This window comes from Streptomyces sp. HSS9-12, from assembly GCF_054963655.1.
Window position 1 is genome coordinate 1 of record NZ_JBUEGC010000004.1, and the last position, 57671, is coordinate 57671.

Annotated in this window: 50 protein-coding genes and 6 pseudogenes (1 of these 56 running past the window's edge); 34 read left to right on the forward strand and 22 right to left on the reverse strand. The window is 68.8% G+C overall.

Annotated elements, in window-relative coordinates; translation table 11 throughout:
- Both ACY34J_RS03080 and ACY34J_RS03085 read left to right on the forward strand, forming a co-directional pair.
- Positions 1-487, forward strand: a 487-nt coding sequence (locus tag ACY34J_RS03080; protein WP_462724900.1) for a serine hydrolase, incomplete at its 5' end; no start/stop codon positions are given.
- A gap of 38 nt (positions 488-525) precedes the next feature.
- Entirely contained in the window at positions 526-1749 is a 1224-nt protein-coding gene (locus ACY34J_RS03085; RefSeq protein ID WP_462724901.1) for a nucleotide disphospho-sugar-binding domain-containing protein, read from the forward strand.
- Positions 1750-1842: 93 nt separating this feature from the next.
- On the opposite strand, the gene ACY34J_RS03090 is transcribed toward ACY34J_RS03085, so the two are convergent.
- From ACY34J_RS03090 to ACY34J_RS03110, 5 genes are all read right to left on the reverse strand, one after another.
- Positions 1843-2877, reverse strand: coding sequence for an LLM class flavin-dependent oxidoreductase (locus ACY34J_RS03090; RefSeq protein ID WP_462724902.1), 1035 nt, complete (start codon positions 2875-2877; stop codon positions 1843-1845).
- 14 nt (positions 2878-2891) lie between these two features.
- A complete protein-coding gene (locus ACY34J_RS03095; protein WP_462724903.1) occupies positions 2892-3623 on the reverse strand; it encodes an SDR family NAD(P)-dependent oxidoreductase in 732 nt (243 codons plus the stop codon).
- Between the two features lie 47 nt (positions 3624-3670).
- Positions 3671-4129 carry a nuclear transport factor 2 family protein gene (locus ACY34J_RS03100; protein WP_462724904.1) on the reverse strand — a complete coding sequence of 153 codons (459 nt, stop codon included), beginning with the start codon at positions 4127-4129 and terminating at the stop codon, positions 3671-3673.
- A gap of 130 nt (positions 4130-4259) precedes the next feature.
- The gene (locus tag ACY34J_RS03105; RefSeq protein WP_462724905.1) at positions 4260-5201 is read right to left on the reverse strand and encodes an MBL fold metallo-hydrolase; all 942 of its coding nucleotides are present in this window, start codon (positions 5199-5201) and stop codon (positions 4260-4262) included.
- An 8-nt stretch (positions 5202-5209) separates the two neighbouring features.
- Positions 5210-6046, reverse strand: coding sequence for an AfsR/SARP family transcriptional regulator (locus ACY34J_RS03110; RefSeq protein ID WP_462724906.1), 837 nt, complete (start codon positions 6044-6046; stop codon positions 5210-5212).
- Between the two features lie 368 nt (positions 6047-6414).
- Between ACY34J_RS03110 and ACY34J_RS03115 the strand changes: the two genes are divergently transcribed.
- Positions 6415-7584 (forward strand): acyl-CoA dehydrogenase family protein, encoded by a 1170-nt coding sequence (locus ACY34J_RS03115; RefSeq protein ID WP_462724907.1) that lies wholly within the window; start codon positions 6415-6417, stop codon positions 7582-7584.
- A 58-nt stretch (positions 7585-7642) separates the two neighbouring features.
- On the opposite strand, the gene ACY34J_RS03120 is transcribed toward ACY34J_RS03115, so the two are convergent.
- Complete coding sequence (locus ACY34J_RS03120) at positions 7643-8551, reverse strand: nitroreductase/quinone reductase family protein (RefSeq protein WP_462724908.1); 909 nt, start codon at positions 8549-8551, stop codon at positions 7643-7645.
- Positions 8552-8969: 418 nt separating this feature from the next.
- On the opposite strand from ACY34J_RS03120, the gene ACY34J_RS03125 reads away from it, so the two are divergent.
- The 8 genes and pseudogenes from ACY34J_RS03125 to ACY34J_RS03160 all read left to right on the forward strand — a co-directional run.
- Positions 8970-9956, forward strand: a complete 987-nt coding sequence (locus ACY34J_RS03125) for an NHL repeat-containing protein (RefSeq protein WP_462724909.1) — start codon at positions 8970-8972, stop codon at positions 9954-9956.
- Between the two features lie 383 nt (positions 9957-10339).
- Positions 10340-10756: a beta-ketoacyl synthase N-terminal-like domain-containing protein gene (locus tag ACY34J_RS03130; protein ID WP_462724910.1), complete on the forward strand. Its 417-nt coding sequence runs from the start codon at positions 10340-10342 to the stop codon at positions 10754-10756.
- Between the two features lie 60 nt (positions 10757-10816).
- Positions 10817-11884, forward strand: a complete 1068-nt coding sequence (locus ACY34J_RS03135; protein ID WP_462724911.1) for a glucose-1-phosphate thymidylyltransferase — start codon at positions 10817-10819, stop codon at positions 11882-11884.
- A complete protein-coding gene (gene rfbB, locus ACY34J_RS03140) occupies positions 11881-12867 on the forward strand; it encodes a dTDP-glucose 4,6-dehydratase (RefSeq protein ID WP_462724912.1) in 987 nt (328 codons plus the stop codon). Before ACY34J_RS03135 ends, rfbB begins: the two co-directional genes overlap by 4 nt.
- Positions 12864-13814, forward strand: a complete 951-nt coding sequence (gene rfbD, locus ACY34J_RS03145) for a dTDP-4-dehydrorhamnose reductase (RefSeq protein ID WP_462724913.1) — start codon at positions 12864-12866, stop codon at positions 13812-13814. Before rfbB ends, rfbD begins: the two co-directional genes overlap by 4 nt.
- 61 nt (positions 13815-13875) lie before the next feature.
- Positions 13876-14472 (forward strand): dTDP-4-dehydrorhamnose 3,5-epimerase family protein, encoded by a 597-nt coding sequence (locus ACY34J_RS03150; protein ID WP_462724914.1) that lies wholly within the window; start codon positions 13876-13878, stop codon positions 14470-14472.
- Positions 14473-14558: 86 nt separating this feature from the next.
- Positions 14559-14744, forward strand: a complete 186-nt coding sequence (locus ACY34J_RS03155) for a hypothetical protein (RefSeq protein WP_462724915.1) — start codon at positions 14559-14561, stop codon at positions 14742-14744.
- 7 nt (positions 14745-14751) lie between these two features.
- Positions 14752-15546: pseudogene (locus ACY34J_RS03160) on the forward strand (Mu transposase domain-containing protein); the annotation flags it as partial.
- 505 nt (positions 15547-16051) lie between these two features.
- Here ACY34J_RS03160 and ACY34J_RS03165 read toward each other — a convergent pair.
- From ACY34J_RS03165 to ACY34J_RS03190, 6 genes are all read right to left on the reverse strand, one after another.
- Positions 16052-16714 carry a class I SAM-dependent methyltransferase gene (locus ACY34J_RS03165; protein WP_462724916.1) on the reverse strand — a complete coding sequence of 221 codons (663 nt, stop codon included), beginning with the start codon at positions 16712-16714 and terminating at the stop codon, positions 16052-16054.
- A complete protein-coding gene (locus ACY34J_RS03170; RefSeq protein WP_462724917.1) occupies positions 16711-17043 on the reverse strand; it encodes a DF family (seleno)protein in 333 nt (110 codons plus the stop codon). Before ACY34J_RS03170 ends, ACY34J_RS03165 begins: the two co-directional genes overlap by 4 nt.
- A gap of 39 nt (positions 17044-17082) precedes the next feature.
- A complete protein-coding gene (locus tag ACY34J_RS03175) occupies positions 17083-17790 on the reverse strand; it encodes a cation efflux transmembrane domain-containing protein (RefSeq protein WP_462724918.1) in 708 nt (235 codons plus the stop codon).
- On the reverse strand, positions 17791-18126 hold the full coding sequence (locus ACY34J_RS03180) for an ArsR/SmtB family transcription factor (RefSeq protein WP_462724919.1): 336 nt from the start codon (positions 18124-18126) through the stop codon (positions 17791-17793).
- Between the two features lie 42 nt (positions 18127-18168).
- Positions 18169-19215, reverse strand: a complete 1047-nt coding sequence (locus tag ACY34J_RS03185) for a hypothetical protein (RefSeq protein WP_462724920.1) — start codon at positions 19213-19215, stop codon at positions 18169-18171.
- 141 nt (positions 19216-19356) lie between these two features.
- Positions 19357-19701, reverse strand: coding sequence for a hypothetical protein (locus ACY34J_RS03190; RefSeq protein WP_462724921.1), 345 nt, complete (start codon positions 19699-19701; stop codon positions 19357-19359).
- Between the two features lie 765 nt (positions 19702-20466).
- Here ACY34J_RS03190 and ACY34J_RS03195 point away from each other — a divergent pair.
- Positions 20467-21030: pseudogene (locus ACY34J_RS03195) on the forward strand (transposase).
- A 92-nt stretch (positions 21031-21122) separates the two neighbouring features.
- On the opposite strand, the gene ACY34J_RS03200 reads toward ACY34J_RS03195, so the two are convergent.
- Positions 21123-21200, reverse strand: a complete 78-nt coding sequence (locus ACY34J_RS03200) for a pentapeptide repeat-containing protein (protein ID WP_462725068.1) — start codon at positions 21198-21200, stop codon at positions 21123-21125.
- Between the two features lie 10 nt (positions 21201-21210).
- On the opposite strand from ACY34J_RS03200, the pseudogene ACY34J_RS03205 reads away from it, so the two are divergent.
- A pseudogene (locus ACY34J_RS03205) lies at positions 21211-21630 on the forward strand (transposase); the annotation flags it as partial.
- 130 nt (positions 21631-21760) lie between these two features.
- Here the strand turns inward: ACY34J_RS03205 and ACY34J_RS03210 are convergent.
- Together ACY34J_RS03210 and ACY34J_RS03215 are read right to left on the reverse strand one after the other, a co-directional pair.
- Positions 21761-21959: pseudogene (locus ACY34J_RS03210) on the reverse strand (IS5/IS1182 family transposase); the annotation flags it as partial.
- 118 nt (positions 21960-22077) lie between these two features.
- Positions 22078-22167, reverse strand: a pseudogene (locus ACY34J_RS03215) (ABC transporter ATP-binding protein); the annotation flags it as partial.
- Between the two features lie 209 nt (positions 22168-22376).
- Here ACY34J_RS03215 and ACY34J_RS03220 point away from each other — a divergent pair.
- The 12 genes and pseudogenes from ACY34J_RS03220 to ACY34J_RS03275 all read left to right on the forward strand — a co-directional run bounded on the left by ACY34J_RS03220 (position 22377) and on the right by ACY34J_RS03275 (position 37559).
- A pseudogene (locus ACY34J_RS03220) lies at positions 22377-23239 on the forward strand (IS5 family transposase).
- Positions 23240-23358: 119 nt separating this feature from the next.
- The gene (locus ACY34J_RS03225) at positions 23359-24378 is read left to right on the forward strand and encodes a methyltransferase (protein WP_462724922.1); all 1020 of its coding nucleotides are present in this window, start codon (positions 23359-23361) and stop codon (positions 24376-24378) included.
- Complete coding sequence (locus tag ACY34J_RS03230) at positions 24375-25457, forward strand: arylamine N-acetyltransferase family protein (protein WP_462724923.1); 1083 nt, start codon at positions 24375-24377, stop codon at positions 25455-25457. Before ACY34J_RS03225 ends, ACY34J_RS03230 begins: the two co-directional genes overlap by 4 nt.
- 51 nt (positions 25458-25508) lie before the next feature.
- Positions 25509-26615, forward strand: a complete 1107-nt coding sequence (locus ACY34J_RS03235; RefSeq protein WP_462724924.1) for a glycosyltransferase — start codon at positions 25509-25511, stop codon at positions 26613-26615.
- 164 nt (positions 26616-26779) lie between these two features.
- A complete protein-coding gene (locus ACY34J_RS03240) occupies positions 26780-28411 on the forward strand; it encodes an aromatic amino acid lyase (protein WP_462724925.1) in 1632 nt (543 codons plus the stop codon).
- A 27-nt stretch (positions 28412-28438) separates the two neighbouring features.
- Positions 28439-29704: a Rieske 2Fe-2S domain-containing protein gene (locus ACY34J_RS03245; protein ID WP_462724926.1), complete on the forward strand. Its 1266-nt coding sequence runs from the start codon at positions 28439-28441 to the stop codon at positions 29702-29704.
- A 3-nt stretch (positions 29705-29707) separates the two neighbouring features.
- Positions 29708-31573: an asparagine synthase (glutamine-hydrolyzing) gene (gene asnB, locus ACY34J_RS03250; protein ID WP_462724927.1), complete on the forward strand. Its 1866-nt coding sequence runs from the start codon at positions 29708-29710 to the stop codon at positions 31571-31573.
- Complete coding sequence (locus tag ACY34J_RS03255; protein WP_462724928.1) at positions 31560-32504, forward strand: diiron oxygenase; 945 nt, start codon at positions 31560-31562, stop codon at positions 32502-32504. The genes asnB and ACY34J_RS03255 overlap by 14 nt, the downstream gene beginning before the upstream one ends.
- Before the next feature lie 24 nt (positions 32505-32528).
- On the forward strand, positions 32529-33701 hold the full coding sequence (locus tag ACY34J_RS03260; protein ID WP_462724929.1) for a glycosyltransferase: 1173 nt from the start codon (positions 32529-32531) through the stop codon (positions 33699-33701).
- Between the two features lie 334 nt (positions 33702-34035).
- Positions 34036-34581 (forward strand): thioredoxin family protein, encoded by a 546-nt coding sequence (locus ACY34J_RS03265; protein WP_462724930.1) that lies wholly within the window; start codon positions 34036-34038, stop codon positions 34579-34581.
- 354 nt (positions 34582-34935) lie between these two features.
- Positions 34936-35811 (forward strand): glycerophosphodiester phosphodiesterase, encoded by an 876-nt coding sequence (locus ACY34J_RS03270; protein WP_462724931.1) that lies wholly within the window; start codon positions 34936-34938, stop codon positions 35809-35811.
- A 191-nt stretch (positions 35812-36002) separates the two neighbouring features.
- Positions 36003-37559, forward strand: coding sequence for a Rieske 2Fe-2S domain-containing protein (locus ACY34J_RS03275; protein WP_462724932.1), 1557 nt, complete (start codon positions 36003-36005; stop codon positions 37557-37559).
- Between the two features lie 14 nt (positions 37560-37573).
- Here ACY34J_RS03275 and ACY34J_RS03280 read toward each other — a convergent pair whose 3' ends face one another.
- Entirely contained in the window at positions 37574-39451 is a 1878-nt protein-coding gene (locus ACY34J_RS03280) for a SpoIIE family protein phosphatase (protein WP_462725069.1), read from the reverse strand.
- Positions 39452-39693: 242 nt separating this feature from the next.
- Here ACY34J_RS03280 and ACY34J_RS03285 point away from each other — a divergent pair, with 242 nt between their 5' ends.
- Both ACY34J_RS03285 and ACY34J_RS03290 read left to right on the forward strand, forming a co-directional pair.
- Entirely contained in the window at positions 39694-43851 is a 4158-nt protein-coding gene (locus ACY34J_RS03285; RefSeq protein ID WP_462725070.1) for a HAMP domain-containing protein, read from the forward strand.
- Positions 43848-44516: a response regulator gene (locus tag ACY34J_RS03290; protein ID WP_462724933.1), complete on the forward strand. Its 669-nt coding sequence runs from the start codon at positions 43848-43850 to the stop codon at positions 44514-44516. Before ACY34J_RS03285 ends, ACY34J_RS03290 begins: the two co-directional genes overlap by 4 nt.
- 126 nt (positions 44517-44642) lie before the next feature.
- Here ACY34J_RS03290 and ACY34J_RS03295 read toward each other — a convergent pair whose 3' ends face one another.
- The 5 genes from ACY34J_RS03295 to ACY34J_RS03315 form a co-directional block, all read right to left on the reverse strand.
- The gene (locus ACY34J_RS03295; protein WP_462724934.1) at positions 44643-46655 is read right to left on the reverse strand and encodes an erythromycin esterase family protein; all 2013 of its coding nucleotides are present in this window, start codon (positions 46653-46655) and stop codon (positions 44643-44645) included.
- A 542-nt stretch (positions 46656-47197) separates the two neighbouring features.
- Positions 47198-47644, reverse strand: coding sequence for a PPOX class F420-dependent oxidoreductase (locus ACY34J_RS03300; protein ID WP_462724935.1), 447 nt, complete (start codon positions 47642-47644; stop codon positions 47198-47200).
- Positions 47645-47778: 134 nt separating this feature from the next.
- Complete coding sequence (locus ACY34J_RS03305) at positions 47779-48828, reverse strand: ABC transporter substrate-binding protein (RefSeq protein ID WP_462724936.1); 1050 nt, start codon at positions 48826-48828, stop codon at positions 47779-47781.
- A gap of 57 nt (positions 48829-48885) precedes the next feature.
- A complete protein-coding gene (locus ACY34J_RS03310) occupies positions 48886-49782 on the reverse strand; it encodes an ABC transporter permease (protein ID WP_462724937.1) in 897 nt (298 codons plus the stop codon).
- Positions 49772-50587, reverse strand: coding sequence for an ABC transporter ATP-binding protein (locus ACY34J_RS03315; RefSeq protein WP_462724938.1), 816 nt, complete (start codon positions 50585-50587; stop codon positions 49772-49774). Before ACY34J_RS03315 ends, ACY34J_RS03310 begins: the two co-directional genes overlap by 11 nt.
- Before the next feature lie 268 nt (positions 50588-50855).
- Between ACY34J_RS03315 and ACY34J_RS03320 the strand changes: the two genes are divergently transcribed.
- The 7 genes from ACY34J_RS03320 (at position 50856) to frdD (ending at position 56971) form a co-directional block, all read left to right on the forward strand.
- A complete protein-coding gene (locus tag ACY34J_RS03320; protein ID WP_462724939.1) occupies positions 50856-52502 on the forward strand; it encodes a sensor histidine kinase in 1647 nt (548 codons plus the stop codon).
- A 19-nt stretch (positions 52503-52521) separates the two neighbouring features.
- Entirely contained in the window at positions 52522-53211 is a 690-nt protein-coding gene (locus ACY34J_RS03325) for a DUF7342 family protein (protein ID WP_462724940.1), read from the forward strand.
- Between the two features lie 249 nt (positions 53212-53460).
- Positions 53461-53694 carry a hypothetical protein gene (locus tag ACY34J_RS03330; protein WP_462724941.1) on the forward strand — a complete coding sequence of 78 codons (234 nt, stop codon included), beginning with the start codon at positions 53461-53463 and terminating at the stop codon, positions 53692-53694.
- Positions 53695-53719: 25 nt separating this feature from the next.
- Positions 53720-55465, forward strand: coding sequence for a fumarate reductase (quinol) flavoprotein subunit (frdA, locus tag ACY34J_RS03335; RefSeq protein WP_462724942.1), 1746 nt, complete (start codon positions 53720-53722; stop codon positions 55463-55465).
- A 5-nt stretch (positions 55466-55470) separates the two neighbouring features.
- Entirely contained in the window at positions 55471-56217 is a 747-nt protein-coding gene (locus ACY34J_RS03340) for a succinate dehydrogenase/fumarate reductase iron-sulfur subunit (RefSeq protein WP_462724943.1), read from the forward strand.
- On the forward strand, positions 56196-56615 hold the full coding sequence (locus ACY34J_RS03345; protein ID WP_462724944.1) for a hypothetical protein: 420 nt from the start codon (positions 56196-56198) through the stop codon (positions 56613-56615). Before ACY34J_RS03340 ends, ACY34J_RS03345 begins: the two co-directional genes overlap by 22 nt.
- Before the next feature lie 5 nt (positions 56616-56620).
- Entirely contained in the window at positions 56621-56971 is a 351-nt protein-coding gene (gene frdD, locus ACY34J_RS03350) for a fumarate reductase subunit FrdD (RefSeq protein WP_462724945.1), read from the forward strand.
- Between the two features lie 18 nt (positions 56972-56989).
- Here the strand turns inward: frdD and ACY34J_RS03355 are convergent, their stop codons facing one another.
- Positions 56990-57671 carry the 3' portion of a MerR family transcriptional regulator gene (locus tag ACY34J_RS03355; RefSeq protein WP_462724946.1) on the reverse strand. It continues 398 nt past the right edge of the window, so 682 of the gene's 1080 nt are visible here — the last part of the coding sequence; its start codon lies beyond the right edge, outside the window; the stop codon is at positions 56990-56992.

Consider the following 57671-nt stretch of genomic DNA (forward strand, 5'->3'; position numbering starts at 1 on the left):
CGAGGTCGTCGAACTCCGCGAACCCACCACGCTCACCTATCGGGCGACCATCGGCAGCATGTCCCAGGACCCGGCCGACCCGGCCGTCGAGGACCCCTCCTACGGCGGCCTCGCCAGCCCCCACGCCATGGCCCGGCTCTTCGCCGCCCTCGTCGGCGAGGTCGACGGCATCCGCCTCATCGCCCCCGACCGCACCGCCGAAATGGCCCGCCCCCACTCCAACGGCACCTGCGAGGTCATGCTGACCTCGCTCACCTGGGGCCTGGGCGTGCAGCTCGCGGACAGCGCGGTGTTCCCCGCCGACACGGGACTGAAGAATTCGTTCGGACTCAGTGGGGCGAACGGCGTCTTCGTTTTCGCAGACCCGGAACGCGAGCTGGCATTCGGCTATGTACCGAATATGGGTTCCGCGGTGATGGGCAGTATGGACGGACGCGTCCGCAGGCTCGTCGAGGCGGTTTTCCGCAGCGTCGACAGAATTGTTTGATCCACGCCACCCGTCCGAATCCGAAGGAGTCATCCGCCATGCGGATCCTGTTCCCGGCAGCACCGGGCTACGGCCTGATGCTGCCCCTCGTGCCGCTCGTCTGGGCGGCGCGCGCGGCGGGGCACGAAGTCCTGATCGCCACCACCGCCCACATGGCGAAGGCCGCCGCCTGGTCCGGGGCGCCGGTGGTCGACGTGTTCCCCCGCCGTGACGTCGGCGAGGACCTAGTCGCCGACCCGGACGGGCCCGTCCCCGACGCCGACCCGGACCTGCCCGAGGGGTACTGGGAACTCGCCCGCACCATGCGCCCGTTCGAGCTGTTCACCCTCGCCATGACCGAAGGAACGGTCGACGCCGGCCGCGACTTCGGCGCGGACCTCGTCGTCTACTGCTCCGACCACCAGGCCGGCAAACTGGCCGCCGTGGCCCTCGGCGTGCCCGCCCTGGAGGTTGGCAACCGGGTGTCCTGGTCGATGCGGGACCCCGGCGTGCGCGAGGCCGCCCGGAACAACGCCCGTCTCGGCGTTGTTCCGGACGACAGCCCCGTCGTCCTGCGACTGCGCGCCAAACTCGGCCTCGGCGAACGCGAGCCGGACCTCCTCGGCCGCATCGACCCCCGCGCCCCCAGCCTCGGCGGCCTGGAGCACGAGGAAGCCGACCCGTACGACGGCGTGCCCTGGCTGCCCATGCGCTACGTGCCCTACAACGGCGGCGCCGTCCTGCCCGACTGGGCGCTGCGCCGACCGGCCCGGCCCCGTATCTGCCTCACCCTCGGCACCGTCGCACCGCTGCTGCCGGGCGGCACCGCCACTCTGCGGCTGCTGATCGACGCCCTCGCCGCCCTGGACGCGGAAGTGGTCCTCGCCGACGACGAGACCGACCTGAGCGCGCTCGGCCCGCTGCCCGCCAATCTCGTCCCGGCCGGCTTCGTCCCCCTCTCCGGCATCCTGCGCGACTGCGCGCTCGTCGTCCACCACGGCGGATCGGGCACCACCGCGGCCGCGCTGCACTACGGCGTGCCCCAACTGCTCGTCCCCAGCGGCGCGGACAACGAACTGTGCGCCCGCCGGGTCGTCGAGCGCGGGGTCGGCCTGGCCGTGCCGCCGGAGACGGCGGACGCCGACCGGATCGCCGCGGCCGCCGTACGACTGCTCACGGAGGCCTCCTTCCGGCACGCGGCCGGACAGGTCCGGCGGGAGATGGCGGGGCAGCCGTCCCCCGGCGAGCTGATCGACCGCATCACCGCCGGCGTGGCCGCCTGAGGGCGTCATCACGCACACGAGCGCGCCGCGGGCGGGGTCCTGTCACCAGGTGCCCCGCCCGCGGCGCGTCCCGCTTGCGGGCCGACGGCCGCCTCAGTCGCGTACCCCGGACCGTTCCAGCGCGGTCATCGCCCGCTCCAGGACCGCGATCCGCTCCTCGACCCTGCCGGCCATCGCGGAGATCATGATGCCGAGCGTGGTGACACCCGCCTCCGCGTACTGCCGCATCCGCTCCGCGACCCGGTCCACCGGCCCGGTCAGCGCGGTCAGTTCCACGAATCCGGCCGGCACCGCCGCAGCGGCCCCCGTCCGGTCCCCCGCGGCCGCGCACCTGCCCACCTCGGTGGCGGCCTCGCCGAAGCCCAGCCGTGTCGCCAGCGCGATGTAGAAGTTCCGCTCCGGTGCCCCGATGCCCATCAGGTAGGCGTAATGGGTCCGGAGCAGGTCCACGCAACCGTCGGTGTCGTCGCCGATCGCGGTGGCCAGGCAAGGCATGACGTCGAAACCCGCCATCGGCAGGCCGGTCCGCGCACGGCCCGCCGCGACGTGCGCCACCGACTCTGCGACCTGCTCGGGTGCGGCGAACACCCCGATCCACCCGTCGGCGATCTCGCCCGCCAGCGCCAGGTTCCCCGGGCCGACCGCCCCCAGGTACACCGGTACGGGCGCGCCCGCCGTCTCGGTGATCACGTGCAGCGGGGCCGCACCCGAGCCGGAGGACGGCAGCTGGTAATGACGGCCGTCGTAGCGGACCGGCTCACCCGTCAGCGCCCGCCGTACGATCTCCACGTACTCCCGGGTCCGGGCCAGCGGCTCCGCGAACGAAACCCCGTACCAGCCCTCGGAGACGTCGGGGTTGGACACCCCCAGCCCCAGCCGGAACCGTCCGCCGGACAGCGACTGCAGGGTCGCGGCGGTCAGCGCGGCCAGCGCCGGGCTGCGGGCGGGGATCTGCATCACGGCGGAGCCGAGCGCGATCCGCTCGGTCCGGCCCGCGACCATGCCGAGCACGCTGGCGGCGTCCGAGCGGTAGCCCTCGGGGGCCAGCGCCACGTCATAGCCCAGCTGCTCGGCCGCGAGGGCCAGGTCCACGGCACCCTGGTAGCTCAGGTTCACACCAAGCTTCACGGTGTTTCCTCCTCTCAGATCAGCAGGTGGGCACCGCCGTCGGCGAGCACCACCTCGCCTGTGGTGTATGCAGCCCGGTGCAGGCCCATCACCAGCTCCGCGACGTCCTCGGGGGTGCCGGTGCGACGCAGCGGCACGGCTTCCCGCACCCGCGCGCGGATCTCGGTGAAGCCTTCCGTCCACGGGGTGTCGACCAGCCCCGGGGCGATGGCGTTCACCCGCACCTCGGGGCCGACCGTGGCGGCCAGCAGCCGGGTCATGTGGTTGACGGCGGCCTTGCTGACCGCGTACGGGACGGAACTGCCGGCCGGCCGCACCCCGGCCACCGAGGAGATGTTGACGACGTGGCCGGCCCCCGAGGCTCGCAGCAGCGGCATGGCGGCCACGGTGGTCTGCCAGGTGCCGACGACGTTGACGCCGAGGATGTCGCGCCACACCTCCCCGGTCACCGCGTCGAGATCCTTGTGCGGGATGGCCCGGGTGACACCGGCGTTGTTGACGAGGAGGTCGAGGACGCCGTACTCCTCGGCGACCTCGTCCAGCAACTGCCGGACCTGCCCCTCGTCCGAGATGTCCGCCTGGACAAAGCGCGCGTCGGGCAGCGACTCAGCGAGTCGGCGGCCCGCGTCGGCGCTGCGAGTCGCGTTGACCACCACCGCCATCCCCTCGGCGGAGAGTCTGCGGGCGACGGCGGCGCCGATCCCGGACGAGGATCCGGTCACCAGGGCGACGGGCTTACGGGGCATGAGGGGTTCTCCCTTCGGCGGGCGGCCGGGCCGGGCGGATCGGCCGCTCAACGGGACGCGTGCTGGACGTGCTCGGCGTGCTGGTCGTGCGCGACCCGGCGGGAGCGGTTGCGCACCGACCCGTCCGTGATCTCCAGTACGTCGCGGACCAGGCAGCTGGGGCCGACCTGCGGCTCCTTGACTCCGTGCCGCACGGTGAGCACCAGTGCGTAGAAGACCGCGTCGAAGTCGCCGTCCTCACGCGGGCTGAGGTCGATCATGTTGAACCAGTGCCGGCGCTGCACCGGGTCGTCGGCGAACCGCTCGTGGAAGGAGTGCAGTTCGGCGACAATGCCGGCGGGCGTCCGGGCCGGGGGGACACCGGGGGTGTGCTGGAACTCGCCGTCCAGCGTGAAGGTGTCGGCGTACTCCTCGAACCTCCCGCTGTCTAGGAACTGGACCTGGCGGGCGTAGTGCTGCCCGACCGCGGCGTAGAGATCGGCGAAGCTGCTGCCGACGGACGTCATCGGGTACTCCAGACGGGCTCGGGAACGACGGAGCGGGCGCCCGGGCACACGGGAGGTGCGCCGGGGCGCCCGCGAGCGCCGATCCTGTGAGCCGGTCCTCAAGACCCGCTCGAAGCGTCGTCCAGCCGCGTCAGGCGTGGCAGACGGGCCGGGACCCGCGGTAGGCGGCCATCTCCTTGAAGACGGTGCCCATCTCGACGATGACGGCTGACATGTCGAGCGCCGCGCCGTGGGCCCGGCCCCGCTCCTCGGCGAAGGCCCGGTGCAGATTGGGCACGAGGCGCTCCGGGTCCAGCAGGGCGGCGAAGGGTCCGAGGTCCGTTTCCCGCGCCAGTTCCAACGGGGACAGCCCGGCGTCGATACCCTGCCGGGCCAGCTCCTGCAGCCGGAGCAGGTACGCCTCCGTGGTGTCCAGCACCTCCGCGCCACCGACCATGCCGTGCCCGGCCACGACGACGGCCGGGTCGAGCGCCCGCATCCGCCCGATGGCACGCAGCGACCCGGCCACCGAGCCCATCGGCAGGAACGGGGTCACTCCGGACATCACCACGTCACCGGTGAACAGCACCCGCCGCTCGGGCACCCACACGGCGGTGTCGTTGGTGCTGTGGGCCACCTCCAGATGGATCAGCCTGGCCGTTAAATCGCCGATGTGCAGGGCCAGTTCGGTCTGATAGGTGGCCTGGGGCAACACCACCTCAACGGCTCCCCACTCCGCTTCCGGCCACACCTCGGTCAGGTGCAGACCGGCCGCCGCCATCTCGCGCCGCGTCTCGTGGTGCGCGTACACCACCGCCTCGGGGAACACGAAGTTGCCGAAGGTGTGATCCCCGTGCGAATGCGTGTTGACCACCGCGGACGGGACCGGCCGGCCCTGCTCCAGCACCACCTCGCGCAGCCGACGGGCCCGCGACTCGGTGGCCACGGTGTCGACCAGCACGGAGCGGCCCTCCGAGACGAGAAGCCCGGCGTTGTTCAGACACCAGCTGCCGTCCGGCTGGACATAGGCGAACACCCCGTCCGCGACTTCTTCCAAAAAGCCGCCCCCGACCGCGGTTTCATTCCCACCCATGGCCGCGCTCACGTGAGTATGTAGTCGCGCAGCGACAGGTCGGTGGCGTTCGACAGCAGCTCCCGGTGGAGGTTCTGGAGTCGGCCCGAGGGCTCAACGCCCAGTTCCCCGATCAGCGCCTTCCGCAGATCACGGAAGACCTCCAGGGCACGCCACCCCGCCCCCGACCGCTGGTAGGCGATCATCAGGCAGGCGGCCAGCTTCTCGTGCAGCGGGTGCTGTTCCACCAGCTTGCGCAATTCCGGAACAAGGGTCGCGCTCTTTCCCAGCCAAAGGTCGGATAGGATACGCTGCTCAAGAACCTGCATTCGCACTTCGTTAAGGCCCGTCAGTTCCATGGACAGCACCCGGCCCACCGGGACGTCCATCAATGCGGGGCCGCGCCACAATTCCAGCGCCTGATGCAGGTACTTTGACGCGGCGGCAGCATCACCGCGCTCCAGCGCATTGTCTCCGGATCCGGCCAGGAACTCGAATTCGACCAGGTCGAAAGACCTGGGCTTGACGGTGATCTGGTAGCCGTTGAAGCGGGTGGTCAGCAGATCCTTAGGTGTGAGCCCAGCGTCCTCCGGCAGCGCCTCCACGATGAGTCTGCGCAGGTGGAGAACGTATGTCTGGAGAGTGGTCATACCGCTCCGGGGGATGCCCTCACCCCACACCTCCTCCATCAGGGTCGGCACCTGGACGACCCGACCGCAGCGCAGGGCGAGGAGTGCAAGCAATTGCCGCGGTTTCCCCGCAGTGGGAACGATGGACTGCCCGTCGATTTCAACGCGTAATGGTCCGAGCACACCTATTTCTGCGAACGGCAGCGACTCCAGCGGTCGAGAGGAATCCTTTGACATTCTGTTAACCTCCCCGTTTAAGTGGATCGGTGGTCGGCCGATCCCACGTTCGACAAAGGCTACGTCGACGTCAAGTCAAGATCAAGGAAAATTCGACCATCCGGCAGGGTTCTGTTGCGGCCCTCACAGGCATCCGATTCGCACACCCTCCCACCTGTGGTAACGCGCGCCGGGGTGATTAGCCGGACCTTCGAACAGGCCATACCGACTGGCCGCACACGAACCCGCGCCCGGTCGACCGAGGACCGCTGTGACATATGTCCCACGACTCGTCCGCGGCTCTAGCGGTGCTGTAGCGGGCCTGTACCGGTGCCCGATCGGCCCGGCCGACGGTGGCTGCCTGTACCGACCGCAAGGAGAGCCGCCTGATGTTCCACCAGATCCGGTCAGCGCCCCCGGCCCCCGAAGCGGCGACGGTGAGCGCGCTTGCCGCAGGCCGGGCCACGGCCGCCGAAGCCGCCCGCTCGCTGGACCCGGACGTCGTACGAGCGCTGCTCCAGGCAGGCTTCGCCCGGCACTTCGTGCCCGAGGCCCACGGCGGCCGGGGCGGCGGCTTCACCGCCGTCACCGACGCGGTCGCCACGATCGCGGCCGCCTGTCCGGCCACCGCCTGGTGTGCCTCCATCGCCCTCAGCCTGTCCCGGATGGCGGCCTTCCTGCCCGAGGAGGGCCGCAAGCGGCTTTGGGAGGCCGGTCCAGACACCCTGGTCGTCGGCTCCGTCTCGCCGCGCGGCCGGGCCCTGCCGAAGGACGGGGGCTGGCAGTTGACCGGAACCTGGCCGTACGTCAGCGCCGTCGAACACTCCGACTGGGCGCTGGTGCTCGGGCTGGCCAAGGCCCCGGACACCCCAGCCGAGCGGCGGATCTTCGCACTGCCGCGCTCAGCCTACGCCGTCGAGCGCACCTGGTCGGACATCGGGATGCGGGCCACCGGCAGCCATACCCTCACCGTCGACGACGTCCACGTCCCCGAGGCGCTGTCCTTTCCGGCCGACGACCTGATGGCCGGGCGCCTCCCCACGGACGCGCCCGACGTCAGCTCCGGAGCCGACCGTCCGGCCGTGCCGCTCGCCGCCGTGAACGGACTGTTCTTCTGCCTGCCGATGCTCGGCGCCGCCGAGGGCGCTCTCGCGCACTGGTCCGTGTACGCGGAGCACCAGCTGCGGGCCGAGGGCTCCGGGGGCCCGGGGCCGGGACGTACCTTCTACGAGGAGACCCTGGCCCGGGCATCGGGCTCGATCGACGCCGCCCGCCTGCTGCTGGAGAGGGTCGCTGCGGTGGCCGACTCCGGCCGGGAGATCACCGCGCTGGAGACGGCGCGCGCCCAGCGCGACTGCGCGCTGGTGGCCGACCTGCTGGTCGGGGCCGTGGACCGGCTGTTCCGGGCATCCGGGACGGCCGGGCACAGCGAGGACTCACCGCTTCAGCGGCTGTGGCGGGACGTCCACTCGGCCGCCGGGCACATCGTGCTCCAGTTCGGCCCCAACGCGAGCGCCTACGCAGCCCGGGCACTGTCCACCGGCCCGGCCGAGCGGTAGTGGACATCCCACGCCCCGGCCGGCCTCTCCATCGGGGGCCGGCCCGGGCACATCGCGTTCAGGCGGCCGGCGGCGGCCCGGGCGGAAAGGGGATCTCGGAGAGCAGCGGCAACAGCGACTCCTCCTCGTAGTCGAGGTGGGCGTTCAGCTCCGAGGACATCTGGGCCAGCTCCTTGCGGAACCGCTCCGGTTCGGTGCTCGTGATGTCGGAAAGCAGCGCGCTCAGCTCCTGCTGCAGCCGCGCCACCGTGACGTGTTCGGTCCGCAGCCGCTCGAAGACGTCCGCCAGGTGCGGGTTCTGCGCCGCGAGCGCGGGGAACATGTGGGCGTCCTCACCGGTGTGGTGGACCTCCAGCGTCTGGCAGAAGGCCAGGCAGTGCTGGCGGATCTGGAGCCCGAGCCCCACCGTCGGCACCGCCCCCTCGCCCTCGTGCGCGGCAGTCTTCGCGAAGTATTCGTCCACCTCGGCACTCACGTGCCGCAGTTGCCCGCGCAGCCACACGTGCACCTCGACCAGCTTGTCGGCCAGGCTCCGCACCTGCGCCGGGCCCTCGCCCGGAGCGGGGTCGCTCTTCTGTAGCGCCACCACGGGCAGGACACGGCTGGTGTTCTCCTGGTACTCGCCGTAGCCCGGCTCCGAGGCCACTACGTGCGCGAACAGCCGGTCGCGGTGCGCGCCCTCGGCCGGCACCGCGACCGCCTCGAAGGAGTCGGCGCCGAACTCCACCTGCACCAGCGGGTTCGCGAGCACGTTGTGGTACCAGTCGGGGTGTTTGGGTCCGCCCAGGTTGGAGCCGACGACCAAGAGCTCGTCGCCATGGGTCACATAGCCCAGCGGGACGGTCCGCTCCTCGCCTGACTTGGCGCCGGTGGTGGTGAGCAGCAGCAGGTCACTGCCCTCGAAATAGCCGCCGACCTTTCCCTGGTTCGCGCGGAACTCGTCGATGACGGACTGATTGAAGGACATACGAGGTCGGACTCCTTGGTGAGGCGACAGAAGAAGGAAGAAGGAGGGGAGGGGGTGCGTGCGCGCGCATAGGGCCGTACCAGCGGCAGAGGTGCTGGAAGCGGGCCTGCCGGAAACGGCAGTGCGGACACGGAGTAAATGGCACGGCCGACTAGAGCAGCGGTGCGGGCACGCCGAGGTGCCTGTCAGGCAGAGCCTGTGAGGAGAGAACGCATGGGATGGTCCCTGATGTGTGGGTGGTCGCCCGGTCACCGGCCGGCCCAGTTCTCTTTGGCCGGTGCCACGCGCCACGTCTCTCATTAGAACGAGCGCTCAGGGATCTTGTCAACGCGGCCCAATCAGCCCCCTGGCCGGATTCAAGCAATGCCCGAGTACCCCTTCCCACACTGCGGCCGACGACCTTACGGCAGGGGGCGCGATGCACTCCACGAACACGACACGACGACGGTTCCTCGGTTTCGGCGCGGCAGCGGGCAGCGCCGTACTGTTCGGAACCGCAAGCGGAGGCGGCACGGCGGTCGCCGCCGAACGGAACCGCCGCCGGACCGGATACCCGGATGTCCTGAACCTGCCCAACGGCTTCCACCCGGCCGGCATCGGCATCGGCCCGGCACCGTACGCCTACTTCGGCTCGCTGCTCGGCGGAGCGGTCTACCGGGCCTCACTGCTCACCGGCAAGGGCAAGGTGATCAATCCGGGCCTGGGGGAGGGCTACTACGCCGTCGGACTGCAGGTGGACGAGCGGCAACGGGTGTTCGTCGCCGGCGGCTGGGGACGGCTGATCACCGTGATGGACGGGATCACTGGGAAGGTCATCCAGACGTACGAGGTCGGCAACGCCGACACCTTCGTCGACCACGTGGTCCTTACGCCGCGCGCCGCCTGGTTCACCGACTCCTTCAACGGGCGGCTGTTCGGCCTGCCGCTCGGGCCGCGCGGAGCGCTCCCGACACGCGACCAGGTGGTGACCCTGAAGCTGGGCGGCGAATGGATCCAGGGCCCGTCGGACGGGCTCACCGCGACGGGCATCGCGGCCACCCCGGACGGTTCCGCGCTCGTCGTCGTCAACATTCACGCCCACGGCGGCAGTCTGTTCCGGGTCGCCCCGGCAACCGGCGACGCCCGCCGAATCGACCTGGGCAGGGTCACACTGCCCACCACCAACGGGATACTGGTGCACGGCCGCACCCTGTACGCGCCCCGCATGAACGACCTCGCGGTCCTGCGCCTCGACCCGACCGGCCACAACGCCCGCCTGGTCCGCACGGTCACCGACCCGCGCTTCGAGACCCCCTGCGCGGCCGCCATTCACGGCAACCGCATCTACCTGCCCAACTCCCGCTTCCCGCAGCCTCCGGAGCCGGACCTCCCGTACAACGCGGTGGCGCTCTCCCTGCCGCTGTAGCGGCATCGAGGGAAGCGACGGGCCGCACTGTTCCCCGGGGAGGGCACGCCGCCCGCCGGCGAAGGGTCCGGAACCGACCAGCGAGGGCCAGCGTGCGAGGGGAAGACACCTGTGTTCGCCCTTAACCGATCTGGCCGGTATCAACTGATCCGTCCTACCCCTCATCGAGTCCGGCACCGTACGACCGGGTGAGCGCTGACTGCTCCTGGAGGTGGGCGGCGGCTTCACCTGGTCGGCCGCGGTGCTCGACGTCGTCGATGGGCCGGAATGGCGGCCGCAGGGCAACGACCCTCAATTACCGCTCTTTCCGCCGGAACTCAAGCAGATCTTTAGTACCACCGAGCAGAGTCGGGGCCGACCCGCATGAACTGGAGGGGAATCCCATGACGATCGATGATCTCCGCGGGAGGATCGTCTTCGACTCGGACGCCTTCCGTTCGCGAGCAGCGGCGGAGATCGACCTCGATCTGGGGGCGCAGGGTCTGAGCCACCGCGAGAGCCACCAGATGGACCGGGTCGCCCAGTTCGCCGTTACGTTTACGCGCGAGGCCCTGGCCAACAGCGGGCTGGATCTCGGCGCCGTGGATCCGGGCCGGCCAGGGGTGAGCGTAGGCAGCGCGGTCGGCGCGGCCATCACCCTGCCGGAAGACCGACAAACCCCGGCCAGGCTACGCGCTGCCACCGAGGAGATCCCGCACTCGTCCTGCCTGGCCAAGGCCCGCGCGATCCCCACGGAGATCGCGGCACAGCCCGTTCCCGCCGAGGTGGTGGCCAGGCTGAAGGCCCTCGCCCATGGGTAGCCGGGCCACCGAGCCATCCCCACCGGCCGCGTGCGACGCCGTTATCTGCGAAGGAGCCGTATGAAGGCGCTTGTCTTGGCAGGCGGGACTGGGACCCGTCTGCGACCCATCACCCACACCTCCGCCAAACAACTGGTGCCGGTGGCCAACAAACCCGTTCTCTTCTACGGCCTCGAGGCGATCGCCGAGTCCGGCATCACCGAGGTCGGCGTCATCGTCGGGGACACTGCGGACGAGATCCGCAGCGCCGTCGGCGACGGTTCCCGGTTCGGCATCGACGTGACGTACATTCCGCAGGGTGCGCCGCTCGGACTCGCGCACGCCGTGCTCATCGCCCGGGACTTCCTCGGTGACGACGACTTCGTGATGTATCTCGGCGACAACTTCATCGTCGGCGGGATCACCAGCCTTGTGGCCGACTTCCAGTCCGGCCGTCCCGACGCGAGCATCCTGTTGACGCGGGTGCCCGACCCGCGGTCGTTCGGGGTGGCGGAGCTCGACTCCGGCGGCCGGGTCGTCTCGTTGACGGAGAAACCGGAGTTTCCCAAGAGCGACCTCGCGCTGGTCGGCGTCTATCTGTTCACCCCGGCCATCCACGACGCGGTACGGGCCATCACGCCGTCACAGCGTGGCGAGCTCGAGATCACGCATGCCGTCCAGTGGCTGATCGACCAGCGGCGGGACGTCCGGTCCACCACCATCTCGGGGTATTGGAAGGACACCGGCAACGTCACCGACATGCTGGAGGTCAACCGTTCGGTGCTGGAGGGCATCGAGCCCGGCGTAGAGGGAATGGTCGACGACAGCACCGAGATCATCGGCCGGGTCCGGATCGAGAAGGGTGCTCGGATCAGTAGCAGCCGCATCGTGGGTCCCGCGATCATCGGAGCCTCCACCGTGGTCCGCGACTCCTACATCGGCCCGTTCACCTCCATTTCGGAGAGCTGCCGTATCGAGGACAGCGAGATCGAGTACTCCATCGTGCTCCGCGACTCCGCGCTCATGGGCGTTCGTCGCGTCGATGCCTCGCTCATCGGCCGGGGCGTGCGCGTCCTGCCCGCCCCACGCAATTCTTCCGCCCATCGGCTGGTGCTCGGTGATCACAGCGAGGTGCAGGTCCCGTCATGACAACGCGCATTCTGGTGACCGGCGGTGCCGGTTTCATCGGGTCCCACTACGTCCGTACCCTGCTGGGTCCGCAGGGGCCCCGGGACGTTTCGGTGACCGTGCTGGACAAGCTCACCTACGCCGGGAACACGGCCAGTCTGCACGCGGTGCGCGAGCATGAGGCATTCGGCTTCGTGAGGGGCGACATCTGCGACTCGGACCTCGTCGCGCGGTTGATGAGCGACCACGACCAGGTCGTGCATTTCGCGGCCGAGTCCCATGTGGACCGCTCCATCGACGGCGGCGCCGAGTTCGTCCGGACCAATGTGCTGGGCACGCACACGCTGGTCGATGCCGCCCATCGGGCCGGCATCGACACCTTCGTGCACATTTCGACCGACGAGGTGTACGGCTCGATAGAAGAAGGTTCATGGACCGAGAACGAACCGCTGCGGCCCAATTCCCCTTACTCGTCCTCGAAGGCGTCCAGTGACCTGATCGCGCTGTCCTACCATCGCACACACGGACTGGATGTACGCGTGACCCGCTGTTCCAATAATTACGGTCACCATCACTTCCCCGAAAAACTGATCCCGCTGTTCGTCACCAATCTGCTGGACGGCAAGAAGGTGCCCTTGTACGGCGACGGCGGCAACGTCCGGGACTGGCTCCATGTGGACGACCACGTCCGAGCCGTCGAACTCGTACGCACGCGTGGTCGCGCGGGCGAGGTCTACAACATCGGGGGTGGAACCGAGCTCGCCAACAAGGATCTCACCGCCCTGATCCTCGACGCGTGCGGGGCTCGATGGGATACCAGCGTGATGTATGTGGAGGACCGCAAGGGCCACGACCGGCGGTACTCCGTCGACTGGACCAAGATCCGCGAAGAGCTCGGTTACGAACCCCTGGTGGAGCTCGAGCAGGGCCTGCGCGAGACCGTGCAGTGGTACCGCGATCAGCGTGTGTGGTGGGAGCCGCTGCTGGAGCGGGCCGCACTGTGACAACCGCCGATGAGCCGGCCTGGCTCGTGACCGGAGCCGACGGGATGCTGGCCCGTGATCTCCTGGCCCGGCTGGAGCAGGCCGGAATCTCCGCGGTGGGGGTCGGCCGTTCCGGCCTCGACATCACCGATCCCGACGCGGTGCGGAGGGTCCTGCGGGCCCACCGTCCGGCCCTGGTGGTCAACTGCGCGGCGTGGACCGCAGTGGACGAGGCGGAGGAGAGGGAGGCCGAGGCCCACGCCGTCAACGGGACGGGCCCCCGCCTCCTCGCGGAGGAATGCGGCGCTCTGCGAACCGTACTGCTGCAGGTCTCGACGGACTACGTCTTCGACGGCAGCGCCACGCGACCGTACTCCGAGGACGCGCCGACCGCTCCGCGGACTGCCTACGGCCGAAGCAAGCTGGCAGGGGAACGGGCCGTTCTGAGGGCACTCCCCCACACCGGCTATGTGGTCCGCACAGCGTGGCTGTTCGGGGAGCACGGGCACAGTTTCGTGCGAACGATGATGGGGCTGGCGTGCGGGACGGGCCCTGTCGACGTCGTCGACGATCAACGGGGCCAGCCCACCTGGACGGGAGATCTCGCCGACCGTCTGGTCCTCCTGGGGCGTGCCGCGCTCGCGGGGACCGCCCCGCCCGGGATCTACCACGGCACCAGCGCCGGGGACGCCACGTGGTTCGCGCTCGCCGCAGAGGTTTTCACCCTGCTCGGCGCGGATACCTCACGGGTACGCCCCGTCTCCAGTGACAGGTTCGTGCGACCCGCGGCGCGGCCGACGTACAGCGTGCTGGGGCACGACCGCTGGCGACAGGCCGGTATCGAGCCGATGAGCCACTGGCGGGAGGCAGTGGCCAGAGCATGGCCGAGCATGTGCCGCGCCGAAGCGACCGGCCCACGGCGCTCGGTGCGGTCGGGACCTGCCGGTTCCTCACCCCGCTCGTCCTGACCGGAGTTCGCCGCGCACTTGTCGCCCTTACCGCCACCGCCCTACCGAGGTGCCCATACCCATGCGACCACTCTCCATCGAGGGCTCGTGGATTCACGAGCCCAAAGTCTTCCCCGATGAGCGGGGGAGCGTCCACGAGCTGTTCCAGGGCCGCACACTGCGTGGAGCCCTGGGCCAAAATCTCAAGCTCGCCCAGGCCAACTGCTCCATCTCCCGGCGCGGCACCCTGCGCGGCATCCACTTCGCGGACGTGCCACCGGGCCAGGCAAAATACGTAGCCTGCGTCCGGGGCGCGGTGCTGGACGTCATCGTCGACATCCGCGTCGGTTCACCGACCTTCGGCCGGTGGGAGGGCGTACGCCTTGACGATCAGGCCCACCACGCCGTCTATCTGTCCGAGGGCCTTGGACACGCCTTTCTCGCCCTGACCAACAACACCATCGTCGTCTATCTGTGCTCGGAGGGCTACAACCCTGACCGCGAACACGGTATCCACCCTCTGGATCCGGATCTCGCTATCGAGTGGCCCGACGACATTCCCTTTCTGATGTCGCCGAAGGACGAAAAGGCACCGACTCTCGCGTCCGCCAGGCGAAGTGGTCTGCTGCCGGACTACGAGCGCTGTGGGGCGTTCCTCCGGGGGCTGCGCGACAGCTGACCCGGCGCGGAATGCGCGACGCGACCTGAACAGCACTGAAGATCCGCCATCTTGAAGTTGCTGGTCACGGGGCTGGTGTGGGTGGCGTGACGGACGTGCAGGCGGAGCTTGGCCTGGTCGCCGGCTGGGAGGAGAGGGAACTGCGGCGCCGGATCGGGTCGCGCGAGCACACTATCGGCGAGGACTTCGCCCTGGAGGCCCCGCTGCTGGGGCCGCTGCCCGAGGACGGCTTCGAGGTCCGCCACTCGCTGGAGGTGCGGGTGGACCGCTAATGCCACGGTGACGGTCCGCACCAACCGCCACTCGGTACCCGCCCGCCTGATCGGGGCCCGGGTCCGTGTCATGGCCGGCGGCCTTGACCTGGTCATCTACCACGGCCGCACCGAGGTCGCCCGGCACCCGAGGCTGGCCGGCAGCGGTAGACGGTCCCTGCAACTGGACCACTACCTGGAGGTGCTGCTGGGCAAGCCCGGCGCGCTGGAACGCGCCGACGTCCTGGCCCAGGCACGCCGCACCGGCGCCTTCACCCTCGACCACGCTCAGTTGTGGGAGAAGGCCCGCGACGTCCTGGGCGAGGACGAGGGCACCCGCACGCTGGTCGAATCCCACGCGGGCCGCCCCAGAGCCGTGAGGGTCCGCTCCAACAGGCCGATGTCGTTGTCGATGGTCACCGGGCTGAATCCGCGGGCCCTCCAGGACGCGACGAACGCGTCCACGCACGCCGCCTGGAACCGCCACGGATCCGTCGTCAGCGGCTCCTGCGGGACGGCCCCGCCCGCGATGACCTGGAGTCTCGCCTCGGCCACCGGCACACCTTCCTCGCACCTGAACGGTCAAGGCAGCACCTGGAGAACCTCGGTGCCACCGCGAGATTCAACGAGGACCGCCAGACCGGGATACGGCCAGGTGGCAGCAGCAACTCATCTGAGAGAACAAGTGCCGGCCCCAGATGGCTGGGCGAAGACCTTCACCGACCCCAGGCTCTGCGCGGTGGCAATCGTCGACCGGCTGACCTTCCGGGCCACGATCGTCGGGACCGGCACCGAGTCCTACCGCCTCAAGCACGCACGCAGCGCCATCTCAAAGAACATGCAGGTCGAACTCTCGGACACCGAGCCACCCAACCCCGACCTCCCGACCCAGGGTGGGCCCAAATCAGCGAAGCACAATCAGTCGTACTGATACGACAGGCTGGGCACGAATCAGAGCAGCACGGTGGTCCATTTTCGGAGTGACATAGCCACCGGGATCTGCCGATCGGCCCAGTGGGCGGGTTCCGTCGTCATGAGAGCCATGGTGCCGCCAGGCACTGACAGTGGATCTCCTGCGATCACGCAGGCCGCGGCCCCCCGCCACCGGGTCCGTTCCTCTCGCCGAGGGGATGGCTCGCCAGGTCACCGGAACCCGCACGCGAAGCCCCTATGATTCGGATGCTCGCGTACGGGTTCCGGTGACCTGGCGTCCAGGATTCCCGGAACCCGCGCGCCTGGTCGTGCGGCGGCGGGATGCCGTCGCCTGCTTCGACGGTAAACCTGTACCTGGGTACCGGATGCAAGCCCTGGTGCCCGCATCGCGCAGGTCAGCGGGGCAGGGTCTGGGTGATGCGCCACAGCCGGCGGGGCAACTCGCCTTCTTCGAAGGCGTGAACCTCGTTCAGAGTCCAGCCGTCGGCGAGGGCGTCGACCAGGTGCCGGGGGAAGAAATGCACGGCAAAGCCGCCGTGCTCGAAGATGTCGTCGCCGTGCGCGGTGCCCGCGCCGTAGTGGGCATCGCCGGTGTTCCGAACGGTGTAGACGAAGACGCCGCCCGGGCGCAAGACCCGGCGGACTTCGCCGACCAGGGCGTGGATCTCCTGGGTGGACAGGGCCATGCACAGCAGCATGTGCGCGAAGACCGCGTCCACGGAGGCATCGGACAGGGGCAGCGGTTCGCGTACGTCGTGCACCGCGGTGGTTATCCGCTCGTCGATGCCCTGCTCCCGGGCGGCATCCCGGAGCTGTTCGAGACCGACGGGGCTGAAGTCGGTGGCCTGGACCGTGAAGCCCTCGCGGGCGAAGTACAGAGCGTCCCGGCCGTGGCCGGCGCCGAGCTCCAACACCTCCGTGGCCCCAGCCGCGCGGAACACTTCGGCGGCGCGGACGGCGGGCGCGGAGGGCTGCCCGCCGTACATACCCGGGTGGGCGGCGTAGGTGTGCTGCCAGTGCCGGAGCTGCACGTCGGCCAGGTCCTGTGCGTCGTTCACGTCTGGTCGCTCCCCTTGCCCGGGCGGGCGCTGGTCAGGGCCTGGTGCAGCTGGTCAGCGGCTGGGACGCCGGCCAGGCCGTCCGGGGTCAGGTACACCCGGCAGGTCAGGCCCGTTGCCCGGCCGGGCTCGGTGAACAGGTCGCGTCCGTTGACCAGGAACGTCGGCGAGCCTATGAAGTGGACGGCCTCAGCCTCGGCCTGGTCGGCGATCACCCGGGTGGTGACAGCGATGTCGTGCAGACCCATGTCGTCAAGAACCTGGTGCAGCCGTTCGGTCGCAAGCTGAGTGTTCGGGCAGTCCGCGACGACCAGCAGTTCGATGTCCATGTCGTCAGGATCGCTCGTCTCGGGGGTGGGGCGTGAGTGTCAGGTACAGCAGTCGCATCCCCGACGGCACCCGCATGTGTCCGTCGTGCCGCTGGACGGCGTCAGCGCGGCGGGGGTCGCGCAGCAGCCCTTGCCCTGCCAGGCGTCGCGCCCTTCCTTGACCGCGATGGCGGCGATGGCGAGGGCGGCGACGGGGTCGGCCCAGGCCCAGCCGAATGCGAGGTTGGCCAGCAGGCCGACCAGGAGGACCGCGGAGAGGCAGGTGCACAGCAGGGTCTGCTTGGAGTCGGCGACAGCGCTGGCGGAACCGAGTTCTCGGCCGGCCTTGCGCTGGGCGGCCGACAGGAACGGCATGACGGCCAGGGAGAGAGCGGCGAGCACGATGCCGGGGACCGAGTGCTCGGCTTCCCCGGCGCCGGCGAGGGCGCGTGCGGACTCGATGGTGACGTAGAGGGCGAGGGCGAAGAAGGAGACAGCGATGATCCGCAGTGTCTTCTTCTCGCGGGCCTCCCTGGCGGCGTGGTCACGGGCGGAGAACTGCCAGGCGACGGCGGTGGCGGAGGAGACCTCGATGACGGAGTCGAGGCCGAATCCGATCAGGGCGGTGGACGAGGCGAGCGTGCCCGCAGTGACCGCGACGATCGCCTCGATGACGTTGTAGGTGATCGTCGCGGCGACCAGCAGGCGTATGCGCCGGGTCAGCGCGTCGCGGCGGGACGGGCTCGGGCCGAGGGATATCGCGGTCATTCAGCAGCAGCCCTTCTCGTCGGCATCCGGGCAGGTGCGGTCGGCCTCGACGGCGACGACCGCGGCGCGCAGGTCGTCGAGTGCGTGGCCGAGGCGCTCGTCGACGAGTTCGTAGCGAGTGCGGCGTCCGTCCGGGACGGTGACGACGAGGCCGCAGTCGCGCAGGCAGGCCAGGTGGTTGGAGAGCCGGGTGCGGGAGATTTCCAGCGCGTCGGCGAGGTCGGCGGGGTAGGCCGGGGCCTCGCGCAGGGCGAGCAGGATGCGGCAGCGGATCGGGTCGGCCAGGGCGCGCCCGAACCGGGCGAGCACTTCGATGTCGGCAGCGAGAGTCAGCACCCTTCGACGGTACAGGAAATCGTGAATTCATGGAACCGTGGACTATTTGGGGGCGGTTCGGCGCCGGGAGACTTCGGCGGCATACCCAGGGCCGAAGCCTGCGCGTTCGCGCTGCCAGGTGTCGGCGGTGCTCTGGTGGAAGCCCAGCAGTCGGCTGACGACGACTGACGGCACCTCGGAGGTGATGTCCATCAGGGCTGTGTTGCGGCGGAGCCGGGAGCGCCCTTTCGCCTCGTCGGCCGGGCTGGCATGACCTTTGCGGCGCCGTACGAGCTGACGGACGAGGTCGTCCAGCGGGGCGGGCAGCTCCACCGGGACGCGCCCGAGCCGGAGGGTGACCGTGTCGCCGTGGTCGGTGACCTGGTCGGTAGTGAGCTGGGTGATGCGGCTGGTCGGCTGGGCGAACAGCAGGAGCAGCAGTCCGGCGGCCCGGTCGACGGCATGCAGGTCCTCGTCGCCGACGAGGCGGCGGACCATGGCCCAGCGCTGGTCCTGGGCCAGGAGGTTCACGCTGAAGTCAGCGGGCGGCACGGGGGTTTGCAGCGCTCGGGTGTAGCCGCGGCGGCTGGTCCAGTTGAGGAAGACGCGCACCAGGCTCCGGGCGCCAGGTCCTCGGCGAGCCAGGCATCGAGGCGGTCCGGTGCCGCAGGTCGCCGTGGGCAGCTGGTGGCAGCGCTTGCACACGGCTCCGGCCTCGGTCCGTGCAATGACCTCACCGGGTGTGCCGCACTGGCTGCAGAGGTCGAAGTTGAGCGGGTCGGCCCGGTTGCAGTTCTGGCACAAAGGCTCGCCGTCGAGGGTGTGTCCGGCGACGTACCGGGACTTCCCGCACTGGGCGCGCGTCTGGGGACGTGCATCACGCCGGCAGATCCGGCAGCAGCGGAGGTTGTCGAGGACCATGGTCAGCTCGGCGGCGCGGCGGCAGAAGGGGCAGGGCGGGTCGATCAGGCCGGTGGCGCCGTGGTCGAGCAGGGCCCGGATGAGGCATACATCAACAGTAACCGGCTCAACCAATTCGGGATTCGACACCTCGAAGAGGAATTGAGTCAGCAAATCCACATCCGTTTCGTCGACCTCTACGCGGTCCATTATGTGAACTGCTTCAGCCCGAAGTCCAGCCCGGGCGGTGGCGCAGGCGGGTGGGGCGACGGTGCTGCTACGCCGGCATCGATCCGACCCCGCACTTTGCCTTTGAGGTGCGGGGCCCGATCTCAGCGGAGGTGAAACGACTCAGGGAAGTTGGCGTCCCATCTTTGCCGACTGCCGGTTATAGCCCTTGGTGTCCCACCACTCTTCCAGCAGGGTATGGACCATGTGCACGAGCTGCCGGAGTCGGTCAGGATCGGGGGCGGTTGAGGTAAGCACATCGACAAAGGACTTGTCGTCCCATGGAAGAGTGAACACCCAGCGCTCGTCCTGGTGCCCTTGGCGCGTCACAGTGAGCCAGTACGTCAACGTCGCACTCCGGTCAGGGTGGTGCTCGACCGCGAGATCAGTGATGTTGAACCCGACCTTGCCGTCACCGGTGGTGTATGAGCGAGCCAGGGCCCGCTCAGCAGGCGTCTGGGCCGCCATATGGCCACCTGCCCTTTCACCTCGTCTGCGAGTGCGAGCCCCCAACATAGTGGCTAACACCTGGCGGCGGCAGGCTGGGCGACCTTGTACGCGGTCAGGAGGTCACTGGATCCGGCCGGGGTTCCCAGGATGGTGCGGAACTTTTCGATGCGCGGGCATGTTTGGGTGTAGGTGGAGTACCCGCCGCGGCCATTGGGATCTCCGGACCAGATGGCGGCGCCTATCTTCCTGTCCATCGTGCGGTTCCAGCCGTGACGCAGCTTGATGTGCTTCCAGCCCCACGTCCTGGTGCCGCAGCGTAATGTGTACGTCGCGGGTCCCCGAAAGTACTCTCGCACGACATAGTTGCGACTGTGGCTCCTGCATGTCGCGTCGATGCTATTGACGGCGACTTTGACGGTCGTGCCGCTCGAAGAGTTTGCAGCCGACGCAGAATCAGCTGTCGGGATTGCCAAAGCCGATGCGGCGACGGCAGCGGCCAGCGCTGTCTTTACAATCGGGAAGCGTTGAGACGCAAGAGTTCCCCCTGTGAAGTATCCCCCGTGATCGTCGGGGCCTGGCGTGGTTGGCCTTGTCCCCGAGGCCGTGATCAGCACACCATTCCTGACCATGTACGGTCAACGTAGATAGGATCGTTCCGGCCATCCCGACCACGTATCTGCGAACGCGGTCGAAAATGTGGAGTCCTGCGAACTAACTGATCGTTTCAGAATGAGATCGGTGTGTCGGCTGGTAGTTGGGATCTCCGCGGGCAGGGTCTGCGAGGTGCTCGACGATCTTGTCCCCGATGACCTGTGGGAGCGCATAGCTCCGCCGCTTCCGCCGCACCCCTGAGCGCAGGCACCGGCATCCGGCCGGCTTCGGGTGCCTGATCGAGTCGCGCTGGCCGGGATCGTCTACATGCTGCGCAAGCGTGTGGCGTGGCGGGATGTTCCCGCTCCGATGCTGGGCTGCTCAGGGGTGACCCGCCTGGCGTCGGCTGCGGGACTGGACCGAGGCAGGGGCCTGGCCGGCTGCACGCGATACACCTGGATGGAGGACTGCGCGGTCGACTGCTTCCACGTCAGGTCTCTCAAAGGGGGACCATGTCGGACCGTCGCCGGTCGACCGCGGCCTCCCCGGCTCCTCGACAAGCACCACCGCCTGCCATGGAAGCGCGGCATCAAGCCCCTCATCCCCCACCGCACCTTCGCCTGGCTCCACCAGTTCAAACGACTCCGCGTCCGCTACGAACGCAAAGCGGACCTCCATCAAGCTCTGCTGGAACTGGCCTGCAGCAGCATCATCTGCCTCCGCCGCCTCCTCAGATCCCTTCAGAAAGATCGGTAGAGCGGTGGGAAGACGCCGGTAGGGTGGCCTGTTGTGGACGCGGGGGCAGGAACGGTTCCCCGGCAGCCATGCGTTCTGCGGATGAGCACCCGTCAGGTCTGCCCCTTCAGGTTGGCACCGGCCAGGCGTGCGCGTTCCAGCCGGGCTTCCTTCAGGTCCGCGCCGCGCATGTCGGTACGCCGCAGATCTGTACGGAAGCCGGTCACCACCCCGCAGCGTTTCGCCCGCCTCCTGCTCACCCGCCCCGAGAACCTGCGCGACAAGAACACCGCACTACTGCGGGAACTCACCGAAGCCTGCCCGCAGATGACAGAACTCGCGCGCCTCACCGTCGAGTTCGCTCAGCTACGGACCCCAGCACAGGGCAACGACGCCAAGCTCACCGACTGGATCACCACGGTGCGCGCCGCCGGCCTGCCCCACCTGCACTCCTTCGCGAACGGCCTCGAACTCGACTGCGCTGCCGTCGACGCCGGACTCACCCTCCTGTACCACAACAGCCGCACCGAAGGCGTCAACACGCGAACCAAGCGGATCATGAGGCAGATACACGGCCGAGCCGGGATCCCCCTGCTCCGCCACCGCATCCTCCGCCAGTGATCACTACACGGCGCCACCACCGATCGGCGGTCTCGGCTTGGAGGGCGGTGGCGTGGGACTCGGTCCGACGCAGGGCGATTCGATTCAGCGCGGTGGCGTGGTGCCTCAGGTATCCGGGGTGGTCGCACGTGGTGCGGTCCGAGCATCCGGGGCTGGCGATGCTCGTAGCCGGAGCCGTGCACCAGGGCGGCGATCACATACTCGAAGACGATCCGGTCGGGGACGCGCGGGTTGTGGCAGCCCAAGGGGTGGGTGTCGACGTGCTCGGGCAGCAACGCCGCGAACTGGTCCCACAGGGGCTCGAGCAGGCATGACGGCAGGACAGGCACGAGCCCTCGGGTGATCACTGAGCGTAGAGAACTCCATGATCACTTGAGCTCGTGCCTGCTTCGCCTTCGGGGCACCGATCGGCGGCATCCACGCCCCTGCTGCCGGTCGGTCCAAGCGCCGCACGGCGAGGTCGATCCCGCGCACCGCCTCGACCGGTCCCCGCTTGGTGGTGAAGGTCCGGGCCAGGCCGGAGGTACTGGGTTCCATGCTCCACGCGCTCCGGAGGAGACGGACAGTCTGCGCTGTGGTCCCATTCGGGCTGTTCAAGGATCTCCAAGACAGCGCAAGTGAAGGCATTTCCGGCGCCAAGGCCGAATAGCATCGATTTGTCTCCAGGGTGCACGGCCTTGTTTTCTGTCAGGCGGCTTATAAAAGTCGTTTCATTTGGCATGGGTCGGTAGTCTGCGGTCGTGACGATCGTGGAGCGTTTGGTCCCGGATGGATTGTGGGAGTTGTTCCAGCGGGTGGTGCCGCGGGCGCCGACCCGACCGCAGGGCGGAGGCCGCAGGCGGCACGGGGACCGTGAGGTGCTGGCGGCGATCGTGTTCGTGGCCACGTCCGGGTGTACATGGCGGCAGGTCCCGCCGGTGTTCGGCGCCTCCTGGGTGACGGTGTACCGCCGATTCACCGAGTGGTCACACGCCCGGGTGTGGACCAAACTCCATCGCGTGGTCCTGGATGAGCCGGGCCCGGGCGGGGACCTGGCCTGGTCGCGGTGCGCGATCGACTCGGTCAGCGTCCGGGCCGCGCAAGGGGGAGCTGACGGGTCCGAATCCTGTCGGTCGCGGCAAGAACGGGCCGAAGATTCACGTGATCACCGGACGTACCGGGCTGTGCCGATCTCGATCGGACCTCGCCGCCAACACCCACGAAAGCCAGGGACTTGAGTCGCTGGTCCGGAGCATACCGCCGGTCCGTTCCCGTCGCGCCCCCGCCGGCGCTGACCGGCCAAGCTGCACGCCGACAAAGACATACGACTACGCCCACCTGCGCAGATGGCTCCGTTCGCGGAACATCACGCCGCGCATCGCCCGCAAGGGCATCGAGTCCTCCGGGTGGACTCGGCCGCTGATTGGGATTGGCGAACAGATCGCTGTGTAAGGACCTGCCGGCGAGGTCGTGGTGGCCGGGCCGGCACCGATGGACCGTCGAGCGCACGGTGGCCTGGCCGAACGGCTTCCGCCGCCGGCACCGCCGTTACGAACGCAAGCCCGAGCACTTCCTCGCCTTCACCGGCATCGCCGCAGCCTTGATCTGCTACCGCAGACTTACCAAATGAAACGACTTCATAGCTATTGTGTAGCCGCCTCTTGAGAGCTACGCTCCCGCGCCGTGTGCTCTGTAGATGCACGGGGCACCAAGTCCTCTGCAGATTCACTGGAGCGCCAGGAGCGGCAGTTGAGCGATAGCACACGGTCTGAGGTAGACCTTGCACAGCGGCTTTCAGATCTGACGGATCTGGTCACTCCGTTCGCGATTCAAGCAGCCGCCGAAATCGCTTTGCCTGATGCGCTTGCGGACGGGCCGATGGCTGTCCCAGAGCTTGCGGATCGCCTTGGTTGCCATGCGCCGACCCTGCGGCGTCTGCTGAACACCCTTTCGCGCAAGGGAGTTTTCCGCGAAACTGCGCCCGGTGTCTTTGCACTGGCCGAGCTGGGGCAACCGCTGCGCAGCGACCATCCCGTGTCCCTGCGGGAGGCGAACCTGCCGTGGCTGCCGAACGTGGCAAGTCTCAACAATCTGGCCTACAGCGTCCGCACCGGGAGAACGGCATTCGACGAAGTACACGGCATGAATCTGTGGGAGTACCTCGATACACATCCCGCCGATTCCGCGCGCTTCGACGAACAGATGCGCTCGATTTCCAGATTTGAGGCGAAGTCGCTTCTGAATTCCTACGCCTGGGAATCGGTGGGCTCGGTGGCCGATATCGGTGGCGGCGACGGGACCATGCTCAGGATGCTGCTCGATGAGCATCCCAAACTTGTCGGTACGCTCTTCGAGCGTCCGCAGCTGATTTCTGAGATCGAGACGTCCTTTTCGGGCGGAAATATGCCGGACCGGTTCTCTGTTGCGGCTGGCGACTTCTTCACCAGTGCACTCCCGAGCGGGCACGAAGTCTATGTGCTCAAGCGGATCGTGTACGGCTTTGACGATGAGCAGGCGGTGCAGCTGCTCACCAACGTCCGGCGCGCGCTCCAACCCGGCGCGCGTGTCCTGATCGTCGAGCCGTTCATTCGTGGCACCCCCGAAGAGGACTCGTACTTCACGTATCGGGTTGACATGCTCATGCTTGCCGTGCCCGGGGGGCGCGTCCGGTCCGAGCAGGAGCTGCGGGGGCTGCTCGAGCAGACCGGATTCGATGCCCGCGAGGTGATCGACTCTGCTACCCCGGCAATCGAGGGGATAGCACGATGACCCTCGGCCTCGGAGAGGTGCTCGTCGGCCTGGCCCGGCATGATCAGCACCGGATTCTGCTCGACCGGGTACTGGAGGCCGTCAGAGAAATCCTCGGCGACGACGCGCCGGTGCCGGAGGGATGCACCTTCGCGGAACTGGGCCTCGATGAGACCGCCCTCGGCAAGCTGGCAGGCCGCCTCGACCTCGCAGCCCTCGTACCGACCGATACCTCCGCTCGGGCCGCGGAGCTGCTGTGGTCCCGGCTCTCCGGGGTTCCGGACGGCGGTGAACGGACTGAGCCCACCAGTGAATGGCAGGTCAACGAGCTTGACCTGCCCGCGTATCTGGAACGGGTGGGCATCGAGACGCCGCCTGATCCGACTCTCGAAGCGCTCCGGATGCTGCACTGGGCGCATACGACCGCGATCGGCTTCCACAACCTCGACGTGCTCCTGAAGCGACCGATCAGTTTCGAGCTGCCCGACATTCAGCGCAAGCTCGTCTACGGCCGCGCCGGTGGCACGTGTATCGAGCACAGCCTGCTGTTTGCAGCTGTCCTGGAGCGCCTCGGATTCACGGTGACCCGGCTCGCCGGGCGCCCGCGGATCGGACGGCCCGTGGTTCTGCCGAAGACACATATGGCCCTGCTGGTGAAGCTCGAGGGTGTCCGCTGGCTGGTCGACGTCGGGCTCGGAGGCATGGGCCCCACTGAACCGGTTCCGATCGACACCGGTGCGGCCGCCGGCCGGAAGCCCTGGCGCTGGCGTGTCATCAAGGAAGGTGCGGAATTTGTGCTGGAGGTGGAGAACCGCGAGCGCTGGGTCGCGCTGTACTCGTTCGACCTTCATCCGCAGCGGTACGTCGACTACCTGCTGGTCTATTTCTACACCGTCACCTATCCCGGGATCCCTTTTGCCAACAGCGTGGTGGCGCACCGGTTCTCCGCGCATGAGCGGCACGTCGCCAACGGCGGCCAGTACACCCGCACGACCGCCGCGGGTGAGCGGCTGAGCCGGCCACTGGACGCCGAGACGCTGACGGAGATCTTTGACCTGCCGCCCGCGGACGTCGCGGCCGTGCTGCACAAGCAGAACTGACCCGAGGAAGATCGTATGCGGCTTATGTTCCTGAGCCCACCCAACCTGGGGATGGCTTTCACCCTGATCCCGCTCGCGCACGCAGCCTCGGCCGCCGGCCACGACACCGTCTTCGCGACGGCGTCGTCAACCGTCGGCCTCGTCGCATCGGCCGGACTGCACACGGTCGATGTCGCCCCTGACGCCGACTTCGCAGCCACGCTGCCCGCAGCCGAGTTCGCCTTCCGCTCCAACCGGCCGGACGCCGCGCCGATCACTTCCCCCGGCCCGCATATCTTTCAGCTCTACGCCGACGCGATGACCCCCGGCACGCAACGCCTTGCCCGATGGTGGCAACCCGACATGGTCATCCATCCGCCGGAAGGCATCACGGCCAGGGAGCTGGACGTCCCCTCGGTCTTCCACGGCATCCGCTTCGCGAACCACCCCGATCACGTCGAACCCTGGAAACGCCGGGGATCGGCACACGTCGCGGGCGGGGCGGAAGCCACCTGGGGGACGGTAGCGGCAATAGATGTCGCACCACCGAGCATGAGCTTGTGCGAGCCATTCGGAATGCGGATGCGGTACGTGCCCTTCCACGGTGGCGGAGTACTGCCCGGCTGGCTGGGCGAGCCCCCGTGCCGACCGCGGATCGCCGTCACACTCGGCACCGTGGCCCCCGGCATCCTCGGCAACGACCCGCTGCGCCGGCTCCTGGAAGCCGCGCGCAGCTTCGACGCCGAATTCGTGTTCGCTCTCGGTGGTTCAGAGCCCGCGACGCTGGGGCCGCTCCCGGACAACGTACGTGCCGAGAAATGGGTGCCCCTCAACGCTGTTCTGCGTGACTGTGACGCCGTCGTCCACCACGGCGGGGCGGGCATCACCATGGCGGCGCTGAATGCGGGCCTGCCACAGATGGTGCTCCCCCAGGGTGCGGACCAGTTCGACACCGCCGAAGCCGTGGCCGGACGTGGCGTGGGCTTTGAAGGCACGGTCGAGGACTGCGTAACCGCACAGCTGGACCGGCTGCTGAACGACGACACGCTGCGCACCGCGGCCACACAGGTCCGGGCTGAACTGGCGGCGCTGCCCAGCCCAGCCGAAATACTCGCCCGGCTCACCCGTCAGGCAACGGCGGCCCGCCACGGGCACGACCTCTCCCTGCAAGACAGCTAAAAGGAACCTCCGGCGGCTTCCGGCCGGCTCCAACTGCAGGAGCCCGAGCGCCATGCTGCAGGATGCGTCCGACTCAGGTCATCCATGGGGTGCTTACCGGCCGCCCGATGTTCCGTTCCCCTGCGCAGGATTACGGCAGCGAAGAGAGAGATGTGCACATACCTATGAGCGACACCGATTACCCCGCCGCCACTGACGGAATCACGCTCGGCTCGGACACGTTGCGCCCGCGCGATGTCGCCGAATACGCCAGGCTCGCCAGTAAGCCAGCGCTCTTCATCGACGGGACAGCGGCAAGGCGAATGGCGTCCTCGGTCGTGTTGCGCGACGAGTTGATCGCCTCCGGTATGCCGATATACGGAGTCACCACCGGCTTCGGCGACAGTAACACCGGACACGTCTCGGCAGTGAAGGCCGCTGCGCTGCAGCAGAACCTGATCCAGTACCACCTGGTCGGCAGCGGTTCCCAAGCCTCGATGGACACCGTACGCGCGACCATGCTGATCCGGGCGAACTGTCTGGCCCGGGGCTATTCCGGGGTCCGTCGTGAGGTCATCGACCTCATCCTGGACTGCCTGGCCAATGATGTGCTCCCGCTGATCCCCGAGCGCGGCTCGGTCGGCGCAAGCGGCGACCTGGTGCCGCTGTGCTATCTCGCCGACATGCTGACCGGGCGCGGGGACGTGCACTACGCCGGGCAGGTCCGGTCTGCGGCCGAGGCGCTGCGTGAGTGCGGCCTCGAACCGGTGCGGCTGGAGCCGAAGGAAGGCCTTGCGCTGATCAACGGGACATCGTTCATGTCAGCATTCGCGGCGCTCGCTCTGGCCGACGCCGAGGAGATCGCTTTCGCCGCCGACGTCTGCACCGCACTGTCCTCGGAGGTCCTGCTCGGCAACCGCGGCCACTTCGCACCGTTCATCCATCTCAACAAGCCTCATCCCGGCCAGATACGCAGCGCCGAGCGGATACTTGCGATGCTCGCCGGATCCGCTCTCTCGCGAGACCTCCCCCAGGTGCTCGACGCCAACCCGGATCTGGGCGACGCCGGTTACCAGCGGCTCACGCAACCGATCCAGGACCGGTACTCGGTGCGCTGCGCCCCGCATGTCATCGGTGTTCTGCACGACACCCTCGACTGGGCAAGGCGCTGGGTTGACGTCGAGATCAACTCCACCAACGACAATCCGCTGTTCGACCCCGACGGACAGTCGGTGTTCAACGGCGGCAACTTCTACGGCGGCCACATCGGGCAGGCGATGGACTCACTGAAGGTCACCGTGGCGAACACCGGAGACCTGCTCGACCGGCAGCTGGCACTGGTGGTGGACGAGAAGTTCAACAACGGCCTCACCCCCAACCTGATCCCGCGGGTCGACCACGACAGTGAACGCGCCGGCCTGCACCACGGCTTCAAGGGCGTCCAGATCGCGTGCTCCTCGCTGGCAGCCGAGGCGCTCAAGCAGAGCGCGCCGGCCTCCGTGTTCTCCCGGTCCACCGAGGCGCACAACCAGGACAAGGTCAGCATGGGCACCATTGCTGCCCGGGACGCCCGCACGGTGGTCGAGCTGGTGGAGAACATCACGGCGCTGCACTTGTCCGCGCTGTGCCAGGCCGCCGACCTGCGTGGCGCGGAAGGCCTCGGTCACGGGACACGCGCCGCCTATGAGCTCGTCCGCTCGCACGTCGCCTTCCTCGACGACGACCGGAGGCTGGACCACGAGCTCGCGTCGCTCGTCGAGGCCGTGCGCAGTGGCGCCCTGCGCGAGGCCGTCGGCAGCCGTGCCGCACTGGACTGAACGAGCGACTGAACGAGAGAGAGTTCCATGCTTTCCCCCGAACGCAACGAAACACTGACCCGGGTCGGCCCGGGAACCCCGATGGGAGAGCTGCTGCGCCGCTACTGGTGGCCGATAGCGTTCTCCGCCGACCTGCCGCGGCGCGACATCCGGAAGGTACGCCTGCTCGGTGAAGACCTCGCGCTGTACCGCTTGCGCGACGGATCGATCCATGTGCTGGAAGACCGGTGCCCGCACCGGGGTGTTGCGCTGTCGTACGGGATCGTCGAGGAGGAGGGCGTCCGCTGCCCATACCACGGGTGGCTCTTCGACGGCGCCGGTGCGTGCCTGGAGCAGCCGGGCGAGCCCACTGATTCGACCTTCCATGAACGGGTCCGGGCACAGTCGTACCGAGCTGAGGAGCTCGGTGGGCTGGTGTGGGCCTATCTCGGCCCGGACCCTGCGCCGCTGCTGCCGAAGTACGACCTCTTCTGCTGGGACGACGCCATCCGGGATGTCGGCTACACCACGATCTCCTGCAATTTCGTGCAGATCCAGGAGAATGCGGTCGATCTCGACCACGTCGCCTGGCTGCACGGCCGGTACAGCCAGTGGCTCGCCAGCCGCGGGGTGGCTGACGAGATACCGGAGATGTTCACCCGGCTGAACGAGGTCACCGCGTTCGAACGGACCGACTACGGCATCCTCATGCGCCGGCGCCTCAAGGGCCAGGACGAAACAGCGGACGACTGGTCGGTCGGCCACCCACTGATCTTCCCGAACCTGCTCCGGCTCGGCGGGGGCGGCAACTACGCCTTCCACATCCGGGTGCCGATCGATGACGAGCACACCTGGGCGCTGTGGTACGAAGCCTACAAGCCGGGCGGCCGCCCGGTGGCCGACCCCGGCCCGGTCACCTCCTTCGAGGTCCCTTGGCAGACGGACGACGGCGAATTCCTGCTCAATAACGTCGAAGGCCAGGACATCATGGCCTGGGTCACCCAAGGCCGGATCGCCGACCGTACCCGTGAGCATCTCGGCACCGTCGACCGCGGCGTCATCCTGCTGCGGCAGATGTTCTTCGAGCAGATGGACGCCGTCGCCGAAGGGAGGGACCCGATCAACGTCCTGCGTGAGGGCGACGAAGTGATCGACGTCCCGCAGGAGCACGAGAAGTTCGGCAACGGCTCGGCCTTCCTCGCGGACCTGCTGTCCGCGACCCAAGCCCGGTTCAGCCCCCGCCGCGACGAGATCCTCAGCTATTACACCCAAGCGAACGAAGAGTCGGCAGTTCCCTCTCCGGAAGGTAAGTGACATATGTGTGGCGTGGTGGGCTGGGTCGATTTCGACCGAGACCTGAACCGGGAGCGAGAGCTGGCCGAGGCCATGACGGACACACTGGCCAGTCGCGGTCCGGACGGCGGCGGACTGTGGCTCGACCGGCACGTCGCGCTCGGACACCGGCGGCTGGCAGTGGTCGACCCCGAAGGCGGGCATCAGCCGATGGTGGCCGATGAGAACGGCCGTGAGCTGGCGGTCATCACGTACTGCAGCGAGGTGTACAACTTCACCGAGCTGCGGACCGAACTACGCTCGCGAGGGCACCGCTTCCGTACCGCGGGCGACACCGAAGTGGTGCTGCGCGCCTACCTGGAGTGGGGCGACGGGCTGGCTGAGCGGCTCAATGGCATGTTCGCCTTCGGCATCTGGGACATACGCACCCAAGAGCTCGTGCTCGTTCGCGACCGGCTGGGTATCAAGCCGCTGTTCTACCACCAGACCGGGAGCGGGCTGCTGTTCGGCACGGAACCGAAGACGCTCCTTGCCCACCCGGCCGTCCAGCCCGCCGTGGATACCGACGGGCTGCGGGAGCTGCTGGCGCTCACCAAGACACCGGGGCATGCCGTCTGGCGTGACATCCAGGAGGTCAAGCCGGGTGAGATCCTGCGGTTCAGCCGCGCCGGCCTCACCCGGCGCCGCTACTGGACCCCGCCCGCAGCCGACCACACCGACGACCTCAAGACCACTGTGGACACCGTCCGTGATCTGCTGACCGACTCGGTGGCGCGGCAGACAGTGGCAGACGTGCCGCTCGGCATCCTCCTGTCGGGCGGGCTCGACTCGTCGGTCGTGGCGGCGCTGGCCGACCGTACGCTGCGCAGCCAGGGATCAGCGGGGATACGCACGTACGCGCTCGACTTCGCCGGGTACGTCGACAACTTCCACCCCGATTACATGCGCGAGGCCCCGGACGCGCCGTTCGTGGCCGAGATGGTCGCGCAGTTGGGCAGCGTCCACACCGATGTCGTACTCGGCAACGACGATCTGACCGATCCCGAGGCGCGGGCGCGGGCACTGCGCACGCTCGACCTGCCGTTCGCACGCGGGGACCGCGACACCTCGCTGTACCTGCTGTGCCGGGCCGTCAGTGAGGACTGCACGGCGGCGATCGGCGGGGAGAGCTCGGACGAGGTGTTCGGCGGCTACTGGTGGTTCCACGATCCTGCCACCGTCGCCGCGGACACCTTCCCGTGGCTGGCGATGTTCGGCCACGTCCTCGACGACGGTCCGGACTCAAAGACCAGCCTGCTGGACCCGGGCCTGCTCAAGACCCTCGACCTGCCGGGCTACCGCGATGCGCGCTATCGCGAGGCGCTCTCGGAGGTCGCCCACGTCGACGGCGCCGGCCCGCACGAGCGGCGGATGCGTGAGATCTTCCACCTGACGTTGACGCGCCTGCTGCCGCTGCTGCTGGAGCGGGCAGAGCGGATGAGCAGCGCGGCGCCGATCGAGCTGCGCGTGCCGTTCCTCGACCACCGGCTGGTCGAGTACGTGTACAACGTGCCGTGGTCAATGAAGTCCTTCGACGGCCGGGAGAAGAGCCTGCTCCGGGCGGCCGCGGCCGGACTGGTCCCGCAGTCCATCATCGACCGGCGCAAGGCCCCCTTCCCAGCCACCCAGGACGTCGGCTACGAAGCCTGGCTGCGTGCCGAGCTCGGCCGGCTCGCGGACCGTCCGGACAGCGCGGTCACGCCGCTGCTGAACCTCGACCGGGTACGCGCGGTCGCAGCCGAGCCCGTCGGAGCCACCAGCTCCAACGAAACCCGCAGCACAATCGAGCTCGTACTGCGACTGGATGAGTGGCTCACCACCTACGGGGTCGACCTCGATGTCACGCGCTGACCGGATATCCGGCTACCGGTCCTGCTTCGAGCACTGGGACAGCCAGTCGTGGGTGCGGTCGAAACCCCGGCGCGACAGCCCGTTCGCGCCTGACCTGCACTTCTTCCCACCTGACCTGTGCCCGCCGCTGATGCATCCCGAGGTCCGGGCGCTCCCACCGGAAAGCCGCGAGCGTCTCCTGGTGCACCACCTGTATCTCTACCTGGAGTTCACCGTCCGGCTGGAGACAGGTCCGGTGAACGACGTCTGCCTGCTGCTCCGCTCACCGGAATTCCTGCCGGGGCTGCCGGACGCCATGCGCGACGACGTGCTGCGCATCTACACGGATGAAGCCGGACACGCCGAAATGTCACATACGCTGCTGGCCAAGGTCCGCGATGCGACCGGCGTGGAGCCGATCCCGCATGAGCCCCAGTTCCTGGCCGAACTCGCGAAGCTACAGGCCGAGGAGACCGGGCTCGACAGTTCGATGGTGACGCTGTTCTTCGTGATCGTGTCAGAGACACTGATCACGGCGTCGCTGAACAGGGTGCCGCGTGATGAGCAGGTCCAAAAGCTGGTCCGTGCGCTCGTGGCAGACCATGCGGCAGACGAGGGCCGTCACTATGCCTACTTCCGACAGTTGTTCGAGCATCTCTGGCCCCGGTTGCCCGCAGCGACACGGCGGCAGGCCGGGGTCCTGCTGCCGCGGATGATGCTGGCCTTCCTGTCTCCCGACGAGGGGGCCACGGCCTCGGTCCTCGCCGACTGCGGGATCGAGCGGCCCAGGGAAGTCGTGGCTGAGATCCTCGCCGATCCGCACACCCACGACATGGTGCGCGAGGGCGCCCGGCCGTCGATCCGGCTGTTCCAGGCCAACGGTGTACTGGACGACCCAGTGATCGCTGCCGCATTCACCGCGTCCGGGCTGCCCACCGGCCCCGGCGACTAACCTGCAGAACCCAAGAGGACCCCCATGCGCATCTTGTTCTCCGCCATGCCTGCCGGCGGGCACTTCCGGCCGGTGGTGCCAGTGGCCCATGCGGCAATGCTCGCCGGCCACGACGTCCGGGTGAGCACGCCGGACACGGCGAAGGCGCAGGTGCACGCGTACGGCCTGAAACACCTTCCCGCCGGCCACGACTGGGTGGGCGAGGACATCCGCCGCGGCGCCCACGAGACCGACCTGCCGCCGGACCATGGCGAGCGACTCACTCGGTACCTGCAGACCCAGGGCTACCCAGGGCCCGAGGCACTAAGAACCGCCAAAGATCTCCTCACCCATGCCAAGACCTGGCGCCCGGACATCATCGTGCGGGAGAACGCCGAATTCGGCGCGTACCTGGCTGCGGAGGCGCTCGGCATCCCGCATGTCTCCATCGGCGCCGCAGGGGCTTCGGCCGCCTATCTCGCCCCGAAGCTGCTTGCCCCCGCGCTCGACGTCAGCCGGTCGGCGCTGAACCTGCCTGCCGATCCGGAAGGCAAGCGGATCCACGCCTACCTGCACGCCAACCTGATGCCCGCCGAGTACGATCCCGGCGAGCTGGCCATCCCTCACGTCCGCTGTTACCGGCAGGAGAATCCGATACTGCCCGGCGAACGACTGCCGAACTGGATTGCAGAAATGGACGAGGCACCGGTGCTCGCCGCCTTCGGTACGCTGCACCCGCTGAGCGCAGCCTGGAAGCCGGTGACCGAGGCGGTCATTGCCGGCCTGGGCGCGCTTGGCAGGCCGGCAATGGTGGCGGTCGGGACCGATCCGGCAAGCTTCGGGCCGCCACGAAGCGGCGTGCGACTCGTGGAACGAATCCCGCAATCGCTGGCGCTCGAGAGCGCCACGCTGTTCGTGCACCATGGCGGATTCAACAGCGTTCGGGAAGGTGCCCGCTGCGGCGTGCCGATGGTGATCATTCCGTGGTTCACAGACTCGGTGGCCAACGCCGCCCGCTGCGCCGAGGCCGGCCTGGCGGGCGTCCTGCCGAAGGACGCCGTCACGCCGGAGTCGGTGCACGAGATATGCGCGAGCGTTCTGGCGGACTCGACGTACCGGGAGAACGCCGCCCGTATGCGCCGACGAATACTCTCTCTGCCACCGGTGGCACAACTGGTCGTCGATATCGAGCAGTTGGCTGTCAGCCGGGGCCGCTGAGCTCTGGTCACCGGCCAGAGAGGTCTTGAAGGGGGCCAATGACACGGCCCCCAGCCGCCCTTCGTGTGGCGGCGATGGGGAGCCCAGCGGCGGACGTGCGCCGCTGGCTGGACGAGGCGCCGCCCGGATGCGCGGTCGCTGGCGGGACAGCCCTGCGCTCCCGCGCGCCGTGCAGCGCTCCCGCTTCCGCGGCCCAGTCCAGTTCGCTGAGCGTGTCGCCCGTGCCTGCAGGGCCGACGTCGAACAAGGCAGCCGGCTCCACACGGTCGAGCGGAAAGCCAGGATCACGGTGAGCCGACTCGGATATGCGGTGCGACGTTCGTAGCATTGCCGTATGGCTGTCTCGTCGCAGATGGTGCCCCTGGGTACGCCCGCCCCGGACTTCGCGCTTCCCGATCTGGCCGGCCGGGCTGTGCGCCGTGACGACTTCGCCACCGCCCCAGGGCTGTTGGTCGCTTTTTTGTGCAACCACTGTCCTTACGTGCGCCATGTCGAGGCCGGGCTCGGCAGGCTCCTCGCCCGGTACCCGAACCTGGCGGTGGTGGGCGTGTGCGCCAATGACGCCGACGCCTATCCGGACGACCGGCCCGAACGCCTGGCCGAGCAGGCCGGGCGGGCGGGCTGGACCTTCCCGTACCTGGTGGATGCCGACCAGACCGTCGCCCGGGCCTACCAGGCCGCCTGCACGCCGGATTTCTTCCTCTACGACGCCCAGCGCCGACTCGCCTACCGCGGCGCGATGGACGAGTCCACACCCGGGAGCGGCAAGCCGGTCACCGGTGAACTGCTGGATGCCGCGATCACTCACGTCCTGACCGCTGAGCCAGTCCCGGAACCCCACCGGCCGAGCATGGGCTGCTCCATCAAGTGGCGAGAGTGATCAGGGCGGTTTCCCTGACTGGCTGTTTGGTCTTTCGGCCGTGGAGCGTGCGGGTCGAACAGCCATCCCAAGTCCGGTTGACCGCCGGACCGGAACAGCCGGCCGCGTACCGGCCCACAGGTACACCTCGCGGCGGGAGACACGGGTCCGAACACGTCCCGCAGGCGGGCCGGCTCTGGCACACGGGTGGACCACCAGCCACAGCAGCACAGCATGCCCGGATCTGAGCCACCGTTCTGTTTCACTGCTGTCCCCCGACACACCACCCGGGCACGCCCGTCTGCCCACAGCGCCTGCCGAAAACACCCACCACGGGAGGACCCCCACGTGCTACGCCCCCTTACCGCCGCAGCATTGGCCGGGCTGTGCGCCCTGTCTCCGGCCGCCACCGCCGCCCACGCTCAGCCAGCCCAGTCAGCCCAGCCGGCCCCCGCCGCCGACCGCCTGCAGGCCCAGCCACTGGTCATCGGCCACCGCGGCGCCTCCGCGTACGCCCCGGAAAACACCCTCACCGCCCTGGACACCGCCAGACGCCTCGGCATCACCTGGGTCGAAAACGACGTCCAGCGCACCCGCGACGGCCACCTGATCGTCATGCACGACACCACCCTGGCCCGCACCACCAACGTCGAACAGCTCTTCCCCCACCGCGCCCCCTGGAACATCTCCGACTTCGCCCTGAACGAAATCAAACAACTCGACGCCGGCGCCTATTTCTCCCCCCAATACACCGGACTACGCGTTCCCACCCTCACCGAATACCTGGCAAAACTCACGGCCAACGGCCAAAGCCTGCTCCTGGAACTCAAAGCTCCCCAGCTCTATCCCGGTATCGAGGCCCAGACCCTTAACCTCCTCCGACAACAGGGCTGGCTCGATCCCGGTCACACCCAGCGCCGGCTCATCATCCAAAGCTTCAACCACGAGGCCATCCGCACTGTCCACGCCCTCAACCCCACCGTCCACACCGCCGTCATCGGCACCCCACCCCGAGCCGAGCTGGCCAGCTACGCCCGTTTCACCGATCACATCAACCCCCACTACTCCACCGTCACCCCCCAGTACCTAGCCACCCTCCACCACCTGATCGGACCCCACGGCATGCCCCTCACGGCCTTCGCCTGGATCGTCAACAACCCCACGATCGCCACCAACCTGGCCCGCATCGGCATCGACGGCTTTATCACCGGCACCCCCGACATCATCCGAAAGGCCACACAACAACCCTGACATCACCCAGGCGGCCTCTCCTCTCATCCCGCTGCTACGCCACCTCAGCGACGACCGAACAGACCACCCGCAGTGCACACCGGCGCGAACCGCGACACGGTTGTTTTCCGCCGACCTCCGGCCCGTCTTCGACGGCCTCGGGAGGCGGATGACCAGGCGAGCTATCTGCTGAGGGGTGCTGCGCTGTGCGTGTGACCGGACTTGGACATGCCGGACTGTTCATCGAAACCGCCGCCGGGACGGTGCTGTGCGATCCGTGGGTCAACCCCGCCTTCTTCGGCTCGTGGTTCCCCTTCCCCGACAACAGCGACCTGGACTGGGCCTACTACGGGCGAGCAGCGGACTACCTCTATGTCTCGCACCTGCACCGCGACCACTTCGACGCCGAAAATCTGCGCCGGAACGTCCGCAAGGACATCACCGTTCTGCTGCCCGCCTTCGTCACCGACGAAATGGAAAAAGAGCTGCGCGCTCTGGGATTCACCACCTTCCTGCGCACCCGCAGTGGCGAGCCGGTGGAACGGGACGGCCTGCGCATCATGATCACCGCCCTGACCGGGCCCGGTGACGGCCCCATCGGCGATTCCGCCCTCTCCCTGGAGGACGGCACAACCGTCCTGCTCAACCAGAATGACGCCCACCCCCTCGACATCCCGGCCATCAGAGAATTCGGCGAGGTCGACGCCTACTTTCTGCAGTTCTCCGGCGCCATCTGGTGGCCCATGGTCTACGACCTGCCCCATACCGCCAAAAAGGAATTCGCCGCCCGCAAGCGCCAAGGCCAATTCGACCGCGCTCTGCGCTACATCGACGCCGTACAGGCCGCACACGTCTTCCCCACCGCTGGCCCGCCCTGCTTCCTCGACGAGGAACTCATGGAGTACAACGGCAACGGCCACGACGGCGACAGCATCTTCACCGACCAGCAAGAGTTCCTGACCCAGCTCGCCCAGACCCGGCCCGAAACCTCAGCGCATCTCCTGCTTCCCGGAACGGTCGCCGAACCCGACCGGAGCACCTGCAAAATCACCCACCGTCACACCCCCGAAGAAATCCGTCACATCTTCCGCAACAAATGGCAATACCTACGCGAATACGCCGGCCGCCAGCAACCGGCACTCGCCGCCGAGCGCGCCTCCCGGGCCCCCGCACTGCCTCCCGACCAGCTCCTGGCAGCCCTGAAACAGTGGTGGGAACCCCTCCTGGCACGCGCCGACCACATCTGCGCCGGCGTCGGCGGTCCCGTACGGCTCGACGTCGACGACACCTCCATCGTCATCGACTTCCCCAACCGAACCGTCCGCCACTTCAACGGCGAACGCTGCCGTTACACCCTCGCGACCCGCGGCGACCTTGTCGCCACCAACGTCGCCCACCGCGAGGCCGACTGGTCCAACAGCCTTCTGCTCTCGCTCCGCTTCACCGCCAGCCGGGTCGGCGCCTATAACGAATTCGTCTACATCTTCTTCAAGTGTCTGTCCGCCGAACGCATCGACTACGTCGAGAACTACTACGACGCCACCCACGACACCGGCGAAGACATCCTCCTCGACGGCTGGCGCGTCCAACGCCGCTGCCCCCACCTCCACGCAGACCTCCGCCGCTTCGGACAGATCGAGGGGACCACCCTGACCTGCACCCTCCACGGCTGGCGCTACGACCTCACCACCGGCCAATGCCTCACCGCCGACAACCACCCCATCCGTGCCACCCCCACCGCAGCCCAGCCACCCGACGCCACGTCATAACCGCGGAAACCGTCCTATAGGTCAGTCACGATGGCCGGTACCGGCACTGCCTCGAGGACCAGGACCGCGAGGTCGTCGTCGACCGGCCCGACGCCGAAGTCGTGCGCCGCCTGCCGTACGCGCTCCGCCACCGCCTTGGCGCCCAGCCCGACACATCCACGCAGCACCTCTGCCAGACCATCGTCATCGTCCAACTGCCGGTCGCCCCTGCGCCGTTCGGTCACCCCGTCCGTCACGCACAGCAGCGTCTCGCCCGGCTCCAGGTCGAAGGAGCTGGCAGTGAACCGGGCGCCCTCGTCGATGCCGAGCAGCATCTGGGGAGCCGCCGCCGTTGTCACCGTGCCGTCGGCAGACAGCCGCAGCGGCAGCGGGTGACCGGCGCTGGCCAGCCTGCAGTGCGCGCCGCCCGCGACCGGATCGGGCTCCAGTTCCCCGTAGAGCAGGCTCAGGAACCGCGGCTGGACCTGCTCGCCGCCGAAGGCCTCGGCCTCCTCGGCCTCCTCCGACATCGCGACATTCAGCCGGTCGAGCACCGACTCCACGCCGTGCCCCTCCCGCGCGAGCAGCCGCACCAAGTGCCGGGCCAGGCCGGTGACGGACATCGCCTCGGGATCGCTGCCGCATACGTCGCCGAGCAGGAAGCACCAGCGGCGGTCTCCCATCGGGAACAGGTCGTAGAAGTCGCCACCGACGGTCTGGCCCTCGCCGTGCGGCTCATAGACGATCGCCGTATCGACCCCGGGGATGCTGGCGAGGGAGGCGGGCAGCTGCCGGCGCTGGAGCGCGCGGCTGATGGTGGTCTGCCGGGTGTACTTGCGCGCCGTGACCACCGCTTGGGCCACACGCCGGGCCACATCCTCCGCGAGCCGTACGACATCGTCGGTCATCCGCGGCACTCCCGCCCGGCCGAGCACCAGCTCGCCGTGGCAGCGACCGCTGAAAACAAGAGGGAAGACCAGCGCGGCGCCGCCCGATCCGTCCTCGTCCAGGCCCTCGGGCCAGGGCGACGGGGCACTCGTGGCGCTCGGGCCGGCGGTCGGCGGGTCCTTCTTCAGCGCCTGGCGCAGCGGTTCGATGCGCCGCTCATCGGCGTGCCAGACGCGGGACAGCCGCATCCCGCCGCCCTTGCTGCTCAGCCATACCGCGCACCAGTCGGCGAGCCGGGGCACCACCAGCTGCCCGGCGAGTGCGGCGACCATGTCCTCATCGAGCTGCCCGGCGAGAAGTTCACTGGCCTCCGCGAGGAACGAGCCACCGCGGTCGGCCCGCTCTGCGGTGCTGGGCGGCCGTTCGCGCAGCGCCGCGCTCGCCAGCCCGCCGGCGTGCCGCAGCTCGTGCTGGAGCGCGCCGCCCGGGCGGCTTTCCCGCTCGGCCTGTTGATCAGAGGTCTCGAGACGGAACCACACCGCCTTCTGCGTATGCCGGTATGTGACCCCCCACGACTCGGCGAGCGCGCCCACGAGTTGCAGGCCGCCCCCGCGCTCGTCGCGCCGTGCTTCGGTCCAGCCGCGTACCACGCGGGCGGGGTGGCGGTCGGCCACCTCGACGACGACGCCGACGGGCTCGTCCTCGCCGGGGGCGGCTGTGGCGCTCTCTTCCCCCGGCGTGCACGGCCCCCAGGCAGCGTGCCCGGGGTCCAGGCGGCAGGTGACTTCGATCTCCGTGCCGGCGTGCATGACGGCATTGGTGACCAGCTCACTGACGAGCAGCACGGCATCGTTGATCAGCCGGTCGGTGATCGCGGTCGCGTACGGCGTACCGGTCCCCGGCGCGACCCATTCCGCGAGCGCTCTGCGGACGAATTTGCGCGCCGCTGCGGCCGCGGACTCATTCCCGGGCAGGCGGGTCCGCGAGATGCACTCGCGCGGCGGAGGAAGCGGCCTCACGTCCAGCTCCTTTGGCGCTTCCGGCGGTCAAATCTGTCCATGTAACGTAGCTCACGGCAGAAATATTCAGATTTGCCAGCTTTTGTCAAGAATGGTCTGCTATGAACCTCGATCCGGTCCCGTCCGCTCCCGGGTCCATCGCCTCAGAATCCCCACCGGCCCCTGAGGCTCCCCCGCGTACCGATCCTGGTCGCGCTGGGGACGGCCAGTGGGTACGCGTGGCCGAACTGCGACCGCTGCTCGCGGCGATGAATGCCTTGTGCGACGGTGACTTCACCGTACGTGTGGGCGGCGCACGCGAAGGCGTCCTCGCCGAGATGGAGGGCGTGTTCAACCAGGTCGTCGCGCGGAACACGCATCTGGCCGGCGAGCTGCAGCGGGTACGCCGCGAGGTGGTACGCCAGGGCAGGCTGGACGAGCGGATCGCCGCGAGCCCCGGCCTGGGAACCTGGACGACCAATGTGGACGCGGCCAACACGCTCCTCGACGCGCTGACCGTCCCTGTCGTGAACGCGATGCGCGTGCTGGACGCCGTCGCGGACGGTGATCTGACGCAGCGGGCCGAACTCCACGATGGCAAGCGCCAACTCCGTGGTGATCTCAGGCGGTTGAGCCGGGGGGTGAACCGCATGGTGGACCAACTCTCGCTGTTCACCAGCGAGGTCACCCGCATGGCGCGCGAGGTCGGTACCGAGGGCCGACTGGGCGGCCGCGCCAAGGTGCGGGGCCTGTCGGGCGACTGGCGTGAGGTGACAGAAGCCGTCAACACGATGGCCTCGCGGCTGACGGCGCAGGTCCGCGACATCGCGGTGGTCACCACCGCGGTCGCGCGCGGCGATCTGACGCGGCAGGTGACGGTTGAGGCGACCGGTGAGCTGCTGGAGCTGAAGCTCACGGTGAACACGATGGTGGACCAGCTGCGGGCGTTCGCGGACGAGGTCACCCGCGTGGCCCGCGAGGTCGGCACCGAGGGTCAGCTCGGCGGCCGCGCCCAGGTGCCCGGCGTCTCCGGTGTGTGGAAGGACCTCACCGACAACGTCAACTTCATGGCCTCCAATCTCACCAGCCAGGTCCGCAACATCGCCCAGGTGACCACGGCCGTCGCCAACGGCGATCTCAGTCAGAAGATCACCGTGGATGCGAAGGGCGAGATCCTGCAGCTCAAGGACACCGTGAACACCATGGTCGACCAGCTGTCGGCGTTCGCGGACGAGGTCACCCGCGTGGCCCGCGAGGTCGGCACCGCAGGCGACCTGGGCGGGCAGGCACAGGTACGCGGCGTCTCCGGTGTGTGGAAGGACCTCACCGACAACGTCAACTTCATGGCCTCCAACCTCACCAGCCAGGTCCGCAACATCGCCCAGGTCGCCACGGCGGTGGCGGAGGGAGACCTCGGCAAGACGATCACGGTGGAGGCGAAGGGCGAGATCCTGGAGCTGAAGGACACCGTGAACACCATGGTCCGCCAGCTGCGGGCGTTCGCGGACGAGGTCACCCGCGTCGCCCGCGAGGTCGGCACCGAAGGCAACCTGGGCGGCCAGGCACAGGTACGCGGCGTCTCCGGCGTCTGGAAGGACCTCACCGACAACGTCAACTTCATGGCCTCCAACCTCACCAGCCAGGTCCGCAACATCGCCCAGGTGACCACGTCCGTCGCCAACGGAGACCTGTCCAAGACGATCACCGTGGACGCCCGCGGCGAGATCCTGCAGCTGAAGGACACCGTGAACACCATGGTCCGCCAGCTGAGGGCGTTCGCGGACGAGGTCACCCGCGTCGCCCGCGAAGTCGGCACCGAAGGTCAGCTCGGCGGCCGCGCCCAGGTCCAGGGGGTCTCCGGCATCTGGAAGGACCTCACCGACAACGTCAACTTCATGGCCGACAACCTGACCAGCCAGGTCCGCAACATCGCCCAGGTCGCCACCGCGGTCGCCCAGGGTGATCTGTCCAAGAAGATCGACGTGGACGCCCGCGGCGAGATCCTGGCGCTGAAGACCACCATCAACACCATGGTCGACACGCTGTCCTCGTTCTCGTCCGAGGTGACCCGCGTGGCCCGCGAAGTCGGCAGCGAGGGCCGGCTGGGCGGCCAGGCCCGTGTCGAGGGCGTCTACGGGACGTGGAAGCGGCTGACCACCAACGTCAACGAGCTCGCCCTCAACCTCACCAATCAGGTGCGCGCGATCGCCGAGGTCGCCAGTGCCGTCACCAAGGGTGACCTGTCCGCTTCGATTTCGGTGGAGGCGCAGGGCGAGGTCGCGGAGCTGAAGAACAACGTCAATCTCATGGTGGCCAACCTGCGCGAGACCACCCGGGCGAAGGACTGGCTGGAGTCCAACCTGACCCGTATAGCCGCGCTCATGCAGGGTCACCGGGACCTTGTGGAGGTGGCGGACCTGATCCTGCGCGAGCTGACTCCGCTGGTCAACGCGCAGTTCGGAGCCTTCTTCCTGGCCGAGGCCGGCGCGCGCCCCGGCGAAGGGCTGCAGTTCATCGCCGGCTACGGCACCGAGGCGGCCAGCGGAAGAAGCCCGCTGCCGGGCTCCGGGACGCCCGGCCGCGGACTGATCAGCCAGGCCGCGATGGAGAAGAAGCGCATCCTCATCACCGACGTCCCTGCGGACTACATCACCATCAACTCCGGCCTGGGCTCGGCCGTCCCGGCCAGTGTCCTCATCCTGCCCATCCTGTTCGAGGACGAGGTGCTCGGCGTGATCGAGCTGGCCTCGTTCAGCAAGTTCAGCGAAGTGCACCTGACCTTCATCGACCAGTTCGTCAACACCATCGGCGTCTCGATCAACACCATCATCGCCAACGCCCGTACCGAATCCCTGCTCTCGAAGTCCCAGCGGCTCACCACCGAGCTGCGCAAGCGCTCCGACGAGCTCCAGCGGTCGAACGCCGAGCTGGAGGAGAAGGCCGCGCTGCTGGCCATCTCCTCGCAGTACAAGTCGGAGTTCCTGGCGAACATGTCGCACGAGCTGCGCACTCCGCTCAACTCGCTGCTGATCCTGGCCCGGCTGCTCGCCGACAACCCCGACGGGCGCCTGTCGGAGCAGGAGGTGCAATTCGCGAGCACCATCCACCGCTCAGGCGCCGACCTGCTCCAGCTGATCAACGACATCCTCGACCTGTCCAAGATCGAGGCAGGGCGGATGGATGTGCGCCCGAAGACGCTGCCGCTGATGAAGCTGCTCGACTACGTCCACGCCACGTTCCGGCCGCTGACCCTCGACCGCGGGCTGGCGTTCGAGATCGGGGTCGGCGAGGACGTGCCGCGGGAGCTGGTCTCAGACGAGCAGCGGCTGCAACAGATCCTGCGCAACCTGCTGTCCAACGCGGTGAAGTTCACCCACTCCGGCAGGGTGGAGCTACGGGTGAACCGCGTCCGGGACATGGAGTTCGAGGAGGAGTCGCTGCGGAACGCCGAGGCCGTCATCGCGTTCTCGGTCAAGGACACCGGTATCGGCATCCCGCCCGAGAAGCTGGCGACGATCTTCGACGCGTTCCAGCAGACCGATGGCACGACCAGCCGCAAGTACGGCGGCACCGGTCTCGGCCTGTCCATCAGCAGGGAGATCGCCGGGCTGCTCGGCGGCCGTATCGTCGCCGAGAGCGAGGTGAGTGTCGGCTCGACCTTCACCCTCTACGTCCCGACGCCCTGCCCCGGCATCCTGCCCGCTCCCGAACCGGCCGCGCCGGCGGTCACGCGGGCCGGCGCCAGCCCGGCCACCCTCCCGGCGCAGGCCATACCCGCAGTGCCGGTCACCGGCCCCGCGCCGAGCAGTGTGCCGAGCGGCGTGCCCACCGAGGCGGACCGCCCGGTCGCCACGGAAACCCCAGGGGCCGCCGAGAGTCAGGACAGCGGCTGGCCGGAAACGACTCGGCTCAAGGAGTGGCTGAGCGGGCGCCCCGGGCGGGTGCTCGGAGGACGCCGCATCCTCATCGTCGACGACGACATACGGAACGTCTTCGCGCTGACCCATGTCCTCGGCCGCGTCGGCATGACCGTGAAGTACGCCGAGAACGGGCGCGAGGGCATCGAGGTCCTCGAGCGCAGTCCCGACATCTCGCTGGTCCTGATGGACATCATGATGCCCGAGATGGACGGGTACGAGACGATCCACGCCATCCGGCAGACCCCGCGCCTCGCCGACCTGCCGATCGTGGCGCTCACCGCCAAGGCCATGCCCGGCGACCGCGAGAAGGCGATCGACAGCGGCGCCTCCGATTACGTTCCCAAGCCCGTGAACGTCGACCGACTGCTGACGGTCATCTGCGATCTGCTCGACCCGGAGGGCGGTTGCCCGCCGGCCGGTACGGGTGCCGACGTACAGCCTGGCACCACTGAACAGCCCGATGCCGCCAAGGACGACGACGAGAACCCGCCGAGGCAGACGCCATGAGCACCACCCCACCTGACAAGTGCAGCATCCTGCTCGTGGATGACATGGAGGAGAACCTGGTCGCGCTGGAGGCAGTGCTCGGGTCGCTCAACCAGAACCTGGTGCGCGCGCGCTCCGGTGAGGAAGCCCTCAAGGCCATGCTGCGCCAGGAATTCGCCGTCGTACTGCTCGATGTCCTGATGCCGGGCATGGACGGTTTCGAGACCGCCACCAACATCAAGCGCCTGGATCAGACCAAGGACGTGCCCATCATCCTGCTGACCGGGACCGATGCCGACTCCGACTACGCCTACCGGGGATACGCCATCGGGGTCGCCGACTTCCTGACCAAGCCCATTGACCCGTGGCTGCTGCGCACCAAGGTCAATGTCTTCCTGGATCTGCACCGCAAGAACCGCCAGCTCGCCGCACAGGCAGAGCAGTTGCGCAGACGGCTGGTGGAGGAGCCGGGCACGGCGGGGAACCTGTGGGACAGGGCACGGGGGCGAGCCGAAGCCAGGCGTACGTCGTCGGTGAGCGAGGATCCGCTGGTGGAGATCGGCGAGCGGCTTGCTCAGATCGAGCTACGGCTGCGCGACGCGGAGGACGCCGAGGCGGCCGGGCTCGCCGACCGCATCACCGAGCTGGAACATGCCGTCGCCAGCCTTCAGGTGAGCCGGGAGTAGTCGCGCCGGGCTCGCTGCTGGCGCCCACCGCGGTGCGCGCGAGCACCGCCTCGCCGGCGCTCTGACGGCACCGGGTCAGCGGGAGACGGGGCGGATGCCGACTCCCGCCGGCCTTCGGCCAGGGCGTCATACGGCGAACGGGTAGGTCTCGGGCGCTTCGCCCTCCTCCCAGCGGGCTGTTCGCTCCAGCGGCTCCACCGCTCGCGTCTCCTCGATGTGGATGACCGCGTCGAACTGGTCCGCGACGCGGGTGAGGAAGTAGTGGCTCTGCCGCTCGGTCTCGGGGCGGTAGATGACCCCGATCGCGCGTTCCAGGCGGGTGGTCCCCAGACGTCCGCGGGCCTGGGGCGCGGCGCCGAAGGACAGCAGGAACTCCTTCTCGCCCACGTCGTGGAACAGCTCCTCGACACTGTCCGGGAGCGACGGTCGTACCCATTTCCGCTGGGCGGGGCCGTCCCAGTCGTCGGCCGCGGTCACCGTGCCGGTGTAGGTGGTGAAACCCATCAGACGGTTGTCGCCGGGGTGTCCCTCGCGTACGAGCTGGCCGACGTTGAGTTCGCCGCGCAGCGCGGACTCCGTGGCCCGGGCGTCGCCCACATGCGAGTTGTGCTCCCACACCACGATCTTCGCCCGCTCTCCTCGCTGACTGCTCAGGTGGCCGGCGAGCGCGTCCAAGGTGTCGGCCATGTGGCGGTCGCGCAGGTTCCAGGAGGAGACGCGCCCGCCGAACATGGTGCGGTAGTACTCCGCGGCGTTCTTCACGGTGACCGCGTTGCGCTGTGCGTAGAACAGGTCGTCCTCGGCCAGCAGCCCGTCCCGACGTGCGTACTCCACCGCATGGCGCTGCAGGTCCACCAGTTGGTCGAGGATCTCCTGTTCGCATGTCTCGCCCGCGCCGAAGGCCGCCTCGAAGCCGTAGGCCTGTCCGTCGTCGCCGTCGTGGCGCTCCAGACAGGCGTAGCGCTCGCGTGCGCGCTGCGCGGCAGGCGGGTCGACGCGGTCCAGGTAGGAGATCACCTCGTGGATCGACCGGTAGAGGCTGTAGACGTCGAGCCCGTAGAAGCCCGCCTTGTCCTGCTCCCGGTCGCCGCGGCGGTCATTGTGCTCCCGCAGCCATCCCACGAAGTCCAGCACCGCGGTGTTGCGCCACATCCAGGTGGGGAATCGCTCGAAGCCGCGCAGGGACTCTTCCGCCGTGGCGTCGCTGCTGCGCCCGCGGACGTAGCGGTTCACCCGGTAGGCATCCGGCCAGTCCGCCTCCGCGGCCACGGCGCAGAACCCCTTCTCCTCGATCAGCCGCCGCGTCATATGCGCCCGGGCTTCGTAGAACTCGTGGGTGCCGTGGGACGCCTCCCCGATCAGTACGAAGTGCGCGTCGCCGACCAGGTCGAGCAGCGCGTCGTCCTGCGGGACACCGTCCTGTACGGGCAGGGCCTCGGACCGTACGACGACCGCGTCCGTCCGGACTTCCGCTTCCGGCGCGGCGGGGCGTGCGGCCCGGGCCGCGCGCAGAAGGTCGCGGACCTCTTCGTCGGTGGTCTGTGTGAAGTCCCAGTACGACGCGCCCACGGCGTAGAACGGCGACGGGGTGGTCCCGCAGACGACCTCGTCGACCTGGGTCTGGAGCTCACGGCACGTCGACTCGGGCGCCGCGGGGACGGCCACCACGATCCTGGCCGGTCGCATCTGCCGCAGGGCCTGAATGGCCGCCCGCATGCTGGCGCCGGTCGCGAGGCCGTCATCGACCAGGATCACCGTCTTGTCCGCCACGTCGGGCAGGGGCCGGCCCTCTCGGTAGGCCCGCTCCCGCCGCAACAGCTCCCGGCCTTCCTCTTCGGCCACCCGGCGGAGCGCCTCGGGCGGGATGTTCCACCCTCGGATGACGTCGTCGTTGAGCACCACCACTCCGCCGCTGGCGATCGCCCCCATCGCCACTTCCTCCCGGCCGGGGACACCCAGCTTGCGAACCAGGAAGACATCGAGGGGTGCGCCCAGCGCCGTGGCGACCTCGTACGCCACGGGTACGCCGCCACGCGGCAGCCCCAGGACGATCACGTCGGGACGGTCCCGGTAGTGCTGGAGAAGCCCGGCGAGGAAGCGGCCGGCATCCCTTCGGTCGCGAAACACACGGTCTGACATCTGAAGCCCCTCCTGCCTGGAACGAAGAATGCCTGTCGTCCTGTCGTCCCTGCGTCCGGCATGTCCGCAGGTGGGCCTCGGGGAGCGCGATGTCGGCGCACGTGCTGTGTCCGGCACTCGTTGTGGTGGCACGCCACCCGCGCCGTGACGGTGAACGTTCGGTTGTGACCGCGAGGCAGCACGATCAGGGGGCGCGGACCGGCACCCTGCACGATCAGCGGGAGCGGACCGGCCCCCTGCCCTGCTCGGGCGGCGGCGGGCGTCACCGTCCGGCACCGCGCCGTCGGCGGGCCGCTTGCGCCGGGGCCGCCGCCCGGTGCCACCCTGCACTTCCAGGATGGACCCGGTACGCGCCCCCGCACCACTGGTGGCGCGGGGCCGGGGGGAGCGCGCGTGCGGCCGGCGGGTGCGCTGAGTGACAGGATGCGGTACGTATGCATCCGCGCGCTGCACGCCCCAGGTGCTACGAGGTCACGTCCGCTCAACTCGGCTACGTCATCAGCCTGGTGAGATGCCATCAGAGCGGACTGCCTCCTCGTCGACTACTGTCCGCCCCGCGGCTGGCCGTAGGCGCGTTCGACGTGCAGCTTCATGACAAGCCGCTTGTCCCGGGCCATGGCGCGGCGGTAGTCGTCCCAGTCGGGGTGTTCGCCGTTGATGGCCCGGTACAGCTCGATGAGGTCCTCGACGGTCGCGTCATGGGTGCCGGCGGCGACCGGGGTCAGTTCGGCGGTTCCTTCGGCGACCGTCCAGGCCCAGCGGTCCGCGCTGGTGACGTGGTAGCTCGCCCGGGGATCGCGGCGCAGATTGCGGGTCTTGGCCCGGTCGTCGGTGATCGAGACGCGGAGCACGCGCTCCTTCGGGTCGTAGTGGTGGTTCACGTTGGACAGCTGTGGTCTGCCGTCGCGCTTGATGGTGACGAGCACTCCGTCGGGGGTGTCGGTGAGGAGCTGCAGGAGCGCGTGCTGGGCCGCGTCGGTATTCACCATGGCCGGTAAACACCCGTGCGCCCGACGGGGATTCCCGTACGGGTGCGGCGCGGCCCCCGACCGGCCCGCCCGTAGGGGATCACTGGGATCCGGGCGGGGGCCGAGGGCCGCTGCGGCGGGCTGCCGGGGAAGAATCAGCCCGCGTTCTTCACGAACTCCGTGGTGTAGGTCTTCTTCAGATCCACCGTGGCGTTCTTCAGGTTCGGGTTGAACGACTTCAGGACCCGCTCAACGGTCTCGGGACCGCCCTGCGGCATAACGCCGTCCTTGGTGAACATCGGCAGCGTGCTCTTGATCGCCTGTGCGTACAGCTCCTTGCCGCCGCCCTGCGCGTAGTCGGCCGGCATCTTCGCCGCGATCTGCTCGGGGGTGTGCGTGGACATCCACGTGAGGGTCTTGACGAAGGCGTTGACGAGCTTTTGCACCGTCTCCTTGTGGCTGTTCACCCACTCGGTGTTCATGTACAGGCTGGAGGACGGGTACGGGCCGCCGAGCGCCGCCTCCGATCCCTCGGGGGTGCGCATGTCGATGAGGATCTTGCCGAGCCTCTTGTCCAGGATCTGGGCGACGGTCGGGTCCGTGGTCATGCCGCCCTGGATCGAGCCCTGCTTCAGGGCGGAGATGAAGGTCTGGCCGGCGCCCACCCCGACCGGCGAGAACTCATTCACCTGCACTCCGTCGCGGACGGCCAGGTACTTGGTGAGGAAGTCGGTGGACGAGCCGAGGCTGGTGATGCCGAGCTTCTTGCCCTTGAAGTCCTTGGGGGACTTGATGTCGTCGGCGGCCTGGTTGGAGACCACCTCGACCTCGCCGGGCGCGTGCGAGAACTGCACGACGGACTCCACCTGCTTGCCCTTGACCTGCAGATCGAGCGTGTGGTCGTAGAAGCCGACGGCGCCCTGTACATCTCCGGAGACCAGGGCGGTCTCGGCCTGCACGCCCGCGGGCTCGGACAGCAGCTGCACGTCCAGGCCCTCGTCCTTGAAGTAGCCGAGGCGCTGGGTGAGCATCGCCGGCAGGTAGATCACCTTGTCCAGGCCGCCCACCATGATCTTGACCTTGTTCGAGTCGCCCGACGCGCCCGCGTCCTTGGTGGCCGACGCACCGCCGCCACACGCGGTGAGGGTGGTGAGGGCGAGCGCGCCGGCAACCGCTGCCGCCGAGATCCTGGTCATTCTGCGCATGGGTCATCACGTCCTTGTGGAGAAAGGGAATCGGGGGAAGACAGAGGGGGTCGGGGGTCAGCGCTCAGAGCCGGAGCCGGCCGGCCTCCAGCGGAAAAGCCGCCGTTCGGCGAAGGTCAGCAGCCCTTCGGTGAGCAGCGCGACGATCGCGAGGATCACCATCGCCGCGTATACGCCGGCCGCGTTGAACGTGCCCTGCGAGGCCGCCACCAGCAGGCCGAGGCCCTTGGTCGCCCCGATGTACTCGCCGACGATCGCGCCGATCAGGGCGAAGCCGAAGCTGACGTGCAGGCTGGTGAAGATCCACGACGTGGCGGACGGAATGACCACCTGGAGCGTGACCTGCCGGTTGCTCGCGCCGAGGATCCGGGCGTTGGCGACCAGGCTGCGGTCGACCTCGCGGGTGCCCTGGAAGGCGTTGAAGAAGACGGGGAAGAAGACCAGGACGACGGCCGAGGCCACCTTGGAGGCCGGTCCGAGGCCGAACCAGATCAGGAAGATCGGTGCGAGCACGATCCGGGGGATCGCGTTGAGCACCTTGATGTACGGGCCGAGGATGTCGGCGAGGAAGTGGATCCGCCCCAGGGCGATACCGAGCACCACACCGCCGATGACGCCCGCGATCCAGCCGAACAGCGCCTCGTACAGGGTGTAGCCGATCTGCTCCCACAGCGAGCCCTGGGCGGTGCCCTCGGTGACCCACTGCGCGATCTGGTCCCAGATCTTCGACGGCCGGGAGAAGTTGAACTCGTCGATGATCCCTGAGCCGGCGAGCAGCTCCCACAGTCCGATCACCGCGGCCAGCAGCAGCACCCGGCTCGCGTAGATAACGATTCTGCGGTTGCGGGCGGCCCGGGCCTTGGCCCGGGTACGGTCCGGCCCGGCGTCCGGCTTCGCGGCGGCGGCGGGTACGGCGACGGCGGACTTCGGCCGGGTGATGGACTCAGGCTGCATCGAACGCACCCCTCTCGCGGGTGATCCGCACCTCTTCGCCCAGCGAGGACCAGATCTCCCGGTAGATCTCGATGAACCGGGGTTCCAGCCGCACCGATTCGACCTTGCGGGGCCGCGGCAGGTCGATCTCGAAGACCTCCTTGACGGTCGCCGGTCCCGCGGTCATGACCACGACCTTGTCGGCGAGCGCGATGGACTCCTCCAGGTCGTGGGTGACGAAGACGACCGACGCCCTGGTGCCCGCCCACAGCTCCAGCAGCTCATCCGACATCAGCGCCCGGGTCTGGACGTCCAGCGCCGAGAAAGGCTCGTCCATGAGCAGGATCTCGGGGTCGCCCACGAAGGTCTGGGCGAGCGCGACGCGCTTGCGCTGACCACCGGACAGCTGATGCGGATACCGGTCCTCGAAGGCCGACAGGCCCACCCGGGCCAGCCATTCGCGGGCCCGTTCCTTCGCCTCGGGCTTCGGCACGCCGCGGAACCGGGGCCCGGCCATCACGTTCGACAGCACCGAGCGCCATGGGAAGACCGCGTCCTGCTGGAAGACGAAGCCCACCTTGTCACCGATGCCGCGTACCGGTTCGCCGGCGACCAGCACCTGGCCTGCGGTGGGCTCCTCCAGCCCACTGACCAGGGTCAGCGTCGTGGACTTACCGCACCCGGTCGGCCCGACCACCGCGACGAACTCTCCGCGCTCGACGGTCAGGTCCAGGTCTCGTACGGCGGTGTGCAGGGCACCGGAGGGCGTTCGGAATGCCTTGCTCGCGCCCCGCAGCTCGATGGCGGGGCTTGTTGGACTGCTCATCTGTGGCTTACCTCCTGGCCCCGGCGTCCCGGCCGGAGCTACGGCCAGGGAGGCTAGGAGTGACCTGAGCCACGACGACAGCCTTGTGAGCGCAAGGCCGCCTTCTGCGCACATCCCCTGTTGTGCTCGTTTTGCTCGCGCCAGAACAACGAAAGCGAAACGGGCACTGGCCCCCTCCCCCGGTTCCGTTTACCGTGCATTCACCTGAGAGAGACGGGACATCGCTGGTTCCGCGAATCCGCGGAAGGACGTCAGTCAAGGAGCCCATATGCGGATCCGTTGGCCACGGCGTGTCTTCTCACAGGTCCTGCTGATGCAGCTCACCATCGCCACCGGTGTCACGGTGCTGACGACCGGGCTGTTCCTGGGGCCGCTCAGCGCACAGCTCGACGACCAGGCGATGCGCCGTGCCCTGGCCATCGCCCAGACCACCGCCGCTCAGCCGCAGGTCACCCGGGCGCTGCTGAGCTCACGCCCCACCACCTCCGGCCCGGTCCAGGCCGAGGCCGAGCGGATCCGGCGGGCCACCGGCGCCCGCTATGTCGTCGTCATGGACCTGCGCGGGATCCGCTGGTCCCACACCGTCCCGGCCCGCATCGGCGGGCATGTCTCCACCGACCCCAGCGAGGCGCTCGCCGGCCGTGAGGTCATGGAGATCGACAGCGGCACCCTGGGCCGCACCGCGCGCGGCAAGGTGCCGATGCGCGATGCGGACGGCCGGATCGTCGGCGCCGTCTCCGTGGGCATCGCCTACGACAGTGTCCGGGAGCGGCTGCTGCGTACGGTGCCGGGGCTGCTGCGTTACGCGGGCGCCGCCCTCGCCGTCGGAGCCCTCGCCGCGGTCGTGGTCTCGCGCCGGCTGAACCGGCGTACGCACGGGCTCGCCTTCGCGGATATCTCCGCGCTCCTCGCCGAGCGCGAGGCGATGCTCCACGGCATCCGCGAGGGTGTCGTCGCCCTCGACCGGCACGGCCGGATCCGCCTGGTCAACGACGAGGCGCAGCGGCTGCTCGGGCTGGGTCCGGACGCCACCGGGCGCGCCGTGGACGACGTGCTGCCGCCGGGGCGTACGACTGATGTGCTGGCCGGGCGGGTGGACGGGACGGATCTGCTGACCGTCAGCAGCGGACGCGTGCTGGTCGCCAACCGTATGCCCACCGAGGACGGCGGCGCGGTCGCCACCCTGCGTGACCGCACCGAGCTGGAGCTGCTCGGCCGCGAACTCGACAGTACCCACGGCCTGCTGGACGCGCTGCGCGCACAGGACCACGAACACGCGAACCGGCTGCACACACTGCTCGGCCTGCTGGAACTCGGTCTGCACGACCAGGCTGCCGACTTCGTCCTCGAGCTCACCGACACCCACCGCGCCTCCGCCGAGGAGGTCGCCGAGCGGGTCCACGATCCGCTGCTCGCCGCCCTGCTCGTCGGCAAGGCATCCATTGCCGCCGAGCGCGGTGTGGCGCTGCGCATCTCCCCCGCCACCCTGCTGCCGGACCGGGTGGTCGACCCGCGCGACCTGGTGACCGTCCTGGGGAACCTCATCGACAATGCCCTGGACGCCGTGGCCGCGCACGGCGACTCTAACCCTTATGTGGAGGTTGAGCTGCGTGCCGAAAACACCACCGCCGTGCTGCGGGTGGCCGACACCGGGCCCGGCGTGCCACCGGACAGGCGCGAGCTGGTGTTCGCCGAAGGCTGGACGACCAAGGACCGCCTGACGCACCGGGGCCGCGGGCTCGGCCTGGCCCTGGTCCGGCGGCTCGCCGAACGGTACGGCGGCATGGCGAGGGTCACCGCCCGGGCGGGCGGAGGCGCGGTGTTCACCGTCGTCCTGCCCGAGGCACTGGCCGCGCCGGAGACGCTCGGCCGGAGCACGCCCACTCCCGTCACCCCACGGCCCCAGCTGCCCTGACCTCCTCGAGGGAGACACGATGATCGATGTACTGGTCGTGGACGACGACTTCCGGGTCGCCGAGATCAACGCCGCGTACGTGGCCAAGGTCCCCGGCTTCCGGGTGGCCGCCCGGGCCCACACGGCCGCTCACGCGCTGGCCACCCTGGAGCGCACCCGCATCGACCTCATCCTGCTCGACTACTACCTGCCGGACGAGAACGGGCTCACTCTCGTGCGGCGTATGCGGCAGTTGGGCCACCACGCGGACGTCATCATGGTGACGGCCGCCCGCGATGTCGCCACCATCCAGGCCGCGATGCGCTACGGCGCGCTGCAGTACCTGGTCAAGCCGTTCAGCTTCCCGGGGCTGCGCGCCAAGCTGGACGGCTACGCGGCGCTGCGCCGCACGCTGGACGGGGTCGGCCGCGGTGAGGCCGGCCAGGAGCAGGTCGATCAGATCTTCGGCGCCCTGCGTACCGCCGAAGTGGCTGCCACGGAGCTGCCCAAGGGCCACTCCGCACCGACCGCCGACCTCATCCGCCATGTGCTGCGCAAGGCCGACGAGCCGCTGTCCGCGCACGAGGTCGCCGAACGGGCCGGGCTGAGCCGGTCCACCGCCCAGCGGTATCTGAAGTACCTGGAGCAGGCGGGGCGGCTGCGCCTGACCCTCAAGTACGGCGATACCGGGCGGCCCGAGCACCGCTACGCCTGGGCTACGGCCGGCTGACGGGGCCGCGCCGCCTGTGGCGCGTGCGGGGTCCCGTCAGCGGCGGTGGGTTGACCGTCAGGCCAGTTCGTTCAGCATCTCGACCAGCGGAGCGGCCCCTGCGCGCGCGGACGGCGGGGCGCGACCGCGAGTATCCTCGGGTGGCGAGTGTCGCCATACCGACGCGATTGCCACGGTGATCACATCCAGCCGCGCATGCGTGGCTACGGCAGGTGATGACCGGGGCCCCCGGCCGTCGAGGAGGTGGCGATGGTCGGCACCCTCATCGATTTCACGGCGGAGCGAGCCCCCTGCGGAAGGCTCGTCGACGGGCACCGCCTCCTGGAGGACGACTGCGCGGGTCTGGTCATCGATGACGTGACCTACGTATGCGGTTGCCGCCGGATTCACCATGAATTCCACGACGGCAGCATCCGTGTCACGACCGTCCGCCACGACGGCAAGGTCCTCATCGACGAGCACAGTGCAGACCACGAGGCTTGACACCGGTGGACACCGAGGTGGCGAGATGACCGCTTCCCATGACGTCGTGGTGGTCGGCGGCGGAGCGGCGGGCCTGCGTGCTGCGATCGCCATCGCGGAAAGCAATCCGCGGCTCAGCGTGGCGATCATTTCCAAGGTCTATCCGATGCGCAGCCACACGGTGTCCGCCGAGGGCGGCGCGGCGGCGGTCGCCGGTGCCGACGACAGTCTCGACGAGCACGCCTACGACACCGTCTCCGGCGGGGACTGGCTGTGCGATCAGGATGCCGTCGAGGCCTTCGTCGAGGAGGCTCCGAAGGAGCTGCTGCGGCTCGAACACTGGGGCTGTCCGTGGAGCCGCCGGCCGGACGGGCACATCGCGGTACGGGCCTTCGGCGGCATGAAGAAGAAGCGCACCTGGTTCGCCGCCGACAAGACGGGCTTCCACCTGCTGCACACGCTCTTCCAGACGGCGCTGTCGTACCGGACTCTCGTGCGGTACGACGAGTGGTTCGTCAGCACCCTGCTCGTGGACGACGGGCGGGTGCGCGGCGTGGTGGCGCTCGAGCTGGCCACCGGCCGGATCGAGGCCGTCACCGCCGGCGCCGTCATCGTGTGCACCGGAGGATGCGGCCGGGTCTACCCCTTCACCACCAACGCGAATATCAAGACCGGTGACGGCATGGCTCTGGCCTACCGGGCCGGGGCGCCGCTGGGGGACATGGAGTTCGTTCAGTACCACCCCACCGGTCTGCCGTTCACCGGCATCCTGATCACGGAGGCGGCCCGAGCCGAGGGCGGCTGGCTGCTCAACCGGGACGGGTACCGCTATCTGCAGGACTACGACCTCGGCAAGCCCGAGCCCGAACCGGTGCTGCGCAGTATGGAGTTGGGGCCGCGCGACCGGCTGTCGCAGGCGTTTGTGCACGAGCTCGACGAGGGCCGGACCATCGACACGCCACACGGGCCCGTCGTCCATCTCGATCTGCGCCATCTGGGCGCGGAGACCATCGATACGAAGCTCCCCTTCGTACGGGAACTGTGCCTGAGGTATCAGAACATCGACCCCGTGACGGAGCTGATCCCGGTACGTCCGGTGGTTCACTACATGATGGGCGGCATCCACACCGACATCGACGGCGCGGCGGGGCTGGCGGGCCTGTACGCCGCCGGCGAGGTGGCATGCGTCAGCATCAACGGCGCGAACCGGCTGGGCTCCAACTCGCTTCCGGAGTGCCTGGTCTTCGGCGCGCGCGCCGGCCGGGCCGCTGCCGAGTACGCCGCCGCTGCGGCCGGTTCCCGCCCGGGCTCGGCGGTCCTGGCGCAGGCCCGTGACGAGGAGCGGCGGCTGGAGCACCAGTTCAGGGACCGCGCCGGGGGGTCGGAGCGGATCGCGGACCTCCGCACCGAGATGCAGGAGGCCATGGAGAACGGCGCCGGGATCTATCGCGACGGCGAGTCCCTGACGAAGGCGGCCGACAGGCTGCGTCTGCTGCGGGATCGTTTCGGCCATGCCGCGATCGACGATCGCAGCCGCACGTTCAACACCGATCTGATCGCGATGATCGAGCTGTCGTTCATGCTGGATGTGGCCGAGAGCATCGTGCGCTGCGCACTGCGGCGCGAGGAGTCTCGGGGCGCGCACCAACGCACCGACTTCCCCGCACGGGACGACCAGCGGTTCCTTGCCCATTCGCTGATCCGCCGTGAGGCCGACGGCACTGCCCGCGTCGGGTACCGGCCGGTGACCGTCACCCGCTGGTCGCCCGGGAAACGCGTCTACGGGAGGTAGCAGCCATGGCGGACGACCGGATCACCCTCCAGGTCACGCGGTACCGGCCGGAAGAGGAGACCGAACCGACCGTGCAGTCCTACGAGGTTCCGCTGCGCAAGGAGTGGACGGTGCTGGACGGCCTCAACTACATCAAGGACCACCTGGACGGCACGCTCTCCTACCGCTGGTCCTGCCGGATGGGCATCTGCGGCAGCTGTGGCATGACCGTCAACGGCGAGCCACTGCTGAGCTGTTCGGCCTTCCTGACCGACTCCGCGCCGGGGCCGGTGCGGGTCGAACCGCTGAGCGCCTTTCCCGTGATCCGCGATCTCGTCGTCGAGATCGGCGACTTCATGAACAAGCTGACCGAGGTCAAGCCGTGGATCATCCGTGACGAGGACAAGCCGCTCGACGAAGGCGAGTATCTGCAGACGCCGGCCGAGATGGACGAGTACCAGCAGTACAGCATGTGCATCAACTGCATGCTCTGCTACGCGGCCTGCCCCGTGTACGCACTCGATCCCGAGTTCATCGGCCCGGCGGCGATCGCGCTGGCCCAGCGCTACAACCTCGACTCCCGCGATGAGGGGGCCGCCGACCGGCGGGACGTCCTCTCCGCTGCCGAGGGCGTCTGGGCCTGCACCCTGGTCGGCGAGTGCACCACCGCGTGTCCCAAAGGCGTCGACCCGGCGGGCGCCATCCAGCGCTACAAACTCACGGCCGCCACCCAGGCACTCAAGGAATTCCTGTGGCCGCGGGGGGCGCGATGACCGAGACCGGCCGCCCGAGGCTGTACCACCGACCGGTGTCCACCTTCTGGTGGCTTCGGCGCCGGTCCTACCTGGTCTTCGTGCTGCGCGAGCTCAGCAGCGTGTTCATCGCCTGGTTCGTGGTGTTCTTCCTGCTGCTGGTCCGTGCGACCGCCGGGGGCCGCGAGGAGTACGAGCGGTTCCAGGTCTGGAGTGCCAACTGGTGGGTGGTGCTGCTCAATACGATCGCCCTGCTGTTCGTCCTGCTGCACGCCGTCACCTGGTTCAACCTGGCGCCCCGCGCCATGGTCGTACGGCTGCGGGGCCGTCGCGTCCGGCCGGGATGGGTCCTGGCACTGCACTACATGGTGTGGGCACTGCTGTCGGCGGCCACGGCCTGGTTGCTGCTGGGGGGATGAGCACGGTGAACAGAAGATCCCCGGAACCTTTGCTGTGGCTGCTGTTCGGCATCGGCGGCACAGCCGCCGCGCTGCTGGTCCCCGCTGTGCTGTTCCTGTTCGGCGTCGCCTTTCCCTTGGGGTGGCTGCCGGCCCCCGACCACGCGTACCTGCTCTCCGTGCTGAGCCACCCGCTGACCAAGGTGGTGGCCTTCGGACTGTGCACGCTGTGCCTCTTCCACTGGGCCCATCGCTTCCGTTACACCCTGTACGACGGTCTGCGCCTCAAACAGCACGGCACCGTGATCGCCCTGTGCTGTTACGGCGCTGCGGTGGCGGGATCGGTCGCGGCGGCCGTTCTCCTCCTGCTCGCCTGACCTCCCCCGCCACCAGGACTACCTGGCGTCCACCACATCGGCCACGACGCAGGTGACGTTGTCGGGGCCGCCCGCGTCATGGGCCAGGGCCACCAGTTCGCGGACGGTCCGCTCCGGGTCGGGGATGCTGGAGACCACGCGGTGGATCTCTGTGGACGGCACCACCGCGGACAGGCCGTCGGAGCAGAGCAGATACCGGTCTCCGAGCCGCGCATCGTGCAGGCTCACATCGGCGGCCGGCTCGCCGCGCCCGTCCAGCGCCCGGAGCAGCAGGGAGCGCTGCGGATGCGAGGCAGCTTCCTCGGGGGTGATGCGGCCCTCGTCGACCATCGACTGCACCAGGGTGTGGTCGTGGGTGATCTGGAACGACTCGCCGTCACGCAGCAGATAGGCCCGGGAGTCGCCGATGTGGACAAGCGCCAGCTGGGAGCCCGTCCACAGCATCGCGGTGAGCGTCGTACCCGTCTCCTGCACGGACGGCTCCGCTCCGGCGATGCTGTGCACGGCGTGGTCGGCCTGGTGAACGGCGTCCTCAAGGGCGTTGACGAGGTCGCCCGCGGCGATGGCGGTGTGGGCGTCAAAGCGTTTCAACACTTCGATCGCGGCCGTGCCGGCGGGCGATCCGCCGTCCCCGAACCCGTCGGCCACGGCGAGCAGACGGGAGTCCGCATACGCGGAGTCCTGGTTGCGGGGGCGGACC

What these genes read in the sequence shown, in the direction of transcription:
- ACY34J_RS03085 (WP_462724901.1), top strand. Translation starts at nt 526, where the DNA reads ATGCGGATCCTGTTCCCGGCAGCACCGGGCTACGGCCTGATGCTGCCC.
- ACY34J_RS03095 (WP_462724903.1), bottom strand. Translation starts at nt 3,623, where the DNA reads ATGCCCCGTAAGCCCGTCGCCCTGGTGACCGGATCCTCGTCCGGGATC.
- ACY34J_RS03100 (WP_462724904.1), bottom strand. Translation starts at nt 4,129, where the DNA reads ATGACGTCCGTCGGCAGCAGCTTCGCCGATCTCTACGCCGCGGTCGGG.
- ACY34J_RS03105 (WP_462724905.1), bottom strand. Translation starts at nt 5,201, where the DNA reads ATGGGTGGGAATGAAACCGCGGTCGGGGGCGGCTTTTTGGAAGAAGTC.
- ACY34J_RS03110 (WP_462724906.1), bottom strand. Translation starts at nt 6,046, where the DNA reads ATGTCAAAGGATTCCTCTCGACCGCTGGAGTCGCTGCCGTTCGCAGAA.
- ACY34J_RS03115 (WP_462724907.1), top strand. Translation starts at nt 6,415, where the DNA reads ATGTTCCACCAGATCCGGTCAGCGCCCCCGGCCCCCGAAGCGGCGACG.
- ACY34J_RS03120 (WP_462724908.1), bottom strand. Translation starts at nt 8,551, where the DNA reads ATGTCCTTCAATCAGTCCGTCATCGACGAGTTCCGCGCGAACCAGGGA.
- ACY34J_RS03125 (WP_462724909.1), top strand. Translation starts at nt 8,970, where the DNA reads ATGCACTCCACGAACACGACACGACGACGGTTCCTCGGTTTCGGCGCG.
- ACY34J_RS03130 (WP_462724910.1), top strand. Translation starts at nt 10,340, where the DNA reads ATGACGATCGATGATCTCCGCGGGAGGATCGTCTTCGACTCGGACGCC.
- ACY34J_RS03135 (WP_462724911.1), top strand. Translation starts at nt 10,817, where the DNA reads ATGAAGGCGCTTGTCTTGGCAGGCGGGACTGGGACCCGTCTGCGACCC.
- rfbB (WP_462724912.1), top strand. Translation starts at nt 11,881, where the DNA reads ATGACAACGCGCATTCTGGTGACCGGCGGTGCCGGTTTCATCGGGTCC.
- ACY34J_RS03150 (WP_462724914.1), top strand. Translation starts at nt 13,876, where the DNA reads ATGCGACCACTCTCCATCGAGGGCTCGTGGATTCACGAGCCCAAAGTC.
- ACY34J_RS03170 (WP_462724917.1), bottom strand. Translation starts at nt 17,043, where the DNA reads ATGGACATCGAACTGCTGGTCGTCGCGGACTGCCCGAACACTCAGCTT.
- ACY34J_RS03175 (WP_462724918.1), bottom strand. Translation starts at nt 17,790, where the DNA reads ATGACCGCGATATCCCTCGGCCCGAGCCCGTCCCGCCGCGACGCGCTG.
- ACY34J_RS03185 (WP_462724920.1), bottom strand. Translation starts at nt 19,215, where the DNA reads ATGGACCGCGTAGAGGTCGACGAAACGGATGTGGATTTGCTGACTCAA.
- ACY34J_RS03190 (WP_462724921.1), bottom strand. Translation starts at nt 19,701, where the DNA reads ATGGCGGCCCAGACGCCTGCTGAGCGGGCCCTGGCTCGCTCATACACC.
- ACY34J_RS03200 (WP_462725068.1), bottom strand. Translation starts at nt 21,200, where the DNA reads ATGCGCGGCGCGGACCTGAAGGAAGCCCGGCTGGAACGCGCACGCCTG.
- ACY34J_RS03230 (WP_462724923.1), top strand. Translation starts at nt 24,375, where the DNA reads ATGACCCTCGGCCTCGGAGAGGTGCTCGTCGGCCTGGCCCGGCATGAT.
- ACY34J_RS03235 (WP_462724924.1), top strand. Translation starts at nt 25,509, where the DNA reads ATGGCTTTCACCCTGATCCCGCTCGCGCACGCAGCCTCGGCCGCCGGC.
- ACY34J_RS03240 (WP_462724925.1), top strand. Translation starts at nt 26,780, where the DNA reads ATGAGCGACACCGATTACCCCGCCGCCACTGACGGAATCACGCTCGGC.
- ACY34J_RS03245 (WP_462724926.1), top strand. Translation starts at nt 28,439, where the DNA reads ATGCTTTCCCCCGAACGCAACGAAACACTGACCCGGGTCGGCCCGGGA.
- asnB (WP_462724927.1), top strand. Translation starts at nt 29,708, where the DNA reads ATGTGTGGCGTGGTGGGCTGGGTCGATTTCGACCGAGACCTGAACCGG.
- ACY34J_RS03255 (WP_462724928.1), top strand. Translation starts at nt 31,560, where the DNA reads ATGTCACGCGCTGACCGGATATCCGGCTACCGGTCCTGCTTCGAGCAC.
- ACY34J_RS03260 (WP_462724929.1), top strand. Translation starts at nt 32,529, where the DNA reads ATGCGCATCTTGTTCTCCGCCATGCCTGCCGGCGGGCACTTCCGGCCG.
- ACY34J_RS03265 (WP_462724930.1), top strand. Translation starts at nt 34,036, where the DNA reads ATGGCTGTCTCGTCGCAGATGGTGCCCCTGGGTACGCCCGCCCCGGAC.
- ACY34J_RS03285 (WP_462725070.1), top strand. Translation starts at nt 39,694, where the DNA reads ATGAATGCCTTGTGCGACGGTGACTTCACCGTACGTGTGGGCGGCGCA.
- ACY34J_RS03290 (WP_462724933.1), top strand. Translation starts at nt 43,848, where the DNA reads ATGAGCACCACCCCACCTGACAAGTGCAGCATCCTGCTCGTGGATGAC.
- ACY34J_RS03295 (WP_462724934.1), bottom strand. Translation starts at nt 46,655, where the DNA reads ATGTCAGACCGTGTGTTTCGCGACCGAAGGGATGCCGGCCGCTTCCTC.
- ACY34J_RS03300 (WP_462724935.1), bottom strand. Translation starts at nt 47,644, where the DNA reads ATGGTGAATACCGACGCGGCCCAGCACGCGCTCCTGCAGCTCCTCACC.
- ACY34J_RS03305 (WP_462724936.1), bottom strand. Translation starts at nt 48,828, where the DNA reads ATGCGCAGAATGACCAGGATCTCGGCGGCAGCGGTTGCCGGCGCGCTC.
- ACY34J_RS03310 (WP_462724937.1), bottom strand. Translation starts at nt 49,782, where the DNA reads ATGCAGCCTGAGTCCATCACCCGGCCGAAGTCCGCCGTCGCCGTACCC.
- ACY34J_RS03315 (WP_462724938.1), bottom strand. Translation starts at nt 50,587, where the DNA reads ATGAGCAGTCCAACAAGCCCCGCCATCGAGCTGCGGGGCGCGAGCAAG.
- ACY34J_RS03320 (WP_462724939.1), top strand. Translation starts at nt 50,856, where the DNA reads ATGCGGATCCGTTGGCCACGGCGTGTCTTCTCACAGGTCCTGCTGATG.
- ACY34J_RS03325 (WP_462724940.1), top strand. Translation starts at nt 52,522, where the DNA reads ATGATCGATGTACTGGTCGTGGACGACGACTTCCGGGTCGCCGAGATC.
- ACY34J_RS03330 (WP_462724941.1), top strand. Translation starts at nt 53,461, where the DNA reads ATGGTCGGCACCCTCATCGATTTCACGGCGGAGCGAGCCCCCTGCGGA.
- frdA (WP_462724942.1), top strand. Translation starts at nt 53,720, where the DNA reads ATGACCGCTTCCCATGACGTCGTGGTGGTCGGCGGCGGAGCGGCGGGC.
- ACY34J_RS03340 (WP_462724943.1), top strand. Translation starts at nt 55,471, where the DNA reads ATGGCGGACGACCGGATCACCCTCCAGGTCACGCGGTACCGGCCGGAA.